Here is a 55,057-nt window from a genome sequence, read left to right as displayed (position 1 = left end):
TCTATGTCTACTTCGCCCCGCAAGCGATGCAGCTTTATGCCGGGCAGTGGATGCCCGCCACGATCCTCCTGATCGCGCCGCTGCTGGCCGCGAAGCCGAAGCTGTGGCCGGCTGTAGCGGCATTCGCGCTGTTGAATGCCGCGCTGAATGGGCCTCCTCTGCTCAATAGCCAGGTCTGGACCTTCGACGCGCTGTGCCCCGCAGATCGGGCCGTCAACGGAGGCCTTTGAGAGGCCAGAGCTCTGCTGCTTCCGAGTGAGCCAACGCTGTTAGCTAGCGAGCGCTTTAAGAGAGCGCTCGCATCAGCTCAGTGCCCTTCAAGGTCTTCTGACCGGTCGCAACAATGCACCACGCTCTCCAAAGGCGAGCGATACGCTGATCAGTCCGTGTTGCCGTAGGTATAGTCGTAGGCATAGCCATAGCCGTACCCATAGCCATAGCCGGCGCGCTTGGCGTCGAACTTGGTCAGCACCGCACCGATCACATTGGCATTGGCTGCATGCAGGCGACGGACCGCCGCCTTGGCCTGTCCGCGATGCGAGCGGCTCGCCTGTGCGGCGAAGACAGTTGCGTCGACCTGCCGCGACAGAAGCTGGGCGTCGGCCAGACCGATCACCGGCGGACCGTCGATCACTATCGTATCATAGGATTCGCGAGCCTGTGCCAGCAACTGCGGCAGCGTATGCGACGCAAGCAGCTCGGTCGGATTGGGCGGGATGGGTCCGCTGGACACGAAATCGACATTTGCGAAGCCGCTCGGCTGAACCGCCTGGGAAAGCTCCAGGTGGTGTGCCAGCACGTTGCTCAGGCCTGCCTTCGAGCTGAGCTTGAGCACCTTGTGCAGCGACGGCTTTCTCAAGTCGCCGTCGATCAGCAGGACGCGCTGGCCGAGGCTCCCGAACTCTTGGGCGATCGCGATCGAGCTGGTCGACTTGCCTTCTTCCGGACGGCTGCTGGTGAACAGGATTGTGCGCGGCTGACCCTGCGTACTCGCAAAGCTGATGCTGGTCCGCAGCGAGTGATAGGCTTCCGCCAACGGTGATTTGGGATCGCGCAACTCGCTGACCGGATCTCCGCCGCTGGTGATGATCGGCGTGACACCCAAGAGCTGCAGGCCGAGCTTGCGCTGCACTTCGTCGGGGGTGCGGATCGCATCGTCGAAATGTTCGCGGACAAAGGCGGCGAGCGCGCCGAGGCCCAATCCGGCAAACAGTGCGAAGGCGAGGTTCATGAACAGGTCGGGCTTCGACGGACCGCCAGGTACCTGGGCGCCATCGATAACCGAGATGTTGCTGGTCGAGACGCCTGCCGTCGCGGCGAGCTCCTTGTAGCGCTGCAGAAGCGCCTCATAGAGCGAGCGATTGGTATCCACCTCGCGCTTCAGGATGTTGTAGCGGACGCGCAGGCCCTGTTCGGACAGGGCGTTGCCGCTCAGGCCCTTCACGCTGGTTTCCAGCGCGCGTTCCTGATTGACCAGAACGTCATAGGCGTTGCGGATGCCGTTACGAACATTGACCGCTTGCGTATTGATCTCGCGGTCTAGCGTGGCAAGCTCGGTCGTCGCCTGCTCGACACTGGGGTGGTCGGGACGATAACGTGCCCGGAGCTCGCCCAGCGCGGCCAGTTCGGTTGCTCGACGGGTCAGCAACTGCTGGATCACCGGGCTGGCCTGGACTTCGGGCAGCGACATCAACGGCGTGGCCTGCGCCTGGCGCCAGCGCTGTTCCGCTTTCACTCGCTCTGCACGAACTGCGACGTAGCTGGCATTGATGTCGCGCAGGTTTGAAGTCGTGAGGGTGGTCGAACCGCCGCCTTCGCCAGTCTGGCCGGTCGCCTCGGTTTCGACCAGACCTTCGGTGCGCGCATAGGCGAGCAGGGCCTCTTCGGAATCCTCGAGCCGCTCTTTCGTCTGCGCGATCTGGTTCTGGAGGAACTGACGCGCATAAGCGGAGGAGTCGAAGCGCCGCTCGAGGTTCGAGCGGATGTAATTCTCGGCATAGCTGTTGGCTACCTGCGCCGCGATCTCCGGGCTTGGGCTGGCGAACGAGATCGATGCGACGCGCGAATCTGTAGGGACCTTGATGCTCAGGTTACGCAGCAACAGGCCGACCACCTGACGATAGCGCGCGACGATGAGCGCGCGACCGGTGGCCTTTGGCGGCTCGCCGCCCATTGCTTCGATGAAGCGATCGTTGCGGGCGAGATTCAGCGAGTAGGCAACGCGTTCGGCCAGCGCACGGCTGCGCAGGATCGCGCCCTGGGTCTCGAGGAAGCGATCGGCATCCGCCATCGGGATGACTGGCTCGACATCGGACTTCTCAAGGATAGTTGCGGTCTGCTGCTCGATCTGGACCGAGGCGGTCGCGACATAGATCGGCGTCGTCAGCATCGTCACCACGACCGCCGCCAGCAGCGCCAGCGCAATCACGATCACGAAGATCAGGCGATTGCGATAGGCGGCCGCCATAAGCGCACGCAGATCGAGACCGCCACCCTCCTCAGTGGCAGGGCCGTCCGGAATCAGGCCCTGAGCCGGATAGGCTTCCGACCAGGCATCGGTCTCTTTGCGCTTCGGAAGCTCGTGCTGCACCGTTCTACTACTCACTTGTTACTTGAGACGCGGGGCGATGCGGCGTCAGCCGAAGGGGCGGAAGATCGCGACCGCAGGCAGGGCCTGGAGGAAGTCGCGCCATGCGCTGCGCAGGCCCGAGAAGCCGACCACGACGGTGTCGTTGCCCAGGATCTCGGGGTCGGGCATTTCGCCGCGGCGGATCGCGCGCAGGTCGAACTTGGCTGCGTACAGCTTGCCGCCCTGGCGGCGGAAGATCGCCACTTCGTCGAGCTGGGCGACGTTGTTCGGGCCACGTGCCAGCGAGATCGCCCCGAGCAGGGTCGTGCGGCCGCGGAATTCATAGATGCCCGGCTGGATCACCGAGCCATCGACCACCACGCGCTGAGAGACGGCGCTGGCGACATACACCGTCACCCGCGGCTCGTTCAGATATTGCAGCAGCCGCTTGCGGATCAGCTCGGCCAGTTCGTCGGTGGTCGCGCCGACGGCCTCGACCGGGCCGAGCAGCGGCATCGGCACGCGACCCTGCGAATCCACCTCGACCTGGCTGATCGAGAGTTCCGGCTCGCGATAGACGACGACCGAGACGATATCGGCCGGCTGAAGGCGATATTCGCGCAGCACGACATCGGTCGGTGCGGCGGGGATGATCGTATAGGCGTCCTGCCCGGCGGGCAGATCGGCGCGCTGGGTAGTGCAGCTGGCAAGCAGCGCACCCGCCGCGAGTACCATCAGCGTGCGCAGCGGCGCGGAAACGCGCCGGCCGAACGCCGCCATGGAGGAATGCCGTATCGAGGTTGCCCGAACGTCGCTCACTTTTCCGCCCCCTGCGTTTCAAAGCGCCCGGCCCGTACGGTGCCGTTTGTCCCTGACATTGTCCTGCCCCCGATCAGGGACAGCATCCAATCCGGACCCGTTATGGCGACCTGAGCGCTTTGTGCAAGAAAGTTTAGGCAGGTTTTGCCGCAGTGCAACAAAATGCTGCGCAGCTTGTCGCGTGCGGGCGGTATTTCGGCGCACTGTCCGGCGATCCGCGAAATCGGGCCGCGAAGCGCCTTCGAGCGCGAAATAGCCGCAAGTTTCCGCCCGTTGTGGTGGCGCGGTCGCCATTTTTCATGGTGCGGCGAGGCCCGGCCGGAGCCATCGCGACCGCGATTCGCGCAATCCCGGCACCGTGGTCGCGGCGGCAGGGCGGGGCGCAAAGGAAAGGGGCGGCCCCCCTGAAGGACCCGCCCCTGAACCCCATCGAGTGGCGGGCCGGTTCACACCGGCCCAGGCATCACTTGACGTGCTTGGCGATGTGCTTGTTCATCTCGAACATCGTCACCTTGTCGGCGCCGAAGATCGGCTTGAGCTTCGCATCCGCCAGGATTTCCCGCTTGTTTGCAGGGTTCTGGAGGTTGTTGCTCTTGATGTAAGCCCACATCTTGCTGACGATCTCGCTGCGGGGCAGCGCGGCCGTGCCAACGATCGCGGCCAGTTCGGCCGAGGGGGTGACGGGCTTGGCGATACCGCCGCGCGCTTTGGTGTCCGCCATGTTCTTCATCTCCTGTTCGTGCCCTTGGACGGGCTATTCCTTGGTCAGCGCAGACGGTTTGTGCGGGACTTCCCCACCGTAGTCGCTGTGAGCGATGTACTGTGGTTCTCAGCCCGATGCACCTACCCGAAAGCGTTTTCTGCTTCGTATCGGACACTTGCCTGTGAATAACTTCGCGGCAGACGATGCCGCAGGGCCCTCTCCAGACAATTCGATGCCCCTTCCTCGCGCGCTTCGCACTGCGGCGATAGCGCCTGCGCAACGTTTCGCCGCTGTGCCTGTTCGGCTCGCCGCGAAGTCGTGCTATCGCGATGCTCGAAACAGGGATGGAGAGCGCGATGCGAGTGGTTTTGGGCCGAGTGGGACTGGGACTAGGCGGGGCGCTGCTGCTGGCGTCGTGCGGCGGAAGCGGCACCACGGGTACCAACTATTCCGATCCGCCGCCCATGGCCGAGATCGTCGCGACCCCGACCCCCGCGCCGTCGCCCAGCGCATCGCCGTCGTCCGCGCCTTCGAATGCCAGCAACGAAGACACGATGGTCGAAACCAACACGATGTAACGCCTGCGCCGCAACTTTAGCGCGGTGCAACTTCGCTATGGTGGACAAAGCCGCGCGGCTTGGGCATTGGGATGACCATGACGATTGCGCGCGCCCTCGGCCTACGACTTATCCGCCCTTAGGGGCGAGCCGCTTGCGCGCGTGTCTCCCCTAAGGGTGACCTGGAAACCTTAGACCGACCCTGACCCGGCGAGCGCCCGGTCGAGCCGAGAGACACCGCACATGTTACGCGATCCTTCCGCCAAATACCGTCCCTTCCCGACCATCGACCTGCCCGACCGGCAATGGCCGTCAAAGACGATCACCCAGCCGCCGCGCTGGCTCTCCACCGATATGCGCGACGGCAACCAGTCGCTGATCGATCCGATGGACAGCGAGAAGAAGACCCGCTTCTTCGATCTGTTGCTGAAAGTCGGCGCGAAGGAGATCGAGGTCGGCTTCCCCGCCGCGGGCGCGACCGAGTTCGATTTCATCTCGGGCCTGATCCGCGACGGCAAGATCCCGGACGACGTCATCATCCAGGTGCTGACCCAGTCGCGACAGGACCTGATCGAGACCAGTTTCCAGAGCCTGAAGGGCGCAAAGCAGGCGATCGTCCATCTCTATAACGCCGTGTCGCCGGCATGGCGCCGCATCGTGTTCAACATGAGCCGTGACGAGGTTCGCGAGATCGCGGTCGCCGGCGCCAAGGTGCTGCGCGACGAAGCGGCGAAACAGCCCGATACCGAATGGCATTTCGAGTACAGCCCCGAGACCTTCTCGACCGCCGAGCTCGATTTCTCGCTCGAGTGCTGCGAAGCGGTGATGGACATCCTCCAGCCGACGCCAGAACGGCCGATCATCTTCAACCTGCCCGCCACGGTCGAGTGCGCGACGCCCAACGTCTATGCCGACCAGATCGAATGGTTCGGGCGCAATATCCGCAATCGCGAAAGCGTGGTCATCTCGCTCCACCCGCATAACGATCGCGGCACCGGCGTAGCTGCGGCCGAGCTGGGGCTGATGGCGGGTGCGGATCGCGTCGAGGGCTGCCTGTTCGGCAATGGTGAGCGCACCGGCAATTGCGATCTCGTGACGCTGGCGCTGAACATGTACACGCAGGGGATCGACCCCAAGCTCGATTTCTCGGACATCGACGAGGTCATCAAGACCGTCGAATATTGCAACCAGCTGCCGGTGCATCCGCGCCATCCCTATGCGGGCGAACTGGTGTTCACCGCATTCTCGGGCAGCCATCAGGACGCGATCAAGAAGGGCTTTGCTGCGCAGGCCGAGCGCAATGACGAGTTCTGGGACGTGCCGTATCTGCCGATCGACCCCAAGGATCTGGGCCGCGATTACGAAGCGGTGATCCGCGTCAATTCCCAGTCGGGCAAGGGCGGCGTCGCCTGGGTGCTGGAGCAGGATCGCGGGCTGAAGCTGCCCAAGCGGATGCAGGCCGATTTCAGCCGTCACGTCCAGGCGCTGGCCGACGAGACCAGCCGCGAACTGAATGCCGCGGATATCGGCGGGCTGTTCGACCGGACCTATCTGCCCGGCGATGGCGCGCGGTTCGTGCTTGAGGATTATGAGGAAAGCGGCGTGGCTGGCAGCCGCGTGTTCGTCGGCCGTATCGCGGTGGACGGCGAGGTCCGCTCGATCTCCGGGCGTGGCAACGGCCTGATCTCGGGCGTGATCGACGCGCTTGCGGGCACCACCGGGCCGAGCCTCGACGTGGTCGATTACAGCGAACACGCCATCGGCCATGGTGCCGATGCGCAGGCCGCCGCCTATGTCGAATGCCGCACCGCCGATGGGCGGACGGTGTTCGGGGTGGGGATCGACGCGGATATCGCGACCGCTTCGGTGCGCGCGGTGCTGAGCGCGGCGAACCGGGCCTGATTTTTCGCTGACCGTCACCCCGGCCGAAGTGCCGGGGTCCACTAGGTTGAATCTATATTCAGCGCTGACGCTTAAATCCTCCCCCGGAGGGGGAGGGGGACCGCGAAGCGGTGGAGGGGTAATCTCCACAGGCAACGTCGCTCGCGGATAATACCCCTCCGTCAGCCTGCGGCTGCCACCTCCCCCTCCGGGGAGGATTGGATGATTTCTCGAGCCCTGAGCGCTCCCTTCGCCTCCCGGTGGAGTCCGGCAAAAGGCCGGCGTGACGGGTGGATATATGATACGTTTCGTACTATTGTCAGCGCATGTCCGGCGCCTCCCAACCCGACAGCATCTGGGTCCACGCCCATGGCCGCTACCGGCGGGTGAACCCGGGCGACCTCGACTGGATCGAAGCGGAGCGCGACTATGTCCGGTTGCACACGCCGGATGGCTCGTTCCTGCACCATGAGACCATGGCCTCGATCGAGGCGCGGATCGGAACCGCGGCATTCCGCCGCGTCCATCGCTCTGCCATCGTCCGCTGGGACCGGGCGAGCGAAGTGCGGCGTGGCGCGGACGGTGCGCTCACCGTAGTGACCGGGGGCGGGGTGGAGGTGCGTGTAGGGCGAAGCTATGCCGCGGCGCTGCTCGCCGAACTCGCCAGCCGCGCGCCGTTCGCGGCCTGATCGTCGCGCAATATTGTGACAATGCTGCCACAGCTGTCACGCAACCATAATAATACGAAACGCAATATGATCGTTCTGCGCAAGCGATGATCGGATCGCGAAAGCGCATCGCCGTTCGTCGCGGCAATCACGACCCCACGCAACAGACAAGGGGCGATTACCATGCGAACGATCCATCAATTCCTTTCGGCGACCGCGCTGGCGACCGCCATCCTCCTGCCCGGCATGGCACAGGCGCAGGACGCGCCTGCCGCGGACGAGACCGAAGCCGCGCCGGACGAGGCGCCGATCATCGTCACCGGCTCGCGCATCGCGCGTCCGGGCCTGACCTCGGCAGTGCCGGTCACCACGATGCAGGTCGGCGAGCTGACCGACACCGGCAACGTCTCGCTGGGCGACGCGCTCAACAATCTGCCGTCGATGCACGCGACATTCAGCCAGGCCAATTCGGGCGGCTTTATCGGCACCGCGGGCCTCAACCTGCTCGATCTGCGCGGTCTGGGCACCTCGCGCACGCTGGTGCTGGTCAATGGCCGCCGCCATGTGACGGCGCAGCCGGGCACGCCGACCAGCATCGATGTGAACACGATTCCGGTCGATCTGCTCGAGCGCGTCGATGTGGTGACCGGCGGCAATTCGGCCATTTACGGCTCGGACGCAGTCGCGGGCGTGGTCAACTTCGTCACCAAGCGCAATTTCGAAGGCTTCCGCTTCCGCGCTCAGGCCGGCGCCAGCGGCTATGGCGATCGCGGCAGCTATCTGGTGTCGGCGACCGCGGGCAAGAATTTCTCGGAAGGCCGCGGCAACATCGCCGCGTCGCTCGAATATTCCTATGCCGACGACGTCTACTATTCCGATCGCGACGACCTGTACGGCGCCTATTCGGGCCGCCCGCAGTTCAACGTGGTGCAGAACACGCTGGGTGAACCGGCGGCGGGCGACGGCATCCCCGACAACGCCTTCCTGCGCGGCGTGCGCAACGGCAATATCTCCGAAGGCGGCACCTATGCCGCGGCCTGCCCTGCGGCGGTTGCTGCGGGCGATCCCAATTTCGCTGCGGTCCAGGCGCGCCGCGCGCTCAACTGCACCGGGGAGCGCAGCAACACCGGCGCCGAGCTGGGCGTCAATTTCCACTTCGACAGCAACGGCAATCTCGCCGCCAATCGCTGCACCCGCGATCTGCGGCCGTTCGGATCGGGCAACTGCATCGGCGGGCAGGGCTCGACGCTGCGCCTGACCGGCCAGTTGCTGCCGCGGCTTGAGCGCAAGTCGGCGAACGTGCTGGCCAGCTATGAGTTCAGCCCGGCCTTCCGGCCTTTCTTCGAAGGCAAGTTCGTCCGCATCACCGGCAATCAGGAAGGCCAGCCGACCAGCATCGCCAATTTGCAGGGCACCTATAATCTCAGCAATCCGTTCCTGACCGGTCAGGCGCGCGACCTGCTGACCCGCAGCCTGGCGCCGGGAGCGACCACCTTCAGCATCCAGCGCTTCAACGTCGATTTCGGCGGCCGCGGCGAGGAATATACCCGCGACACCTTCCGCCTGGTCGGCGGGATCGACGGCGTGTTCAACGAAGACTGGCGCTACGAGATCGCGGCCAATTACGGCCAGACCGACACGCATTTCGATGCGACCAACCGCATTCTGCTCCAGAATTTCCGTAACGCCGCCGATGCGGTGCTGTCGGGCGGGCAGATCGTCTGTGCGATCAATGCCGATGCCAATCCGAACAACAATGACGCGGCCTGCGTGCCGATCAACGTGTTCGGCAACGGCAAGCCCTCCGCCGCCGCGCTCGACTATGTCAGCGCCGATGTTTTCCGCGACGAGCGCGCGACCTTCTTCAGCGTCAGCGCCTTCGTGTCGGGCGATCTGTCGCAGCTGTTCGAACTGCCCGGCGGCCCGGTCGCCTTCGCGATCGGCGGCGAGTATCGCGCGGAGACGGCCCGCTCGATCTACGATCCGATCACCGCGAGCGGCGCGACCGACTTCAACGTGATCCTGCCCTTCAACGCGCCCACGCTGAAGGTGAAGGAAGCCTATGGCGAAGTCCGCATCCCGCTGCTGAAGGGCATGCCGGGCTTCGAGGAACTGTCGTTCGAAGGCGCCGCGCGCATCTCCGATTACAACAGCGGAGCGGGCACCACCGGCAGCGTGTGGACCTATAATGTCGGCGGCATCTATTCGCCGATCCAGGGCGTGCGCTTCCGCGGCGGCTATGCCCGCTCGGTCCGCGCGCCGACGCTGGTGAACCTGTACCGCCCGGCCTCGCAGACCTTCCTCAACGGGCTGGTCGATCCGTGCAGCCAGACCAACATCAACAACGGCACCACCTTCCGCGTGGCGAACTGCGCGGCGGCGGGCGTGCCCACCACCGAAGTGATCGCGGGCGTCACCGTGCCATGGACCAACGTGCCCTCGTCGGGCATCCGCGGTCTGAACGGCAGCAACGCCAATCTGGAAGAGGAACGCGGCACCAGCATCACGCTGGGCGCGGTGTTCCAGCCGCGCTTCCTGCCGGGCTTCTCACTGACGGTCGATTATTACGACATCAAGGTCGAGAATGTGATCTTCTCGCTCGGCGCGCAGACCGTGATCGACCTGTGCTATGACAATCCCAGCGGCATCGGGAACCAGTATTGCGCCGCGGTCTTCCGCCGTCCCGACGGCACCTTCCTCGGCCAGTCGAACCGCAATGTCGGCGGATCGACGGTGCAGTACACGGTCGGCGCGAACGACAATTCGTTCATCTCCGGCCCGTTCAACTTCGCCAAGCTGGAAACCTCGGGCATCGATTTCGATGCGACCTACCAGACCCGCATGTTCGGCGCTGATCTGAACCTGCGCGGCGTGTTCAGCTGGCTGCTGAAGCGGGACTCGTACAGCAACGTCAACGATCCCACCTTCCGCGATCGTGCCAAGGGCGAGCTGAACGAGCCGGAATATGCGGCGAGCCTCGAGGCGAACCTCGATTTCGGCAAGTTCGATGTGAACTATAACCTGCGGTACATCACGGGCATGACGGTCGATTTCTACGAGACCCAGCACCCGCTCGACGGGCGCCCGGCGACCGATCTCGACAAGTTCCCGGTCGTGTGGACGCCGGACACCTTCTACCATTCGTTCCGCTTCGGTTTCGAGCCGGTGAAGACCTACCGCTTCTATATCGGCGTCGACAATCTGTTCGATACCGCGCCGCCGTTCGGCTTCGACGGCACCTGCGGCACCGGCGGCGTCTTCTCGTGCGGTTCGGGCGGCACGGGCACTGCGGTGTACGAGAATGTCGGCCGCTTCTTCTATGCGGGAGCCGTGATCAAGTTCTGATCGCTGCCCCGCGATCCTAACTCACGGTTCCCCAGGGGCCGGCAGGGGATGCTGCCGGCCCCAATTTCTTGCGCAAACCAATCATCAACATGCGCCTGCTATCCCGTCGGGGTGAACGCGCCGGCCCTCAATCTCGAACCTCTTCCCCGCGAACCGTTCGAGGTGGCGACGGAGCGGGTGAACGCATGGCGGGGGCGCTGTGTCGATGCATTTACCCGCGCCGAGACGAGCGTGACCGAGTGCCTTGACGTCTTGGCTCAAGTCGAGGGCCGGGGCGGGCAGGTGACGCTGCCACATCTGGTAGGCCAGCGGCTCGAAGCGCTCGCTGCCACGATCAGCGCTGGTGGGCCATTCGAAGCTGAGGCGGGAAATCTGCTGGGGACACTGGAGCGGTGGCGAAGCCACACCGACTTCCGCAACATGCTTTGCCATGGTGTGTGCAAGATCACACTGGACCTGCAGGGTCGCTGGACGGTGGTGTTTCGTCTCGTAACGTTTCGGTCGAGCCATTTGTCCCGGGAAGCGTTGCCTCTGGCTGAAGCGGAAGCCGAAGCACTGTGCGAGAGCGTGATCCGGGCGTCGCACAATCTGTGTTCGCAGATCGGGCAACTAAAGGCACGGCTTCGCTGAAATAGCAGCCCGGGAGAGGCCAACGCTCGTCGCCATCAGCCGCCGTTCGTCGAACGGGCGATGGCGGAGCCGGGTAGACCCGCGCAATCTCGCGGCGATGACGATGCACGATCCGCTTGTGATCTCCGGGATCCGCACGCTCAGATGGTCCGGCGGCGAAGCGGTGCTGTGCGCCGGGGATGCGCTTGCGGGCCTGCCGGAGCGGCCCGGCGATGCGTTCGCTGCCATCTTCATTGGCGACCGGCGGATGCTCGCGGCCGGACCGGGTCCGCTGCCATCACTGGATGGCGATGAGGTGCTGCTGGTGTCGCTCGACACGGCCTTCCTGCTCGAAGCCGCAGGCCTCGAATGGCATCCGCAACTGAGCTTCCTCGGCTTTTGCGACGCGGGAGACGAGGTCGCCTGGCTGATGGCCGAGGCATTGCGGCGCGAATGTATCGAGCGTGCGCATTGCCCGGATTATGCGCGCCGCTTGGCCGAGATTGTCGCGATCCGGCTGGCCGGTCGGCATGTGCGGATCGACAGCGATCAGCCGCTTCAGGGCGGGCTGAGCGGTCACCGGCTGCGTGCCTGCATTGATCATATCGAACGCAACCTGCACCGCGACATCGCACTGGACGAACTGGCCGGATTGGTGGGGCTGAGCACCCCGCATTTCTCGCGTGCCTTCCGCCGCTCGCTGGGCGAGCCACCCTATCGCTATTTCCGGCGGCGGCGGATCGAGCGGGCCAAGCTGCTGCTCGCCGAAACCGATCAGGGGATCGCCCAGATCGCGCTGGAATGCGGCTATGCCGCCCAGTCGCACTTCAGCTCGGCATTCAAGCTGATGACGATGACCACACCAGCGGCGTGGCGGCGGGCCCGGCAGTCAACTTAATCCTCCCCCGCCAGGGGGAGGTGGCGCCGAAGGCGACGGAGGGGGAGGACTCCCTAACCTCCGTTCTGGAATCCTCCCCCTCCGTCAGCTGCGCTGACACCTCCCCCTGGCGGGGGAGGATTGATTTAGAGCGCCGCGATCCGGTGGGTCGGGGCGCTGGTCTGGGCGACCGGGAAGCCCTGTTCGGTCCAGGCGGCGAACCCGCCATTCACGATCTTCACCGCAAAGCCCAGCTCGGCGATGGCGTGAGACACGCGCACCGCGTCCAGCCGCTGCGCATCGCTGCCATAGACCGCGATGTACGGCGCGCGGGGCAGTGCCTGCAGCGCGCTGCGCGACACATTCTCCGGATCCATGTTCACCGCGCCGGCGATGTGCGCGGTGCGATAGGCGCGGCCGATCCGGGCGTCGATCAGCGGCGGTGCCTTGCCGCGGAGCTGTGCGTCGAACAGGTCGCAAACGTCGATTTCGAATTCGAGACGATGAGCCATGAGTGCCGCCATTACGCGAGGGGGCAGGGCGGGGGCGTCGATGGCTTCGGGCCGGCGATCGGGCGTGTGCTCGGCGAAATCGACCGGCATGCCGGTGATTTCCGCGACGTCCGGACTGCCTTGTTCGAATTGTTCGAAACGCGCCATTACACCCTCCTCCCACAGAGTAAGGGGAGTGGACCCTCGCGCGCGGCGCGGCTCAAGGGTGAAGTGACCGGACGGTGATGTCGGGGACGAAACGGAGCGGATCAGCCCGAGACCGCGTGCACCGGGCGCTGTGCGACCAACGATGAGGTGAGTGCCAGGCTGCGCTGCAATTCTCCTGCGGTTTCCAGGATATGTTCCTCCGCACGCACCGGATCGGCCTCGGCCAGCGCGGCGGCTTCGCGCAACTCGTGCGCCAGCCCGCGCGGGTCGTAATGCACCCGCGCGGCCTGCAGGTCGGCGGCCAGCGCCTCGCTTTCCAGCCGCGCCGCTTCGCCTGCGGCTTCCTGCGCATCGGTCGCCAGCTGCCGCGCTGTGACGATGCCGACCACCAGCCAGTAGAACAGCGAATAATAGAAGCTGCGTCCCTGAAGCTCGTAGAGATAGGCGCTGGAATAGGGGATGGGCTGCATCCCGTCGAAGCCGAACCGGGCGAACAACATGGTGATATAGGCAATCGGGATGGTCCAGATCGCCGTCGCCGCGGTGCCCAGCAATGCATGGAGCAGGATCGCGGGCTGCGGCCGCCCCTTGCGGAACATCGGCGCACGGCGCGCGACCCAGATGATCAGCGGCGTCAGCAGCGCCCACACCGTCCAGTCGATCAACCCGTCCAGCATCACGACATAGGCGCTGCGCCAGCCCATATTGGGCACGATGATCCATTGCTGCAGCGTGATCAGCGTCGAGATCGTGACGATCGCCGTCGCCGTCCCCAGAATGATACGTACCCAGCGCCGCATGCCCACTCGCTCGCTTGCACCCCGAACCGCTCTAAGACATACTACGATTAGCAATGCCGACGCCAGCCCCTGAATATCGGACCCGTTTCCGTGACGACTGAACCGCGGATGGTCGAGCCGTCGCCATGGCGGATCGCGCTGGTCGCGTTCGCCTTCGGCACCTTCGCCGCCGGGCTGTATATGACCAATGCGCTGATGGCGGTCTGGGCCTATTCGGTCCCGCATCCGCGGATCGAGATCGTCACGCGGCTGCTGCTGCTGTTCTGGAGCTGGACGCCGTTGGCGCCTTTGGTGTGGATTGCCGCGCGGCGCTGGCCGGTCGTCACGCCGCATGTGGTGCGGCGGCTGCTGATCCATCTTGGCGTCGCGCTGTGCATCTGGCTGCTGCACGCGGCGATCTACTGGACCCTGCTCAACCTTCGCGCCTGGCTGGATATCGCGCCGCTGATGCTCGGCGTGCGCTGGCCGCCGCCCAAGATCACCCAGCTGGTGGTGCTGATCGATACCGATCTGGTGATCTATGCGGTGATCGTCGCCACCGCTTCGATCTGGCGCAACCATGCTCGCGCGGTGGCATCGCGCACCTGGCGCGACCGGGTGGACAGCCGCCGTTCGACCGCGCTGCTGGAGGCGCTGCGGCGCCAGCTTCGCCCGCATTTCGTGCTCAACGCGCTCAACATGGCGCTCAGCGAGCTGGCCAACCGGCCCAAGCGCGCCAAGGCGGTGCTGACCGATCTCGCCGCGCTGCTGGAAAGCACCGAGCGGCTCGACGGGCATCTGGTCGACCTGGAAGGCGAGCTGGACATCGTTCGCGCCCATGCCGCGATCGAGCAGGCGCGCTTCAGCGACCGGCTGGAGGTGCGTTGGGATATCGTGCTGCCGCCCGGCACGGTGCAGGTGCCGCCCTTTGCGGTGCAGACCCTGTTCGAGAATGCGGTGCGCCACGGCCTCGAACGCAGCGGCGGACCGTTCACGATCTTCGTCGAAGCCCATGCCGTGCCCGGCGGCGTCCGTATCCGCGTGCGCGACAGTGGTGGATCGATCGCCCGCAGCGATAGCCGCGGTGCCGGGATCGCGCTCGACAATCTGCGGACCCGGCTAGGCCTGTTGTTCGGCGATGCGGCCAGGCTTAGCCTGCGCGTCATGGATGGCTGGACGGTCGCCGAACTCAATCTGCCGGCAAAGGCCGCATGAGCGCACGCGTCATCATCGTCGACGACGAACCGCCCGCGCGCGAGCGGCTGGCGCGGATGCTGGCGGAGATTGGCGGGCTGACCATCGTAGGCGAGGCGTCGGACGGCAATTCGGCGCTGGCGCTGCTCAACGCGACCAAGCCGGATATCGCCTTCGTTGACATCAACATGCCCGGCGGCAGCGGCCTCGACATGCTGCGCGCCAGCCCGCCCGATGCGCGCCCGGCAGTGGTGCTGGTGACCGCGCATATCGATTTCGCGGTCGAGGCGCTCGATCTCGACGTCGCCGACTATGTGGTGAAGCCCTACACGCTCGAGCGGCTGCGCCAGGCCTGCCGCCGCGCGCAATTGCTGGGCCGTCCCGCGGCGCCCGCGATCAGTTGGGTCGCGGCGCGCGATGCCGGCGATCTGGTGACGCTGTTGCCGCAGGACGTGATGGCGGTGCTGGCCGAGGGCAATTATGTCCGCATCCTCACCCAGCATGCCGGATACATGGTCCGCTCGACCCTGAAGCAGATGCAGGAGCGGCTGGCGGGGCACGGCTTCGTCGCGGTCAGCCGCTCGGCGATCGTCGCGGTGCGCTGGATCGAGCGGCTCTCGCGCGACCGGCATGGCGATGGCGAACTGACGCTGCGATCGGGCGAGACGATGCGCGTTTCCCGCTCATTCCGCCGCGATGTCGAAACCGCCTTGCAGGGATAGCGGCTATCGTGCGAATTACAGTATTTCAGCAAGGGGGCTAGCTGAATGAAGAGTGATACCGCGACGCACAGCGAGCCGGAGGCCGTATCCGAGACCGAAGGCGCTGCGGCGCTGACCGAACTCGAGGCGCATGTGCTGGCGCAGATCGCGGTGCACCAGCCGATTTCCGCTTATGACGTGATGAAGGCGCTGGCGCGCTCGCCGGTCAGTTCGCTCTCGGGCAGCACCGGCGCCATCTATCCCATCGTCAAGCGGCTGCGCGATCGCGGGCTGGTCGAGGCGACGCCGGTCAAGGATTCGCCGCGCCGTGCCGAGGTGCTTTCCGCCACCCGCAGCGGCCGTGCGGCCGCCGCGCGCTGGGTCGGCCGCGTCTCCGATGCCGATCTGCTCCCCCATGATCCGCTGCGCAGCAAGATCCTGTTCTTCGCCCTTCTTTCCAAGGCCGAGCAGATGCGCTTCCTGCTCGAGGCCAGCCGCGCGCTGGAGGACAAGCTCGAGCAGATCGAGAATTTCGCGCGTGCCCATGAGGGGCTGAATGTCGAGCTTGCCACGGCAGGCGCGGTCGTGGGCATCAAGGCGCGGCATCGCTGGCTGAACGACGTGATGCTGGAAATCTCGCAAAGCTGACCCCGTCCACCGCTTCGTCCCGCGCGCGCTCCAGTTCGCGCCATAACCCTCCCATTGCCGGTCGATTATAGTACGAAACGCAATATTATCCGTGTGCGGAGGATTTTGCGTATGTATCTGTATGACCGCGTTGCGCAGAGCCGGCCGGAACCGGGCGTAGTCGACGCCATAGGCAATGTTCATCACGTTCCGGGCGCCGCCGACGTCGCGGCGGAGGTCCGCCGGTGCAGCGCGCGCTACGTGCTCGACGACACGATCCGCGATACCTGCCTCGAACTGCTGTGCAACCGGCCCGAGACGATCCAGCCGCGCGACGATTGCTATCGCATCCCGCATCAGACGATGTGGATCGAATGGACCGATCCCTGCGTGGCAAAGGCTTCGGGATCGTCCAGCCAGCGCGCGGGCCTGTTCGTCGAAGCCGACGAAACCGGGCGGCGCGGATCGATGCAGAGCTACAGCCAGGATGCCGAGGGCAATCCCTGGGCGGCGCAGATGCTGTTCCTGTTCGATTTCGATGAGGAGATCGCGTCCGACGGGGCGCGATGCGGCGTGCATTTCGACGATGTTGCCAATCCCGATGAACTCCACCGCATCCTGCGCCACGGCCTTGGACGGATCGACCAGCGCTGGGCCGATTATTTTCGCGCCTCGGGCGGGCTGACGCACGGCGACTTGCAGACGATGATGCGCGCGACGCTGCCCGATTTCGGCATCCTGTGCGCCTTTCTGCTGCTGCTCAGCCTCGAATGTTCGGTGGCCGAGCCGCGGCAGGGGCTGGAGAAGATCAATCGCGCCCGCGCCAAGGCAGGCAAGGCGCTGCTGCTCGATCATGTCGAAGTGAGCCTGAGGCTGGCAGCGGTGGGCAGCGGCGGTGGCGCGGGCAGGGGCCATGGCGACCGTTCGGCATCGCGGCTGCATCAGGTCCGCGGCCATCTGGTGCGGCGCGCGGGCAAGACCTTCTGGCGCAGCCATCATCTGCGCGGCGATGTCGGCGTGGGCGTGATCGCCAGCCGGACGGTGCGGGTGACCGGGAGCGGGGAAGCGCTTCGCCGCCGGCTGGGATAGGAATTGGCGATTGTGTTTCGCCCCGCTTCGATGTTTCTGAGCGGTCATGAACTCCGGCGTCGACGCGAAGCATTTCATCCACCTGCCGGGCTGGGCCAAGGCATTGTGCCTCGGCCTGCTGGGCATCGGCATCGTCGCGTCGATCTCGATCGTGTTCCGGTTCTTCAACGGGCATGGCAATACCGATTGGCTGCTGATCGGCATCAGCGGCGCGCAGTTCCTGATCACCACCTTCGTGATCGCCACCGTGCTGTTCGTGTCGCAGACTGATGCGAATATCGGCAATCTGCGCAAGCGCGCCGAGCATTTCCTGGACGAAATTCTGCCGACAGCGCTGTCCCGCGTGACGCCCGACGATGCGGGTGCGACCGGCTGCGAGGTGACGCGCGGCACTCGCTGCGACATCTTCGGCTATGATTATCTGCTCCATCGCGATGGCCAGCCGCTGGCGCGCCTTTGGTGCGGGGTGAATGTCTCGCGGCTGATCGTGATCTATCGCGTCCGCAATCCCGATCCCGAAGGCGATGTGACGGCGTTCGTCGAGCGGCTGAAGCGCATCTTTCGCTTCAGCCTGGGCGGGGCGGAATCGGTCGGGTACAAGGTCAGCTACGAGCCTTTGCCCTCGTCACGCGAAGTCGTGTCGATCTGGCTAACGGTCGCGACCGAGAAGGATTTCCTGACCGATCCCGCGCTCAAGCTGTTCTGGTCTCAGGATATCGCGATGATGACCGAGTCCCTGATCCGCACCGCGTTGCGCCACAAGGACGAACTCAGGCTCGAGCTCAAGACGCTGCCCCGCCCGCAATAGGCCGGGTCAGCGATCCATGTGCATAAAGTCGCGGTCGAACGCGATCATGTGCGCCCCGCCATCGACATAGACGGTCTGCCCGGTCGTGCCCTCGGCACCGGCCAGATACAGCACCGCGTCCGCGATCTGCTGCGCGGTGGAGAGCGAACCCAGCGGCATGCGCTCGCCGAGCCGCGCGGTCTGGGCATCGCTATAGTCTTCCGTCGCCAGCGTCAGGCCCGGCGCCACGGCATTCACGCGAATACCCGGCGCCAGCACCCGCGCCATCGCCCGCGTCGCACCTTCGAGCGCGATCTTGGAGAGGGTGTAGGCGAACTGGTCGCCATGCGGATGGGCGATGCGCTGGTCGAGAATGTTGACGATCGACCGGCCGCTCCAATTGTCATCTTGGCTGCCGCTGGCGGCAAAGGCCTGGCTCAGCAGCACCGGCGCGGCGCAGTTGACCGCATAATGGGTCATCAGGTCCACATGGGTCACATCGTCGAACCGGTCGGCGCCGAAGGTCGAGGCGTTGTTGACCAGCAGTTCGGGCGGGCGGCCGAAATGCGCGCTTGCTTCGGCCATCAGCGCCGCAGCAGCCGCCGGATCGGTGAAGTCGGCGGTGAAGCCTCGCCAGTCGGCGCTGCTCGCCTCGAACGCCGCCAGCAGCTCGGGGCTGGGATCCGCGTCGCGGCTGCCATGGATCGCCACGGCATAGCCTTTCGCCGCCAGCGCAGCGGCGATCGCGGCACCGATCCGCTTGTGGCCACCGGTAACGAGCGCGAGCGGCGCCGGCATCAATAGCCCATCAGCTTCAGGACTTCCTCGCGGCTGCGCTCGTCCTCGCGGAACACGCCCATCATCCGGCTGGTGACCATGCCGACGCCGGGCGTGCGCACGCCGCGTGCGGTCATGCAGGCATGGGTGGCATCGATCACCACTGCCACACCGACCGGGTTCAGTTCGTTCCAGATGCAATCGGCGACCTGCGCGGTCAGCCGTTCCTGCACCTGAAGGCGGCGGGCATAGGCATGGAGCACGCGCGCCAGCTTCGAGATGCCGACCACGCGATCCTTGGGCAGATAGGCGATCGAGGCCTTGCCGATGATCGGTGCCATGTGATGCTCGCAATGCGACTGGAACGGGATGCCGTTCAGCAGGACGATGTCGCCGTAGCCGCCGACTTCCTCGAACACGCGGCTCAGGTGGTGACGCGGATCTTCTCCGTAGCCCTGGCAATATTCCTTCCACGCACGGCCGACACGCGCCGGGGTATCGATCAGACCCTCGCGATCGGGGTCGTCGCCGGACCAGCGGATCAGCGTGCGGATCGCCTCCTGAACGTCTTCGGGAACGGGAATCTTGGCCGGGGGTGAAACAATATCGCCATCGTCGGGGGTATCGTAATGATCGGCCATTATTCCTGTCTTTCCCGTCCAATTCTTCGTTGCCGTTACGGCAAGCTGGATTTCGGCATGTTTGCCGGTGTGACATCCCTGTATCGCCTTGGGAAAAAGCGCCGGAATGTGCTGTGTTCCGGCCTCTATTCCCGTTGACGCCCGCAAATTGGCAGCGTTAGGTGAAGCAGAAACAAAAGCAATGCGTGAGCGGCACAGACCGCTCGCCAGTCATTTTTTCAGGAGGGGGTGCACCCATGAAGAAGTATCAGCTGCTTGCCGCATCGGCACTGACCGTTTTCCTCGCCACGCCGGCGATGGCGCAGGACGCCGCGCCGCAGGAAGACGCCGCCAGCCAGGACTATCAGTCGGCCAACGACATCGTCGTCCGCGCGACCCAGCGTAACGAGACCGTGCAGACGGTTCCGATCGCGGTGACCGCCGTCGGCGCCGAGCTTCTCGAGAATGCCGGCGTTCAGGACGTGAAGGGCCTCGAGCAGCTGGCGCCGTCGCTTCAGACCACCACCGGCCAGTCGGCCGCTACGGGCTCGTCGCTTTCGATCCGCGGTGTCGGCACCGCCGGCGACAATCCGGGCTTCGAACCTGCAGTCGGCGTGTTCATCGACGGCGTGTTCCGCTCGCGTGCGGGCGTCGCCCTTGCCGAACTGCCCGAGCTGGAGCGCGTCGAAGTGCTGCGCGGTCCGCAGGGCACGCTGTTCGGCCGCAACACCTCGGCTGGTGCGCTCTCGATCTTCACGGCGCAGCCGGCGTTCGAGTTCGGCGGCTATGTCGAAGGCAGCTATGGCAACTACAACGCGTACGAGCTGGAAGGCGCGGTCACCGGCCCGGTGTCGGAGCAGTTCGCGCTGCGCCTCGACGGTGGCTATCGCAAGCGTGATGGCTACATCAACGACGCCAATTCCTCGCGCAAGATCAACAACATCGATCGCTGGAACGTCCGCGGCCAGGCGCTGCTCGACACCGGCGACATCACGCTGCGGCTTATCGGCGATTATTCGCAGACCGACGAAGCCTGCTGCGGCGCCGTCAGCATCGCGCGCGGTTCGCTGGGCACGGTGGTCAACAACATCGCCGCCTCGCAGGGTCGCGTCGGCCTGTATGTCGGCGACGCGACCACCGTCAGCGGCACCAGCTACACCTTCAACCCCGAGCATCGCACGATGGCGATCTCGCCCAATCGCAGCTTTGGCGAGCAGGTGAAGGACTACGGCTTCTCAGCCGAGTTGAACTGGGACATGGGCAATGTGACGGTGACCTCGATCACCGCCTATCGCCAGTGGCGCGCCACGCGCAGCCAGGACATCGACTTCTCGGGCATCGATCGCGCCTATCGCGACGGCTATCAGAACAACATCCGCGACATCACGCAGGAAATCCGCTTCCAGGGTTCGGCCGGTCCGCTCGACTGGCTGATCGGCGGCTTCTACCTGAACGAAGACCTCGAGCTGCGTGACACCGTCCGCTTCGGCAATGACGGCAACCGCTACGTCGACACCGTGTTCGCAGGTGCGCTGGGCGCCGCTCCGCCGGCAGGCTTCGGCACGCCGCTGCAGTTCTACGGCTCGCTCGGCTCGGGCGTGCCGCTGTTCGGCTCCGCGCTGCTCAACCCGGCGGTTCCGAACACCATCCCCGCGCTGCAGGCCGCCTATGGTCCGACGACCGGCCTTCTGGTCGGCTGCTTCCGCGCCAATGTCGGCAGCGGTCCCGCCGCGAACTGCGTGATCCCGGGCATTCCGACCGCCGTGGTTCCGGGCCTCGCCGCGCTGGTGACCAGCCCGCTGCCGGGCGTGACCCCCGGCCAGGGCAACAACAACGACAATTTCGGGGTCAAGACCAACGCCTTCGCGCTGTTCACGCACAACATCATCAACGTGACCGACAAGTTCGCGATCACGCTGGGTGCGCGCTGGAACTACGAGAAGAAGGAATTGAACGCCTCGATCAACAACAACACCGGCAGCTGCGCCTTCTTCGATCAGGTGCGTGCGGGTAACCCGGCGGCGGCGACCTATGCCTTCTATCTTCGCCAGGCGGGCATCTTCAACAACCTGTTCCTGCTGAGCTGCAACCCGGCGGTGAACACCGAGTTCAACGGCAACTACGCCCATAACAAGGACGAGAGCCAGATCACCGGTACCGCCAAGCTGGCGTATAAGATCACCCCGTCGATCCTCGGCTATGCCAGCTACGATCGCGGCTACAAGTCGGGCGGATATAATCTCGACCAGGCAACCTTCGATTCGGTGCTGCTGGGCGGCAACGGTGCGCAGGCCAGCGACCTGGCGTTCGGCCGCGAAACCGTCGACTCGTTCGAAATCGGTTTCAAGACCAGCTGGGGCCGCGAGTTCACCTTCAACATCGCGGGCTTCTATTCGAAGTATCACGACCTGCAGAACCTGGTGTTCAGCGGCAACAACTTCGTCGTCCAGAACATCGACTCGTCGACTTCGAAGGGCGTCGAGGCCGAAGCCACGATCCGTCCGTCGCAGTCGTTCACGGTGCGCCTCGGCTACACCTATCTGGACGCCCGCTACGACGCGTCGAACAACTTCACCGGCACGCCGCTGGCAGGCCTGGAAGGTCGTCAGGTCCAGAACCAGCCGAAGCATGTCGTGACCTCGACGCTGACCTGGCAGCCGCGGATCAACGACAACGTCAAGGGCCTGGTCCACATCGACATGCGCTATAACAGCGAAGTCGAAATCTCGGGCCGTAGCCCGCTGAACCCGGATCGCGGCGTCGTCCGCAACCCCGGCTATGCGCTGGTCTCGGCTCGCCTCGGCCTGCAGAGCACCGACGGCAACATCCGCGGTGAATTCTACGTCGAGAACCTGTTCAACCAGTATTACAACATCACCGGCTTTGCGGTGCCCGAGCAGACCGGCAACTATGCCGGCTATCCGGGCTACCCCCGCTTCTATGGCGTGCGGGCGCGCTTCGGTTTCTAAGACCCGGACAGCAAATCGGGAAATGGGAACGGCCGGGGTGGCAACACCCCGGCCGTTTTCTTTTGTCCGCTGGCGCAGCCGGTGGTGCCGCCACCCTCTTGTCATCGCCATGCTGCACGTGCGAGCAACGCAGGAGCAAAGGGGGGCTATATGATCGACACCCACGCGCTGGTGGCGCTGACGCTGATTTCGATCGCGGGGGTCATGAGTCCCGGACCGAATTTCGTTGTCGTCGCGCAACGCGCGCTGCTGCACGGCCGGCGCGATGCAATGATCACGGCGGCGGGCGTGCTCACGGTCAGCGCGATCTGGGCATCGGCAAGCCTGTTCGGCCTGGCCGTGGTCTTCAAGCTGTTCCCTTGGCTGCACATGACGCTGAAGATCGTCGGGGCCGCCTATCTGCTCTGGATCGGCTTCAAGCTGTGGCGCGACGCCCGCAAGCCGATGCCGGTCGTGACTGCCGAGGGACGGGCGGGGGCAGGTGGCTGGCGTGCCTTCCGCGCGGGGCTGGCGACCAATTTGTCGAATGCGAAGGCGATCGCCTTCTACACCTCGGTATTCTCGGCCGCTGCGCCGTCGCCCGAAAAGACCGCGACCTTGTGGGTTGCGCTGGTCTTGGTGCTGGCGATCGGATGCATCTGGTACAGCGTGGTGGTGTTCGCGTTCACCACCGGACCGGTCGCCGCCGGCTATCGCCGGGCAAAGACCACCATCGAGCGTGCCTGCGGTGCGCTGATGATCGCGTTCGGGGTGCAACTGGCGGTATCGCGCTAGACTGGCCCCTTAACGGGGCTCCCCCGGCAAGTGCCGGAGGAGCCCGGGTCCGGTTACTTCTTCTCGAACGCGACGGTGATGTTCAGTTCCACCTCGTCCGACACCAACGGGATGCCGTAGGCGATGTTGAAGTCGCTGCGCTTCACCTTGGCGGTCGCTTCGAAGCCGACCGTTTCCTTCTTGTTGTACGGATTTGCGCCCGCGCCGGTGAACTCGGCGTCGAGCGCGACTTCGCGGGTGACGCCGTTCAGAGTCAGGTCGCCGGTGATCACGGCCTTGGTGCCGCTGGCCGCGACCCGCTTCGAGACGAAGCGCGCGTCGGCGGGAGTGGCGCCGAAGAAATCTGCGCTCTTGCCGGCTTCGGCGGGCTTGAGCAGATGCTTGTTCAGCCCTTCGCTGGCGGTGAGGATCTTCGACACCGGGATGGTGATGTCGACCGTGGCCGCGTTCGGATTCTTGGGATCGAGCACCAGCGTGCCGCTCACATCGCCGATCAGGCCGAAATAGTCGTTGAAGCCGAAATGATTGACGCGCCAGCCGACCAGCGTGTGGGTGGGATCGGCGGCATAGGTGCCCGCGGTTACGCGCGAGGCGTCCTTGGCGCCGGGCGTGCCGGGATCCTGCTGGGCGATGACGGGTGCGGCGACCGCAAGGGCGGCGACAATGGCAAGGGCACGAAAACGCATGGGGCAGGGCTCCTGTTGGGGGGAGCCTTATCTCTGTGCGCGATCGGCTCGCGTCAAACAACGAGTGGGAAACGCAGGGTTTCCGGTTGGTCTTAGTGTGACTTTCCCTCTGGCTCTATCGGCCTGCTTGCAGGCGATATCGTTCGCATAGACGCGCCACCCGGCAATTGCGGCGTCGCGCTCGCGGTCCGATCCGCCGTTCGAGATCGAGCCGAAACTCACGCCGGTGATATGGGTCAGCACTGCGTTCAGTGCATCGACAACCTGTTCGGGTCCGTAGTGAGTGATCCCTTCGAACGCGTCCGGGTCATGGTTGATCAGGGAAATCTCCTGCGTCAGCAGCGGCCGCCTGTCATCCATCTGGGCGATGATCGCAGGTACCGCCTCGCTACCCAGTGCTTCGAGCTGCTCGAAAATACTCCGTTGTGCATCGTCACGGACATGGCCCAGGCGGGCAATCAAGGTTCTGACTTCTCCGAAGCGCGGCAGGCGGGTGTCGATCCGCCAGGCGCCGGCGATCTGTTCCTGCCTCGATATCTCCGCGCGGGTCGTTCCCACGGCAAGATCGGTGGCGCGCGTCAGCGCACCCGGCGTGTAGCCCGCGAAATAGAGGCCGTCTTCCGCGCGCGTCAGGAAAAGGATCGCCGGCACGCCCGTAAGGCGGAGAACATCGTCATTCGATGGCTTGTAAGGCGCATCCTTGGGATAGAAGCGCAGGCTCACGTGATCGGCGGCATCACCCTTCAGCACCCCATCGACTACCACCGGAATATCCAGATAGCCGGGTGATGGCTTCTCCGCTTCCCCGGCGAGCTGGGCCGGCGCCGTCATCCTTCCGATCAGGACAAGGTTCGATCCAGCCAGCAAGTTGGCTAGTTCGGGGTCGGCCGGGCAGGGTATCGAACGCGGCACGGGTTCGGATAAGTGCGGAGCAGCGCCGAAGGCGAAAATAAGACTTAGGAGAGCGGTCTGCATCAGCATATCGGGCTGACATGCCATATCCGGCACCTGACCGCTAATGATCGGTGGCGGTGATCGTTACACAATCCGCCGCCCCGTCACCCGTACCGTCGCGCAAGCCGGTGTGCCGTCCTTCCCAGTGCCGCCCACGGTCAGTTCCACCACGCCTTCGCCCGCCATCGCGCGGTCGAGCAGGTCCTGCGGCGTGTCGTGGATGTCGATCTTCATCCGGCGGGTCCAGGGCGACTGGCAGTCGCCCGCACTCTGGCCGATCCGGATATAGACGAAGCGGCGTTCCGGCCCTTCGCGGCGGACCTGATCGCCGAAGAATTTGGGGCCGGGGGCGATGCGTACCGGGAAGTCGAATGGCAGCGGCTCGCCGTCTTTAGAGTATTTCGGGTCGAGGACCTTGTCGTCGCCCTCCTGAAGGCTGTGGAGCACGCCGGTCACCGGTTGCTCGATCACGATCCGCATGCGGATCTCGGTCTGGTCTGCGCGTGCCATGCCTGTGAATACCACGATGCGGCCAGCAATCTCCTGTAAATCCGGAGCGGTTATGATGGGGCATCATAGGGAGGGTAAAGCCCATGCGACTGCTTCGTCACTTGCTTCCCACGGCCCGTCGGACCGGCGCGGCCAAGACGCGCTTCACGCTGGCACCGGCGGCCTTCGCGCCACTCGAACTGGATTACGATCCGCTGGTCGCGCAACTCGCCAACCAGTGCCGCTGAGGACATGAAAAAGGCCGCGAACGCCTGAGCGTCCGCGGCCTTCCTCTCCCCGGGGCTCTGGGCCCCAAGTCCGTCAGTTCTTTTCCTGGTCCACCAGCTTGTTGGCGCCGATCCAGGGCATCATCGCGCGCAACTCGCTGCCGACCTGCTCGATCTGGTGCCGCTTGGCGGCGATGCGGCTGGCCTTCAGCTCGGGCTGGCCGGCGCGGTTGTCGAGCACGAAGTCCTTCACGAAGCGGCCCGACTGGATGTCGGCCAGAACGCGCTTCATTTCTTTCTTGGTCTCTTCGGTGATGATGCGCGGGCCGGTCTTGATGTCACCATATTCGGCGGTGTTCGAGATCGAATAGCGCATGTTGGCGATGCCGCCCTCATACATCAGGTCGACGATCAGCTTCAGCTCGTGAAGGCACTCGAAATAGGCCATTTCGGGGGCATAGCCGGCCTCGACCAGCGTCTCGAAGCCTGCCTGCACCAGCGCAGTGGCGCCGCCGCACAGCACGGCCTGCTCGCCGAACAGGTCGGTCTCGCATTCCTCGCGGAAGTTGGTCTCGATGATGCCCGAACGGCCGCCGCCGACGCCCGAGGCATAGGCGAGGGCGACATCATGCGCGTTGCCGGTCGAATCCTGATGGATCGCGATCAGGCAGGGCACACCGCCGCCGCGGACATATTCGCTGCGCACGGTGTGGCCCGGGCCCTTGGGGGCGATCATGATGACGTCGATGTCCGACGGCACTTCGATCAGGCCGAAATGGATGTTGAGACCATGGGCGAAGGCCAGCGCCGCGCCGGGCTTCATATTGCCCTTAAGGTCGTTCTCCCAGATCGCGGCCTGATGCTCGTCCGGCGCCAGGATCATGAGGATGTCCGCCCAGCCGGCCGCTTCCTTGTTGGCAAGCACCTTGAAGCCCGCACCCTCGGCCTTCTTGGCGCTGGCCGAGCCGGGGCGCAGCGCGATCGCGACTTCCTTGACGCCGCTGTCGCGCAGGTTCTGCGCATGAGCATGGCCCTGCGAACCATAGCCGAGGATCGCGATCTTCTTGTTCGAGATCAGGTTCAGATCGGCGTCGCGATCGTAATAGACACGCATTCTAGTCAGTCCCTTTCAGCAAGTTTGCGTCATGCCAGCGAAGGCTGGCATCTCATGCCGCGGACGTTCCGCTTGTTGCCTGAGACCCCGGCTTTCACCGGGGTGACGGTTGTAATTTCAGGCCGCCTCTTTTCCTCGCGAGATCGCCACCACGCCGGTGCGCGCGACTTCGACCAGGCCGACTTCGCGCATCAGCTCGACGAACTTGTCGATCTTGTCGGTGCCGCCGGTTACTTCGAACACGAAGCTGGAGATCGTCGCATCGACCACGCGGGCGCGATAGACGTCCGCCAGGCGCAGCGCCTCGATCCGGTGATCGCCGGTCCCGGCGACCTTCACCAGCGCCAGCTCGCGCTCGACATAGGGGCCAGCCGCGGTCAGATCGGTCACCTTGTGCACCGGCACCAGGCGGTCGAGCTGGGCGATGATCTGCTCCATCACATGCGCCGAGGCGGAGGTGACGATGGTGATGCGGCTCACCGCGCGATCGTCGGTGATCTCGCTGACCGTCAGGCTCTCGATATTATAGCCGCGCGCAGTGAACAGACCGGCGATGCGGGCGAGGATGCCCGGCTCGTTGTCCACGATGACGGCGAGCGTGTGCCGCTCGCTTGCTTCCTGTTTGATATGCATGACTTACTCGTTGTGCTCGCCTGGAGGTGTGCGGTCTTGCAGGATCCACGGATGCAAGTTTTCCATGGCATCCCAATCGAGCGGTTCGATCGACAGAATGCACCGGCTCACGCGGATCGCGCCATAGGAAAAGGAGAGGAAGAACTCGGCGGCATCGAGTGGGCCGCTCGCGCGGATCTCCGAAAAGCTGCCATGCTCACCCGCGTAGATCAGGCCGTAATCCTTGGGATATTGGAATGCGAGATCACAGCCTGCCGGATCCTTCAATCGGATGCGCGCCGGCTGTCTCGTCCAATTGTTCGTGGAAACGAACGTGTCGAACGCGCAGTCGATGACGATCTCGTCCGGCCTGAGATCGATGGCGAACACGAGTCCGTCAGTGATCTCGAAACGAACGAGCAACTCATCCGCGGGTGTTATCACCTCGGGCGCGCTAATCACACCAGCGCCTTCGCTTCGTCGTCCATTTCGCCGGAGACTTCGTTGCCTTCGAGGATCATGTCGGTATGTGCCGCGCCCGACGGGATCATCGGGAAGCAATTGGCGAGCTTTGCCACGCGGCAATCGACCATGACGGGGCCGTCATAGGCCAGCATCTCGGCGATGCCGGCATCGAGCTGGTCATTGCCTTCGATCTTGATACCCTTCCAGCCATAGGCCTCTGCGAGCTTCACGAAATCGGGCAGCGCGTCGGAATAGCTTTCCGAATAGCGGCTCGAATAGGTCAGTTCCTGCCACTGGCGGACCATGCCCATATATTCGTTGTTCAGGATGAAGATCTTGACCGGCAGGCGATACTGGGTCGCGGTGGCCAGTTCCTGGATGTTCATCTGGATCGAGGCTTCGCCGGCGATGTCGATCACCAGATCGTTCGGGTTGCCAAGCTGCGCGCCGATCGCGGCGGGCAGGCCATAGCCCATCGTGCCGAGACCGCCGCTGGTCAGCCACTTGTTCGGATCCTCGAAGTGGAAATGCTGGGCAGCCCACATCTGGTGCTGGCCCACTTCGGTGGTGATGATCGGCGACTTGTCCTTTGTCGCTTCATACAGCGCGCGGATCGCCCGCTGCGGCATGATCGCATCGCCCTTTTCCGGGAAATCGAGGCAGCGGCGCGCACGCCAGCCGTCGATCCGGCGGAACCACTCGGAAAGATCGGGCTTGGGATGCTGGCGCGACTTCCATGCCGCAACCATGTCCGCCAGCGCGCTGGCACAGTCGGCGATGATCGGCAGGTCGACACGGACATTCTTGTTGATCGACGACCGGTCGATATCGATGTGGACCTTGCGGCTGTTCGGGCTGAACGCGTCGAGGCGGCCGGTCACGCGATCGTCGAACCGCGATCCGATCGCGATGATCAGGTCGGCGCGGTTCATCGCCATGTTTGCTTCGTAGGTGCCGTGCATGCCCAGCATGCCGAGCCACTTGTCCGACGAGGCCGGGAAGGCGCCCAGACCCATCAGTGTCGACGTGACCGGCGCACCGGTCAGCTCAGCCAATTCGCGCAGCAGGCGCGTGGCTTCGGGGCCGGAATTGATGATCCCGCCGCCGGTGTAGAAGATCGGACGCTCGGCCGCGGCGAGCATGTCGACCGCTTCCTGGATCTTCGCCGGATCGGCTTCGGTCTGCGGACGATAGGTGGCGTGGCGGATCGCGTTGGCGGTGCCGGGCCGCGCGGTGGCAACCTGCACGTCCTTGGGGATATCGACCACGACCGGGCCGGGGCGGCCGGTGGTGGCGATATGGAAAGCCTCGGTGACGACATCGACCAGCTTGGCCGGGTCCTTCACCAGATAATTATGCTTGGTGCAGTGGCGCGTGATGCCGACGGTGTCGGCTTCCTGGAACGCGTCGGTGCCGATCAGCGCGGTCGGGACCTGCCCGGTGATGACCACCATCGGGATCGAATCCATCAGCGCATCGGTGATGCCGGTGACCGCGTTGGTCGCGCCCGGGCCCGAAGTGACGAGCACCACGCCGGGCTTGCCGGTCGAGCGGGCATAGCCTTCCGCGGCATGGGTCGCGGCCTGTTCGTGGCGGACGAGGATGTGCTTGATGCGGTCCTGCTTGAAGATCGCATCGTAAATGGGAAGCACGGCGCCGCCCGGATAGCCGAAGATGACTTCCACACCGAGATCGCACAGCGTCTCGATCAGGATGTCTGCTCCGCTCTTCTCGGTCACGACGTGTTACTCCTTCTGCATTGTTACGGACGCGCCATAGCATTGCCCGAGCGGGGCTGCTAATCGCACGAAAACATCGCGTCAAGCGCTATTGAGATAATTTTCTTTCAAAATTACCAAGATTGACGAATGTATCTGTCTCTTCGGTGCGTTCCCAGCGTTCGGGCGGCTGATTTCGGAACAAGGTGTATTGCCGCTTGGCATATTGGCGGGTCGCGGCCTGGGCCAGCGTGACGGCTTCGGTGCGGTCTATCCGGCCCGCCAGCCAGTCCGCAATCTCGCGCACGCCGATGGCGCGGCGTACCGGGGCATTCTCCGCCAGATCGGTGCGGGCATGGAGCGCACGCACCTCGTCCACCGCGCCCTGATCGAGCATCGTTTCGAAGCGCGCATCGGTCCGCGCGGTCAGCCAGGCGCGGTCGGGCAACAGGATGGTGGCGACCAGATCGATCGTGCCGCCGATGCCGCCGTGACGCTCGTTCTGCCAGTGCGAGATGGGCATGCCGGTGGAGCGGATCACTTCGAGTGCGCGAGCGACGCGGGTGGTGTCGCTGGGTGGAAACTTTTCGGCAGCAACGGGATCGAGCCGGGCGAGCTGGGCGTGGGCGTCCGCTACCGCCATCGCGCGGACTTCCTCGCGGATTTCCGGCTCGATTTCCGGCACCGGTGCGATGCCGTCGATCAGGGTCAGCAGATAGAGGCCGGTGCCACCGACCAGGATGGGAAGGCGACCCTCGGCATGGGCTTCGGCGATCTCGCCCCGCGCTTCGGCTGCCCAGCGTGCCGCCGAATAGATGTCCGCACCGTCGATATGGCCGAACAGGCGGTGGGGGACGCGGGATTCGTCTTCCACGCTCGGCCGGGCGGTCAGCACGCGCAGATCGGCATAGACCTGTGCGGAATCGGCGTTGATCACCACGCCGCGATGCCTTTCCGCGAGCGCGATCGCCAGTGCGGACTTGCCGCTGGCGGTCGGCCCTGCAATGAGCGCGACTTTCGGGAGGGTCTTCGTGTTCATTGCGACCGTTATAGCAGCAGCCAAGGCTTTAGCAGCGGACGATATTTCTGCCGCAGCCGGCCAGATGGACGCGCTGTGCGGCGTGAAGGAGTGGCGCTGGATCGATGAGGGGCGTGCCGCGGATATCCGCTTTGCCGAGGATCCCGACTGGGCGATAGGCGTACTCGACGGCTATTTCACCAGCGATGACGTGGTGATCCAGCCCGAGGCCGGCCGCGAGAAGAAGCTGCTGGTTGCCGACATGGACTCCACCATGATCACCGTCGAATGCATCGACGAGCTGGCCGACTATGCGGGCATAAAGGCGCAGATCGCCGAAGTGACTGAGCGGGCGATGCGTGGCGAGCTGGATTTCGCCGAGGCGCTCGATGCCCGAGTGGCGCTGCTCAAGGGCCTTGAGGAAAGCGCGATCGATCGCTGTCTCGAGGAACGCGTGCGGCTGATGCCGGGTGCCGAGGCGCTGGTGAAGACGATGCGCTCGCGGGGCGCGCTGACCATCCTCGTCTCGGGCGGTTTCACCCGCTTTGCAGAGCCGGTGGGCGGGCGGATCGGGTTCGAGCGGATGATCGCCAACCGGCTGCTGATCGAGAATGCGGCGCTGACCGGCGAAGTTGCCAAGCCCATCGTCGATAGCTCCACCAAGGAGACAACCTTGCTGAACGCGATCGCCGAGCGCGGGCTGGACGCGAGCGAGACGCTGGCGGTGGGCGACGGGGCCAACGATCTGGCGATGATCAAAAAGGCCGGGCTGGGCGTCGCCTATCATGCCAAGCCGATCGTCGCCGCGGCGGCCGGTGCGCGGATCGATCATGGCGACCTGACCGCCCTGCTCTACGCACAGGGCATTCCGCAGGCCGAGTGGGTCATCGCCTGACCGCCACGCTTCTGCCCTAGTGTCGCCCGATAGGCGTTGCCTCTAGGCTCAGGGCGCGCGACCAGAGGTTCCGATCTTTCCGTGGATGATGTGACGCAGATTTCCATGCGCGAACGGCTGCGCACGTCGTTCCGCGAGCGCGGCGCGGCGTTTGTCTGCGCGGTGGCGATCGAAGTGCTGATCGCGCTGCTGTTCCTGTTCGCGCTGATGCCGGCGCTGACCACGAAGGAGAAGCCCAAGCCGCCGATGTTCGGGTTCGACGTCAGCGAAGGCGAAGCGATCGAGCCGAAGAAACAGGCCACGTCCGAAGCCAAACCCAAGGGCAGCGCACAGGAAAAGGCGCGGGTCGCGGAGAAGGTCGATCCGCCGGTCGAGACCGAGATGGAGATCCCCGAAACGCCGGTGAAGCCCGCCAATGTGCTGTGGCTTTCGCGGCGCGACTATGCCGCGTCGGACGTCGGCAAATCCAATCCGTCCAGCAACGCGCCGCCATCGACCGGAACCGGCGAGACCGCCAGCGTCGCGGGGGACAGCCGGCGGGTCGAGGGAAGCGGGCCGAACGGCGAGCCGCTCTACGCCGCGGAATGGTATCGCGAGCCGACCGACCGCGAACTTGGCGCCTATATTCCGGATCGCGCGCGGGGCAGGCAGGGCTGGGGCATGATCGCCTGCCGGACGGCCGCCAATTACCGTGTCGAGGATTGCATCGAACTCGCCGATGGGCCGCGCGGATCGGGCTATGCCGGCGCGGTGCGGCAGGCCGCGTTCCAGTTCCGGGTGAGGCCGCCGCGGGTGGGGGGCAAGTCGATGGTCGGGACCTGGGTCCGCATCCGGATCGACTATACCGTCACCCGCGAATAGCGGTTACTTCGAGACCGGCACGCAGGGCGAGACGCCGCGGCAGCCGCTGGCGGCTTCGGCGCGCGAGGCGAACGGGCCGACCAGCACGCGGGTCAGGCTGCCCTGCTTCACATAATAGACCTGGCGGCCGGGGAAGCGGCTTCCGACCTGGCTCCATAGCTTGCGGGCATTGTTCGGATCGCCGAACGCACCGAGCTGAAGGCGCCAGCCGCCGTCGCGGACCGGACCCGGCGCCGCGGCGACTTCGGTCGGCTTGGGCGCGGGCGGGGTCGGGCGCGGGGCAGGAGTGGTACGTGGCGGACGCGTGGTGGTGGCCACCGGCGGACGCGTGGCCGGCGGAATGTTGCTGGCATAATCGGTGGTCGGCTGCGGCCGGTTTGCCGATTCCTCATACTGGCGCGCGAGGGTCAGGCCCTGCTGGCGTTCCGAGAGTGAGATATAGCGGTCCATCTGCGCCAGCGCGGTCGACGCTTGAGGCAGGCCCGACTGCGATGCGCGGACGGTCAGCGCATAGGCGCGAACCCAGTCGCGCTCCACGGCGTCGCCGTTGAAATACATGGTGCCCAGCACGAACTGGGTGCGCGGTTCGCCACGCGTGGCCGAACGCTGGAGCCATTCGACTGCTTGCGGGCGCTTGCCGTTCTGGAACAAAGCGAGGCCGTAATTGTCCTGCGCCTGCGGGTGGCCCTGAACGGCGGCCTTGCGATACCATTCCTCGGCCTGATTGAGATCGATCGGCACGCCGCGGCCCAGCTTGTAGGCTTGGCCGAGATTGAACTGCGCATCGGGATTGCCGCGCACCGCTTCCGGGCGCCAGCGCTCGACCGCTGCCTTATAGTCTCCGCGTTCCCACGCATCGACGCCGGCCTTGACCGGCTCGTCGGGCGCAGTCTGCGCCATGGCAGGCGACATCGACAATGCGGCCCCGGCCGCTGCAGCCAACCAGATGGTCTTGATCAAGGTATTACTCCCACGCCCCCGCGATGATGGATAAATGCCAGTTAACCATCGAGTGTGAAAGAAATCCTTACGTCCCGTGACTCGCGCAGGAGTCCCGGTGCGGAACGCGTTAACCTCTTCTTGAGACCCCGCGTGGCAATCCGGACGACGGGATCACGGGAGTTTGAGGGGTTCAATGCGCGTTCTGGCGATGGCATCGCAGAAAGGCGGGTCTGGCAAGACCACGCTAAGCGGGCACCTGGCGGTGCAGGCGCAGCGTGCGGGTCACGGCCCCGTCGTACTGATCGACATCGATCCGCAGGGGTCCCTGTCGGACTGGTGGAACGAGCGTGACACCGAATTCCCGGCCTTTGCCCAGACCACGGTCGCGCGGCTCGCCGCCGATCTGGAGGTACTGCGGCAGCAGGGGTTCCGCACTGCGGTGATCGATACGCCGCCCGCCATCACCATGGCGATCCAGAGCGTCATCCAGGTCGCCGAGCTGATCGTCATCCCGACGCGTCCTTCGCCGCATGACCTTCGCGCCGTGGGCGCCACGGTCGATCTGTGCGAACGCGCGGGCAAGCCGCTGATCTTCGTCGTAAACGCCGCGACGCCCAAGGCCCGGATCACCTCCGAAGCCGCGGTTGCGCTGTCGCAGCATGGCACCGTCGCGCCGGTGACGATCCATCACCGCACCGATTTCGCATCGTCGATGATCGACGGCCGCACCGTCATGGAGACCGATCCCAACGGGCGCTCGGCCAGCGAAGTCGTGGCGCTGTGGGCCTATATCTCCGACCGGCTGGAGAAGAATTTCCGCCGCACCGTCTTCTCGGCACCGACTGCGCAGATCAGCCAGTTCGGCGGCGTCGCACGACCAGCAGGGGGTGGCTTTGGCCGCCGCGTGGTGAGCTGATGAGCATGTTCGGAACGCCCAAGCCCACCGCTTCGCTTTCCTCGGGCCTGCTCGCACGCAAGGGGCATGCCCGCCCGGCAATGCGCCCGCAGGGCTTCGTCTCGCACCTGCCGCCTTCGGCCGAGGATCTCGGCTGGAACGACATGGGCGATGACTTCACGCCCGCGCCGCAGCCCGTCGCGCCGCAGGTTCCGCCGGTGGTGCGTCAGCGCGAGGCGCTTGAAGAACAGCTTGCTCCCGAGCCTGCTCCGTTCGTGGCACCCGAGCCGGTGCCCGTTCCGCAGCCGGTTGCCAAGGCTCCCATTGCCCAGCCGCCAATTGCTCAGCCCAGCGTGGCCCGCGTGGTGCGCGAAGCCCAGACTGCGTCGCGCAGCAAGGCAGAGAAATCCAAGGCGGCGTTCACGCTCCGCCTCGACAATGACCGTCATTTGCGCCTGCGCCTGGCGTCGGCGGTCACCAATCGATCGGCGCAGCATCTGGTGACCGAGGCGCTCGACGCCTTTCTCGAATCGCTGACCGAGGTCGATGCGCTGGCAACCCAGCTCGACTCCCGGAAAAGCAGCCGCTGAGGATCAAGAAAATGAAGACCCGTATCCTGCTCTCGATCGGTGTTTCGGCCCTGGTGGTCACCGGCGGATTGGCCGGTGTCGCATTTCCCGGCATGATCGCCACCGCCGCCGGCACCGAGAACCCCAAGCGCGCGGCCTCCGAAGCCGCGAATGCACGCAAGGCGCTGGCCAAGCGCGACGCGAACAAGGCGATCAAGTTCGCTGAGTCCGCCGTCGCCTATTCGCCGCAGAACGCCGAATATCGCGCGCTGCTGGGTCAGGCCTATCTGCTGGCCGGACGCTTTGCTTCGGCGCGGACCGCGCTGGGCGATTCGCTGACGCTGGACCCGTCCGACGGCCGCGTCGCACTCAACTATGCGCTGGCGCAGATCGCACAGGGCGACTGGGCAGGCGCACGCGCCACGCTCGACCGCAACGAAGGCATCATCAACGCCAGCGACCGCGGCCTTGCCTATGCGCTGGCCGGCGATCCGGTGAAGGCGGTCGACATCCTCGTCCCCGCCGTGCGTGCCGCCGATGCGACCGCCAAGACCCGCCAGAACTATGCCCTCAGCCTCGCGCTGGCCGGCCGCTGGCAGGAAGCCCGCAACATCGCCGCGATGGACGTGCCCGCCGACCAGCTCGACGCGCGCATCATGCAGTGGGCCGCCTTCTCGCGCCCGACCAACGCCTATGACCAGGTCGCCTCGCTGCTCGGCGTGCGCGCGGTTGAGGATCAGGGTCAGCCGACCGGCCTTGCGCTGGTGATGCCGGGCAATGTCGGCGTCGCTGCCGTCCAGCCCAAGGCCGCCGATCCGGTCGACGCCTATATGCCGGGCGTGCCCGAAAATGCGCCGCAGGTGGTTGCCGAGGTTCAGGCCGATACGGGCGTGCCGATCGAAGCGCCGGTCACTCAGGTTGCCGGTACGGGCCCGCAGGTCGTGTTCGGCCCGCGCGAAGAGATCGTACAGGCTGTTCCCGCCAGTGCTCCGCGCCGTTCGGTTACGCCGGCACGTCCCGCACCGGTTCGCCTTGCCTCCGCTCCGGCCCCGGCGCGCACCAGCTATGCCAAGGGCAGCTGGGTCGTACAGCTGGGCGCATACGAGAATTCCGCGGTCGCCCGCGACGCATGGCGCCGCACCAGCGCCCGCGTTCCGGCACTCGCGCACCAGACCCCGAAGGGCGCGTCCTTCTCCAACCGCGGCGAGAGCTATTACCGCCTGTCGGTCGGCGGCTTTGCCCGCGCCGATGCGGACTCGCTGTGCCGCACCGTGCGCTCGACCGGCGGCAACTGCTTCGTGCGTGCGCAGTCGGGTGGCGATCAGGTAGCGAGCTGGATCAACCCGCGCCGTACCGTGCAGATGGCCTCGCGCTGACGCGGAACTTCACACTAACTTCACACTGGTCCGCTGTTTTTGCGGCGTGAGAATTCAAAGAGTGGCCGCGATCCCATGGGGGTCGCGGCCGTTTGATTTCAGCGGGTTAAATCCAACATTTCAAGTGGGTTAGGCGACAATCTCCGTGCCGCCCTTCCACATTTTCACCACCTTGCCCTGAACCGGCAGGCCATCGAACGGGGTGTTGCCGGCCTTGGCGACCATCGCTTCGCCCGAGATTTGCCACGAGGCCCTGGGATCGATCAGGATGAAATCGGCCGGCTTGCCCGGCGCGAGGATTCCGGCGTCGATGCCGAGGATGCGCGCGGGGTTCTTCGCGATCAGGTCGAACAGACGCTCGAGCGTGATCGTTTCGTTCTCCACCAGCGTCATGCCGAGTGCGAACAAGGTCTCGGCGCCCGACATGCCGGCTTCGGAGTCGGCGAAGGGCAGGCGTTTTTCCTCCGGGCCGCGCGGATCATGGCCCGATGCGAGCACGTCGATCGTGCCGTCGGCAAGGGCCGCGAGCGCGGCCTGACGGTCGCTTTCGGCGCGCAGCGGCGGGGAGAGATGGGCGAAGCTGCGGAAATCGGAGATGTCGATGTCCGACAGCAACAGGTGCGCGGGCGTGATGCCGCAGGTGACCGCAATGCCGCGCGCCTTGGCCCGGCGGATCAGGTCGAAGCCTGCCGCCGTCGTGACCTGACGGAAATGGAGCCGGGCGCCGGTATCCTCGGCGAGAATCAGGTCGCGGGCGATGGCGAGGGCTTCCACGCTGGCCGGTGCGGCGGGCAGGCCGAGGCGCATCGCAGTCTCGCCTTCGGTGGCGACGGCGCCTGCGGCAAGGCCGCCATCCTCGGCATGGGCGATCACGGTCAGGCCGCAATCGCGGGCATAGGCCAGCACCTTGCGCATCACGCTCGAGTCCGAGATCCAGCGGCGGCCGGTGGCGACGGCCTTTGCCCCGGCGGCGGCGTTGATCGCCATTTCGGCCAGGTCGAGGCCCTCCAGCGCGCGCGTGGCGGCGGCGAGGGGATGGACCCACAGGTCCGGCTTGCCCATCAGTGCGGCACGGCGGACGATGCCGGGGTCGTCGAGGATCGGCGACTGATCGGGCATTAGCCCGACGCGGGTGATCCCTCCGGCGCGGCACGCGGCCGGATCGACCGTGAAGACACCGAGATCGATGATGCCGGGGGCGATCATCCCGCCATTGCGGGCAAACTTCACGCAGTCGACGGTTTCGGCGCCGGGGGCTTCGGCGACGATGGTGTCGCCATCGATCGCGAGGCTGGTGCCGCCGCCGAGCAGCTGCGTGTTGGCGAAGATCCGCTTCATGCCCAGCCCTCGATTCCGCGCTCGCGGCGCGTCAGCACGTCGAGACAGGCCATGCGGACCGCCACGCCCATCTCCACCTGCTCGGTGATCGCCGAGCGTTCGGGGTGATCCGCGACCGACGAGGTGATCTCCACACCGCGGTTCATCGGGCCGGGATGCATGACGAGTGCATCGGGTTTCGCCAGTGCCAGCCGCTCGGGCGTGAGGCCGTAGAGCATGTGATATTCGCGGGTGGAGGGGATATAGGCCCCGTTCATCCGCTCGTTCTGGAGGCGGAGCATCATCACCACATCCGCACCCTCAAGCGCCTCGTCGAAGCGGGTATAGGGCGTCACGCCCATCCGCTCGATGGCGGCGGGCATCAAGGTGGTGGGACCTACCACGCGGACTTCGGCGGCGAGTGCGGTCAGTGACAGCATGTTCGAGCGCGCGACCCGGCTGTGCAGGATATCGCCGCAGATCACCACGCGCTGTCCCGCGATGCTGCCGCGGCGGCGGCGGATGGTGAGGGCGTCGAGCAGGGCTTGCGTGGGATGCTCGTGCCAGCCGTCGCCGGCATTGAGCACCGGGCAATCGACCTTGTCGGCGATCAGCTGCACCGCGCCCGAGCTGCCGTGACGGATCACGATCACATCGGCGCGCATCGCGTTGAGCGTGACCGCCGTGTCGATCAGCGTCTCGCCCTTCTTCACCGAGCTTTGCGCGGCGTGCATGTTGACCACGTCGGCGCCGAGCCGCTTGCCTGCTATCTCGAACGACAGGAGCGTGCGGGTGCTGTTCTCGAAAAAGGCGTTGATCTGGGTGAGGCCGGCGAGCCGCTTGTCGGGGCGTGCGCGGTCGCGGTTCGCGTCGATCCATTGCTCCGCTTCATCGAGCAGGAACAGGATCTGATGCGGCTCGAGTCCCGCAATGCCGGTGAGGTGCCGGTGCGGGAAAACGGCGCTGCCCGGAAGCTGGGCAGCGGGGCGATGATCGGAGGCTGACATTAAAGCGCTCGCCTAAACCGGTGCGGGCGGAGTGGCAAGCATGCAGCGTCTTCGCCCCGCCGCATTGCTCGGCTAGGATCGATTCGGGAGGCATCGCGGGGGCGATATGACGGGGGAACTCTGGGCCGGCTTTGCCGGCTGGCTGGAACGCGGGCTGGCGGCGCTCGACGCGAACGGGCTGTTCCTTGCGGTGCAGCTTGCGTTGATCCTCATCGCCGTGCCGCTGTGGCTGCGCTGGCTGGAGCGGCGGCGCTGGCGGGGCGCGCGGCGGCAGTTGGTGCAGGAGGCGCTGGCGCTGCATCTGGCGGGGCCGGATCATGCCGGGACGGTCGCAGAGCAGTTGCTCGACTCCCAGGCGCCGCCGCTGGCGCGGCTGAGCCATGTTCGTGAGGCGATTGCATGCCAGCGGGCGGCGATCGGGCGGTTCGACCGGATGGGGACGCTGCACGCCGCGGCGATGGATGCGCGGTTGATCGGGCTTTCTGTTGGCGCTTCGGCGGATGCTGCGCGCTGCCTCGATGCGATGCAGGGGCTGGCGCGGCTGTATCTGAAGGAAGTGCAGGTCGAGGTGGCGCCCAATGTCATGCATGGCGCGGACTGGCTGGGGTTCGATGCGGGCCAGATCGTGTCGATCGACGACAGGGCGCGGATCGAGGCGCTGGCCGGGTTGGCCGCGTTGACCGCGGAGGGCCGGAAGCGGATCGAGAAGGCGCTGGGGCGGCGCGGGCGGGCGGAGGCGGCGGAGCGGCTCGATCTGGCGGACGAGCAGAGCCGCTGGTTCGATGCGCAGGTGACTGGTTTTGCCGCCGGGCTGGTGCCGATGGATCCGGAGTCGACCAGCTATCGCGACCGGAAGGGCCGCGAGCGGACGGTGCGGACGCTGGAGGGGCTGATCGCCCGGTTCGACCGGGGCGGGGTTTCCTAGGCGCTGACCAGCCCGTCGATGGCGCCCTGAAGGATATGGGCGGCGGCCATATTGTCGATCATCTCCGCGCGGCGGGCGCGGCTGAAATCCTGTTCGATCAGGGTGCGCTCGACCGCGACGGTGGACCAGCGCTCGTCCTGCAGCAGGATCGGCAGGCCCATATCGTCGAGGTTGCGGGCGAAAGCGCGGGTCGACTGGGTACGCGGGCTATCGGTGCCGTCGAGGTTGAGCGGCAGGCCGATGACGAGGCCCTTCACCTGCTGCTGCGCGATCAGTTCGGCCAGCGCCGCCTTGTCCTTTGTGAACTTGGTGCGGCGGATCAGCAGGGCAGGCGAGGCGAAGCTCCACCCGGCGTCGCACAGCGCGGTGCCGATGGTCTTGGTGCCCACGTCGAGGCCGAGCAGGCGGCCGCCATCCGGCAGGGCCTCGCGATAGGCATGGCGATCGGTGGTGATCACCCCTGATACGCCGCCATGCGCCGCTCGGCGTCCTTGCGGATATTCGCCCAGAACAGGCTGTAGTCGAACACATGGTAATTCTGGCCCGACAGGACATAGGGGCCCATGTTCGGCAGGTTCGCGCCGATCATCAGAAAGCCGCGTCCGTCGCAGCGGGCCGGGACCACACCGGCCTCGATCCGCGCGTTGCTGAGGTCCTTGGTGGGGATCAGCGTGCCCAGATTGGCGGCGGCGGGGGCGGTGTCGCCGGGCTTGCCGGTGATGGGATTGGTGCAGACCAATGGCGTGCCCGCGCGCGGCTGGCCGGTATAGCCCCTGGTCGCATCGAACACGTCGGTGACGAGCGCGGTGTTGGTCGGATCGTCGAACGCGGCGGCGGGCTCGCCGAAGCTTTGCCATGAGAGGATGCACCCGGCCTGATCGGCGGCGGTGCAGGCGGGCAGGCCCATTTTCGGCAGATCGGCGGTGACCGACACCGGCCAGCCGACGACATAGGCAGCGACGATCCGCTTCGCGAGCGGCGTGCCCGCCACGCGCTCGGTCAGCAGGCGCGAGAGGTGGAGCGCGCCCTGGCTGTGCCCGGCGAGGATGATCGGGCGGTCGCCGGCTTCCTTCAGGAACTGGTCGAACGCCGCCAGCACGTCGCCATAGGCGATGTCGAGCGCCTGCTGTGCCTGCACCTTGTCGGTCAGGAACGCGCCGAAGGTCGCCTGGCGGTATCGCGGCGCCCAGATCGCGCCGACGCCGTTGAACGCGCTGGCCTGTCCGCGCAGGAACAGTTCGGCGCGGCCGTTGGCCTCGACATTGTCGAGTGGCGCATTCCACTGGGTGCGGTCGAGGAACGAGGTCGGGTGGATGAAGAATACCGCCGCCTTGGGCTCGGTGGTCGGCTTGTAACCTTCTGGGGTCCACAGCGCCGGGTTGCCAGGCTTGTCAGGCCGGGCCATCCACATCTCGATCCGGCTGTAATCGCCGTGCGGCGGCAGCTTCGCCACCTCGACGCCGGGTACCAGCGCGGCGCGCATCAGTTGCGGCCCCCAGAAGCGGTAGGCGAAGGTGGCGGCGAGCGCGAGCACGATCAGGACGGCGATTGCATAGAGAAACTTGCGGGCCAAGTGGACCACTCCATTGTGCAATGCAGCATAACCGCGGGCGCGGCAACCGCGTTCCCCTGAGCCATGCGTGCGAAACATGCAACCGGGATGTCCGCACCGAATCTGCACGGCGGATGCACCGCAATTTCGCTTTACCGCAGGGCTGCGATCCCCGACTCTGCGCGCATCAAGTCATGACGTGGCCGCGCCCTGCGCGGGGAGGGGAAGATCATGAGCGACTCGCACGAATTCGAGGCCGACGAGAGCCTGCCCACCGAGCATGAGCATTGGCCGCTGCGCCCGGCACTGCTGGCGCTGCTGGGGCTGGCGGCGGGACTGACCGTGTATTTCCTGCTGGGCGATGAACCCTATTACCGGCACACGCCGACCGCGCTGACGCTGGCGCTGGCGGCGACCGTCACGGTGACCGCGGGCCTGATCGGCTTCACCAGCGAACGGCGGCTGTGGTGGGCCTCGCTGGCCTTTTCCGCCGTGATGGGCGTGATGGCCGGCGCGGTGGTCTGGTGGAACGGGGGACCGGACCAGTGGAGTGGTGGCGATGGCTGGCGGACGTTCAGCCTGTTCCTGGGCATCATCATCGCCGCGCCGCTGTTTCAGGCGGCACGCGACGCGGTGGCGTTCGAGGGGCGGCCGCGCTTTCCCTATGCTTCGGTCCATGACCATGCCTGGACCAACGTGGTGCTGTGGGGCGCCTGCTGGGCGTTTGTCGGCGTCACCGCGCTGCTGAGCGTGTTGCTCGCCCAGCTGTTCCACCTGATCAAGATCGATATCCTGCGGGATCTGCTGGAGAAAAGCTGGTTCTGGCACGCGCTGATCGGGACTGCGTTCGGCGGCGCGCTGGGGATGCTGCGCGAGCAGGACAAGGTGGTTCATCTGCTCCAGCGCGTCGTGGCGATGGTGCTGGCGGTGTTGGCGCCGGTGCTGGCGATCGGGCTGATCCTGTTCGTGCTGGCGCTGCCCTTCACCGGCCTTGGCGCGCTGTGGGAAGCGACCAGCGCGACCACGCCGCTGCTGCTGAGCTGCTGCGTCGGCTCGCTGATCCTCGCCAATGCGGTGATCGGCAATGCGCCCGATCAGGAGCGGCGTTTCCCGGCGCTGAAATATGGCGCGATGGGGCTGGGGCTGGTGATGCTGCCGATGGCGGTAATCGCCGCCATCGCGACCGGGCTGCGCATCGGGCAGTACGGCTTCACGCCGGACCGGTTATGGGCGCTGACCTTCGTGGTGATCGCCTGCGCCTATGGGCTTGCCTATCTCGTCTCGCTGCTGCGCGGGCGGCTGGACTGGGCGGAGAAGGCCCGGCCGGCGAACCTCAACCTCGCCTTCGGCCTGTGCGCCATCGCGCTGCTGCTGGCGACGCCGCTGATCAGCTTCAACGCGATCTCGACCCGGGATCAGGTCGCGCGGCTGGAATCGGGCAAGATCGCGCCCGACAAATTCGACTGGCGCGCGCTGGCGTTCGAGTTCGGGCAGGCGGGACGCGATGCTCTGGAGCGGCTGAAGACATCGCCCAACGCCGCGATCAAGGCGAAGGCGATCGAAGTCGCCAAGGTCGAGAACCGCTGGGACATTCAAGAACCGGATCGGAGCCACGTGCAGCGCGAGCAGATGACCAAGAACCTGCGCGTCCTGCCGGACGGAACAGCAATCCCCGATGCGCTGCGGGATGTGCTGGTTCAGGATGAGCCCTGCTATGGCTGGAAGTGCACGCTGATGATCCAGCCGGACGGCAAGGAAGCCCTTCTTCTGACAGATTCCTGCTTCGAACAGCCGAGGCCCTCCAATGGCCGGGCAAACGAGAAGATCGCGGTCGGGAATTATTGCGGCCTCGCGGCAAGGTATATGCTGATCGGCGGCAAATGGTCGACCGGAGAGCGTGGATCGATCACCGCGGCCGAGCTCAAGGCGAAAGCGAACGGTTACGCGCAAGGTCAAATCGAGGTTCGCCCGGTGCAGCGGCGCCAGGTGTTCGTCGGTGGGCAGCCGGTGGGCGACGCTTTTGAGTGATGGGCTCGTAACCGGCGCTTGATGGCATGGGGGCGTGCCTGCTAGGCGCGCTCCCATGTCCGTAGACACTGCAACCGTGAAGAAGGTCGCGAGCCTTGCCCGCATCGCGATCACCGACGCCGACGCCGAACGGCTGGCGCCGGAGCTCAACAACATCCTCGGCTGGATCGAGCAGCTCGGCGAGGTGGATACCTCGGGCGTGGCGCCGATGACCGCGGTGATCCCCAATACGCTCCGGCTGAGGGACGATGTGGTCACCGAAGGCGGCCAGCGCGACGCGGTGCTGCAGAATGCGCCGCAGGGCGAGCATGGCTTCTTCACCGTGCCGAAGGTGGTGGAATAATGGGCGACCTCACCGATCTGGGCGTCGCCGAACTGCGCGACGGCGTGCGCGGCGGCAAATTCTCCGCGCGCGAAGTGGCCGATGCGTTCGTCATCAAGGTGAGCCGGGCCAAGGGACTGAACGCGTTCATCGTTGAGACGCCGGACCATGCGATCGCCGCTGCCCGTGCCGCCGACGAGGCGCTGGCGCGGGGCGAGACGCTGAAGCCGCTGGCCGGCGTGCCGATCGGCATGAAGGACCTGTTCTGCACCAAGGGCGTGCAGACCACCGCGGCCAGCCACATCCTGGAAGGCTTCAAGCCAGTCTATGAATCGACCGTCTCGCAGAAATTGTGGGATGCGGGCGCGGGCATGCTGGGCAAGCTGAACCTCGATCAGTTCGCGATGGGTTCGTCCAACGAGACCAGCTATTTCGGCAACGTGATCTCGCCGTGGCGCAAGCAGGGCAGCAATGTCGCGCTGGCGCCGGGCGGTTCGTCGGGCGGCAGCTCGTCGGCAGTGGCCGCGCGGCTGTGCCCGGGCGCGACCGGCACCGATACCGGCGGCTCGATCCGCCAGCCCGCCGCGTTCGTCGGCATCAGTGGCATCAAGCCGACCTATGGCCGCTGCTCGCGCTGGGGCGTGGTGGCGTTCGCATCGTCGCTCGATCAGGCCGGGCCGATGGCGCGCGACGTGCGCGACTGCGCGATCCTGCTGGAGAATATGGCGGGGTTCGATCCGAAGGACTCCACGTCGCTGAACCTGCAGGTGCCCAAGTGGGAGGACAATCTCTCGGGCGATCTGCGCGGCAAGAGGATCGGTATCCCGAAGGAATACCGTCTCGACGGTTCGCCGCCCGAGATTCTGGCGCTGTGGGATCGTGGCATCGAATGGCTGAAGGATGCCGGGGCGGAGATCGTCGAAGTCTCGCTGCCGCACACCAAATATGCGCTGCCGGCCTATTACATCATCGCGCCGGCCGAGGCCTCGTCGAACCTCGCCCGCTATGACGGCGTGCGCTACGGCCTGCGCGACCTGCCCGAGGGTGCGAACCTTCAGGACATGTATGCCGCGACGCGTGCGGCGGGCTTCGGCGACGAAGTGAAGCGCCGCATCCTGATCGGCACCTATGTGCTGTCGGCCGGTTTCTACGACGCCTACTTCACCCAGGCATCGAAGGTCCGCACGCTGATCGCGCGCGATTTCGAGAACGCCTTCACGCTGTGTGACTATCTGCTGACCCCGACCGCTCCCAGCTCGGCCTTTGCGCTGGGCGAAAAGTCGGCCGATCCGCTGGCGATGTACCTCAACGACGTGTTCACGGTGCCGTCGAGCCTTGCGGGCCTGCCCGCGATGAGCGTGCCGGGCGGGCTGGACAAGGACGGGCTGCCGCTGGGCCTGCAGATCATCGGCAGGCCGCTGGACGAGCAGGGCGTGCTGAACGCGGGCCTCGCGATCGAGCAGCGCGCGGGCTTCACCGCGCGTCCGGATGCGTGGTGGTAACGCTTCGGCACCTTTTTCTGCGGTCGATCCAGCGCAGCGGTCAGCTGCTGAACCGTATGGGTCTCGATCTTGCGCGGATCGAGACGCCGGGGTCGCGCGCGGCGGGCCTCTCGTTCCAGTGGAAGCGGGATCCGGCTGGCGTGACGCGCGGCGCGGTGGTCGAGACGAGCGAGCAGGGTAAGCCGGTCCGCTTCTTCGTCGAGGACAATAGCGACCTGATCCAGCGCTATCACCTGCGCGGCAAATTCTACGAGGCCGAGGAGCTGGCGCTGCTGGCGCCATGGTTCAAGGGCGGGCTGTTCGTCGATGCGGGGGCCAATGTGGGCAACCACACGCTCTATGCCACGTTGGTGCTGGGCGCGGAGCGGGTGATCGCGTTCGAGCCGAACCCGCCCGCGCTGAAGGTGCTGGGGATCAACGTCGCCCTGAACGGGCTGGCGGACCGCGTGACGATCCATCCGGTCGGCCTGTCGGACAAGCCCGGCCGCGCCAGCGTGCATCTGCCCTATGCCAATCTGGGCGGCGCTTCGCTGGAAGTGAGCGACAGCGGCGAATTCGAGATCGTCGCGGGCGACAGCCTGTTGGCGGACAAGCCGGTGACCTTCATCAAGATCGATACCGAGGGTCTGGAGATGCAGGTGCTGGCCGGGATGCGCGAGACGATCGCGCGGCATCGCCCGGTGATCTTCGTCGAGGTAGAGGATGTGAACATCCCCGCATTCGAAAGCCTGTGCGCCGAACTGGGCTATCGCACCGAGAAGACCTACAAACGCTATCCGGTGAACACCAATTATCTGGTGGTGCCGAACGAACCCGCGCCGGCCAAGCGCCGCGCGCCCCGCAAGAAGCAAGGTGAATAAGATGGCGAGCGAATCCGCTTACCGCATCAAAGGCGAAACCGGCGAATGGGAGGTCGTGATCGGCCTGGAAGTCCATGCGCAGGTCACGTCCAACGCCAAGCTGTTCTCGGGCGCGGCCACGGCGTTCGGTGCGGAGCCGAACAGCCAGGTTTCGCTCATCGACGCGGCCATGCCCGGCATGCTGCCGACGCCGAACCGCGAGTGCATCCGTCAGGCGGTGCGCACCGGCATGGCGCTGGGCGCGGTGATCAACAAATGGTCGCGGTTCGACCGGAAGAATTACTTCTACGCCGATCTGCCGCAGGGCTATCAGATCAGCCAGCTCTATCACCCGCTGGTGGGCGAGGGGCAGCTCGAGATCAGCTTGGACGAGAAGGATCCCGATGCCGAGGTGAAGACCATCGGGATCGAGCGGATCCATGTCGAGCAGGATGCGGGCAAGCTGATGCATGACCAGCATCCGACGCGCTCGTACGTCGATCTCAACCGCGCCGGTGTGGCGCTGATGGAGATCGTGTCGAAGCCGGACATGCGTTCGCCGCAGGAAGCGGGTGCCTATGTCGCCAAGTTGCGTTCGATCCTGCGCTATGTCGGGTCGTGCGACGGTAATATGGATCAGGGCTCGATGCGCGCCGACGTGAACGTGTCGGTCCGCCGTCCGGGCGAGGAATTCGGTACGCGAACCGAGACCAAGAATGTCAACTCGGTCCGCTTCGTGATGCAGACGGTCGAGATCGAGGCGCGGCGTCAGGTCGAGGTGCTCGAGGCCGGTGGCCGCATCGTGCAGGAAACCCGGTTGTTCGATCCAGACCGCGGCGAGACGCGGTCGATGCGATCGAAGGAAGATGCGCACGATTATCGCTATTTCCCCGATCCCGACCTGTTGCCGCTCGAACTGGACGATGCATTCCTGAACGAGTGCCAGGCGAGCCTGCCCGAACTGCCGGACGCCAAGCGCCGCCGCTACGAGCAGGATCTGGGGCTGACCGCCTATAACGCTGCGGTGCTGACCGCCGATGCCGATACGGCGCGCTGGTTCGAAGCGCTGCTGGCCGAGGGTGCGCGCATCCAGGGCAAGGGCGAACAGGAAGTGGCGCGGGCGAGCGCCAACTGGCTGATCTCCGACCTGTTCGGCGCGCTCAACAAGCTGGGCAAGGGACTGGACGAAAGCCCGGTCAGCCCGGTTCAGGGCGCCGAGCTGCTGGCGCTGGCTGCCAACGGGACGCTGAGCGGTCCGCTGGCCAAGCAGGTGTTCGAGATCATGCTCGAAACCGGCGACGGCGCCGAGAAGATCGTCGAGGAACGCGGCCTGAAGCAGACCAGCGACACCGGCGCGATCGAAGCCGTGATCGCGGAGGTTCTGGCCAAGAACCCCGGCCAGCTGGAACAGTATCGCGGCGGCAAGGAAACCCTGTTCGGCTTCTTCGTCGGCCAGACGATGAAGGCGATGGCGGGCAAGGCGAACCCGGCAGTGGTCAACGAACTGCTGAAGAAGGCGCTGGGTTGATCGTTGCCTCCGCCTGACGAGGCATTATGGTGCCTCGTCAGGGGGGACGGATGCGTATCATTCCAATGATTCTGGCGGGTGCCTGCTCGCTGCTGGCGGTGCCTGCGAGTGCGCAGGAGGCGGCGCCGTCGCTCGATCCGGCGACGATCACGATCCCCGATCTTTCCGGCGGGCGCGATCCCGACGTGATCCGCAACGGCTGGAAATATTTCTATTTCTGGCGCGCGGACACCCGTTTCGAGGAAGCGCTGGCCGACTTCACCGAATGCTATCGCTTCCTGCCGGTGGGGATGACGCATCCCGGCACGCCGATGTTCGCGCCGTGGGAGGACAAGCCCGCGGCCGAGACCTATACGCCGGTGCCGGCCTATGGGTTGGTCGGGGTCGCGATCGGCGCGATCATCGCGGGGCCGCTGGAACGGCGCGCACGCCAGTCGCGCCTGCGCCGCTGCATGGAGCCGCGCGGTTATCAGCGCTACCCGCTGCAGGAGCGCCGCTGGGAAGTGCTGACCGATAACTTCTCGCCCGCTTCCATCGCCATGCAGGCCAAGGCAGCCTCGGGCAGCGTGCCCGATGGTGCCGCGCTTCCGGAGGATCGCTGATGTTCGCATTGCTCGCCGCCGCACTGGCCATGGCCGGGCTGCCCGCACAGGCGCCCGCCGCCGCGGGTCCGGAGATCGTCCAGATCCGCGAAGGTGCGCCGGTCACGATCCGTCCCGACCGCGCCTATTTCATCATCCGCGTCCACAAGCCCAAGGGTGTACCGACGTTCGAGCCGGTGATGATGCGCATCCCGAGCGCTGCCGAGATGGAGGACTATCGGGCGGCCAAGGCCAAAGCCTTCGCCGAAGCCGAGCCGAAGCTGAAGGCGGAGCGCGAACGCGCGCTGGCGAGGAAGTCGCAGGCCGAAGCTGCGGGCAAGACGTTCAACGGCGATATTCCGCCGGTGCCTTCGCTGGAGACGTTCAACTTCGTCTATGCCGGCACGCTCAACGTGAATGCAGTCGCGAACAACTGGCCGTTCGTGAAGGGGCAGCCGGACAATCTGTTCCTGGTGGAGACCGTGCCCGGCGATTTCGTGCTGTATGGCGCGTCGTGGGGCATGGGGTGGCAGGGGCTGCATGTCTGCTTCTGCCTCGGCACGGTAGGCTTCACCGCGCCGGCCGGGCAGGTGATCGATCTGGGAACTTTCTATGCCGATGCGGCCAAGAGCAAGTCGAGCGTGCCCGAACTGGCCGCGGAAACCGGCTTCGGCCCGAGCAGCGACACGCCGAACGTGCTGATCGCCGGAACGGTGCGTCCGGTCGTGCCCGGCACCGCGCTGCCTCCGGCGCTTGCGGGCGTTAAGGTGGTGCCCGCCGAGTATCGCGCGGTCGGCAAGTTCTTCAATCCCAACGCTGGCGGCGTGAACCGGCTGGTGCCGGTGCCGGGCATCCTGGCCTATGACCGCGGAAAGGTGATCGATGTGCGGTCCGGGCGTGAGGCGGCGGGGGCGTATCCGTTCCGGTGACGTACGATCGGTTTTGCCGGACGATGAGGGAGATGGCGGGTAAAGCAAACCCGGCGGTGGTCAACGAACCGTTGAAGAGGGCGCCGGATTGACGAGCCAGTTGGGCGGTTCCGAAATGGCTTGGCCCATCGCGTCCTGATAGCGGGTCGCGCCGGGCCAGCGCGCCTCGAGGCGATCGTGCAGCGCCCGGAACGCGGGTTTCCAGTCCTTGCCATCCTGCAATTGGGTGACGGATATGCTGACCGGCACGCCAGCCTGCTGCATGGCTGGCGCGGCAAGCACGGATATCTGGGCATCGTTCGTTTTGCAGAGGCTGAAGTCGAGCCAGGGATAGTCGCGATCGGCTGCCAAGGACTTTCGCGACCACCAGTTACCCTGATGCCCGAGCCGTCGAGCTCGCGGGCCAGTGCTGGCCATTGATCGGAGGGAATTTCCAGACCCAGTTGCGCGACCGTTGGGCCTGACGGGACGCCGTGGCACGAGCGGTCCTGCCTTGCGAAGGGATACAGGATCGCGCCGCACACGGCCAGGCCGACCATGAGCCAGGTCGATCGCTGCACGTTCCGCGAGAGGGTGGTGCGCACAAGGAGAAACCAGAAGAACAGGCCGGAGATCAGGCCGATGATTGCGATACCCGCGATCGGGATCAGTCTCTCGAACCATCCGGGTAGCGTGTACCGGCCCTCGGTAATCATCGCCACGCCATCGAACCATTGCTCGTCGAAGCTGGGCGCGTGGAACAGGTCGGGCAGCCAGATCACCATGCTGGTAAGCAGCCCTCCGAGGCTCGCAGATATCCAGCCTGCGAGCTTCGTCGCCCGCGCGGCGGCGTAGAGCACCATCCCGATGGGCATCGTTACGAGCAGCGCGGTAGGGAATGCGACCGGAAGCAATTGCAAGGCACCGATTCCTGCGCTGACCATCACTGCAGTCAGTGCCGTCGCCCCGGCCATCTCCCTGGCGACGGAAGCCCAGGAGGGGAGTGTCTCAGCGCGCTGCACTGAGTTTCTCGAACCGCGCGCTCGTGACCTCCGGCGTCCGCACCTCCCACGCCAGCCCGGCCTGCTCCAACGCCCGGATGAACACGAACCCCAGATCGCTCTGTCCCGGATACAGCCCGATCCGCGCGGATCCCGGGAAGGCGTGGTGGTTGTTATGCCAGGCCTCGCCCATGGTGACGAAACCGGCCCAGGGGACGTCGTGCGCCTGAATGCCAGCGCCTTCGACGATCCAGTGCTGCGGTCCGCGATTATGGGCGAGATAGCCGATGAACCAGTGACCGTGGACGCAGATCGCGACGCGGGCGCACACGCCCCAGACGACGAAGCTCCAGCCGCCGATCCAGAACAGCAGGGCGGCGATCGGGAGTTGCTGCCACATCCATGTCGCTTCGAGGATGCGATAGAAGCGATCGCGTCCGGCGCGGCCGAGGTCGAAGGTGGGCGGGTTATCGAGTTCGAGGCGGCAATGGAGTTGCCACCATGCATCCTTCGCCATGCCCGATCCGTGGCTGAGATAGGGGTGGCAATCGGCACGGCGTTGCGCCCAGTCGCGCAGATCGTGGGTGCGGATGATCCAGTGCGGGCCGCTCATACCCACGGCCGTGCCGAACCAGACGAGGATGCGTTCCAGCCAGAGCGGGCATTCGAAGCTGCGGTGGATCAGGCGGCGATGGAAGCCGACCGAGTGGCCCAGCAGAAGCGCGGCGCCGGTGGTGATCACGAACACGCCCAGAGCGGGGAGCGAGAAGGTGATGGGACCGAGGAGCAGGGCAGCGGCCGCCATGCCGCCATTCCATAGCGAATGCACCGGATCCCAGCGCACTCGCCCCGCGACCGGATCGGCGCCGGGAGTTTCGACCAGATGGTTCACCGCGTGCGCATCATGCATGGCATCGACTCGCAAGGTAATTAAGGAAATACCTAATTACTCGATCCGGACTGGAAAGCAATGAAGGAATTGCTTAAATGCTGCCCATGCAGCGCGTGTTCGAAGCCCTTTCCTCGACGGTCCGCCGGAAGATCCTGGCCTATCTCGCCCATGCCGAGCTGACCGCGGGGGAGATCGCGGCGCGGTTCGACCTGTCGAAGCCGGCCATCTCGCAGCATCTCGCGGTGCTGGAAAATGCGGGGCTCGTGACCAGCGAGAAGCGCGGGCAATATGTCCATTACCGGCTGGTCGAGCAGCATCTGGCGAACACGCTCAACGGCTATCTGCAGGAAGTCTGTCCGGTGTCCGGCCCGCTGAAGGCCGAGAGCGCGGAGATCGCGCGGCGCAAATGGGTGGGCGAAGACTGACCCCGGATTGCTTCGCGAAATGGGCCGGAAAGGCTCTTGTCTAATGCTCCCGGCCCGGTAGCTTCGGCGCCACTAGGGGGGAGTTACCATATGATTCCAAGGCGATTCGCCGCGGCGGGGGCCGCGGTGCTTGCGATGTGCGCGTTTGCGGCCGTGCCGTCCGCGCATGCGCAGAAGAAGAAGGCCGTGGCTGCGGAACCGGCTGCGGAAGAGACGGAGGATCCGTCGAAATTCTTCCTGTTCCATCTCGATGGCGTGTCGACCGAAATTGCCCGCGCGGACCTGATGTACTGCATCGGCCAGGCGCGGCCGATCCTGTCGATGCGCGACCGCACCGGCGGCGGTGGCGGTCTGCTCGGCGCGCTGATCAACGGTCGCATGGCCGAGATCGACCGCACCCGCATGCGCAACGCATCGATGCGCAAATGCATGGCGGCGCACGGCTATGCCCGGTACCAGCTGCCCTCGACCGATTGGAAACTGCTGGTGAAGGAAGGCGATATCGTCGTCGCCAATAACGGCCAGACCGATCCCGAAGTGGTCGATCGCATGGCTGCATGGGCCTCGGGCCCTACCCCTAACAGCCGGAGGCTCGAGCCATGATCCGCGCAATCGCGAAATTCTGTTCGATGCTGGCCGTGCTGATGCTGGCCGGCGTGTCGATACCCGCATCGGCACACAAGGGCCTGAAGCCCAAGGAACTGGTCAATCTGGATCCGACCAAGGGCTATATCCTGGTCCGGATCGGGCTGAACGGCAGTTCCAAGGGTTCGGCGCCGGTCATCGTGCTGGCCCGCATGAATGTCGAAACGGGGGTTCCCTATTTCGGCAACGGGGCGAGCAAGAAGGAATTCAACGTCGCGCTGGCAGGCGGCGGCAATTTCCTGAGCACCGACGGCAAGACCAGCCTCTATGTGATCCCGGTCAATCCGGGGCGTTGGGCGGTGACCGCGGCGGGCAACACCGTCTTCTCGCTTGGCACCTATGGCTTCGATGTCGCAGCCGGCGAGATCGTCAATGCCGGCACGCTCTATACCGGGCGCGAGGACGGCAAGTCGCCGGTGCCGGAGATTGCGGCGGCCAAGCTGTCGCAGGATCTGGTCGAGTTCGGCACGCTGATGAACATCGTGATGACCGACGCGCTGCTGCTCAAGCCGCCGGTGGTGGTCGAGCAGGTGCCCGCGGGTCTTGCGGCGTTCCCGATGCGCCATGCGGAGATCATCGCCGATATCCGTTTCCCGAACACCTACACGCTGCTGATCAACCGCGCGATCGGCCTGCCGCAGATGGCGCACAATGTGCCGGAACCAAAGGAAGTTCAGGAGCCGGCGCCCGCGCCGACCAGCTGAACGAACCGCTGACCGCGCCGTCCCGGTTCCCTGGGGCGGCGCGCGTCACCACTTCATCGGCGTGTAGCGCTCGATCACGATGAGCTGGACGCGGAGATCGGCGGCGATGGCGGCTGCGCCGGGATCGCCGGTGGCCTCGAGCCGCTTCGCTTCGCCTTCCAGTACCGCCGGGAGCCGTTCGGCGGGGGTGTCGGCGAGGCCGGCATAGAGCGTTGCGGCGCGGACCCAGAGGCCATCTTCGCTCTCCACATCCTCCACCGCGCGGGCGAAGGGTGACCAGATCTGGCTATAGCTGCCGTCGCTGGTCTTTACGAAGGTCGCGACGACGAGCGTACCCTTCGCATAGACCTGGCGAATGCAGCCGCCCCACAAGGTGGAGGGGTGTACTTCGTTCAGCGCGGTGGGGTGCGGCGGAACCGGCTCCCCGCGATTGTTGATCGTGCCGATAAGGCCGAGCGGCGCGACCGGTAGCTCGCCCTTGATCGCACGGATCGGAAGCAGCCGGACATTGGGCTTGTTCCAGTCGGCCGGCTGGGCGGCGATTTCCGATTCAACCCTTCCGAGCACCACCAGATCGGCGCGCTGGACCAGCTCGAAATTGGTCGGCGGGCGATACTCCCCTGCCATGGAGCAGGCGAGGGCGGGCGGTGCGACGACCAACAGGGCAGCGGCGAGGAAAAGGTTGCGCATCGCGCGACGATCTCACCGCTTCATGGCGCTTGTTGGGCTGGGCCGTTTCCATCTTCAGTGGTGCCGCCGTTCGGTTCGGGCGGCGCTTTCGCGTTGCCATCCTTCGATTCGGCGGCTTCGGATGCGTCGCCGGTGACCGTTTCCGGCACGGCGCGCGGATCGGACTTCTGACGGTCGAGATCGGGATCGCGAGCGATGTCGCCCATGGCGCTGCCTCCTCTACGCGACCGGCTGGCCCGGCGCCGGATCGATGCCTGGCTGTGGCGGGGCGGGTACGTCGATATCGGGTGCGGGCGGCATGACCTCGGGCGGGGCCGGGTCAGGCTGTCCCGGCTGCGGGGCAGGGGGCGCCTCGGGCGGGGGCGTGGTCGGCTGGATCGGCGGTTCGACGGGCAAGACTGTCTCCTTTCCCTGCTCAACGCCTGTGTGCCGTTTTGGGTTCAGCTTCGCTGAACGCGGTGCCGGCCCGCTCCCCACCCGGCTATCCAACGGGAGTATATTTTATGGGTGGCCGGGTGGGGGAGCGGGCAGGCACCGCCAATTACAAAGCTGGCTTGCCCCGGGACCCCTGACTGCTATAGGAGCCGCCGACCGGCGGTGCCCCTGCGGGCGTGGCGGAACTGGTAGACGCGCCAGATTTAGGTTCTGGTATCGAAAGGTGTGGGGGTTCGAGTCCCTTCGCCCGCACCAGCACCGCCGTTTCCAGCAGCGTCCGGACGCCGCTAATCCGATTCTTTTTGAAAGCCGTGAAATGCAGACTGTCGAGACGTTGAACGAGGGCCTCAAGCGCGCCTACACGATGACGATCACCGCCAAGGATATCGACTCGAAGGTCGATGCCGAGGTGAAGAAGGTCGCGCCGCAGATCCGGATGCCCGGCTTCCGTCCCGGCAAGGTGCCTGCCAACCTCGTCCGCAAGATGCATGGCGAAGCGATCGCCGCCGACGCGCTGAACAGCGCGATCCAGGAAGGCGTGCAGACGCTGATCGCCAAGAACAAGCTGCGCCCGGCGATGTCGCCGTCGGTAAGCCTGGGCGAAGGCTATGAGAACGGCAAGGACGCCGAAGTCACCGTCGAGCTGGAAGTGCTTCCCGAAGTGCCGATGCCGTCGATCGAGGGCCTGAAGCTCGAGCGTCTGGTGATCCCGGTTGCCGATTCGGCAGTCGAAGAGCAGCTCAAGCAGCTCGCCGGTCAGCAGAAGTCGTGGGAAGACGCCCCGGCCAAGCACAAGGCCAAGGAAGGCGATCAGGTCACGATGGATTTCGTCGGCAAGACCGCTGACGGCGTCGCCTTCGAAGGCGGCACCGGCACCGACATGGCCGTCGAGATCGGCTCGGGCCGCCTGATCCCGGGCTTCGAAGACCAGATCGTTGGCGTGAAGGCTGGCGACGAGAAGCAGATCAACGTGACCTTCCCCGAGGATTACGGCGCCGCCGATCTCGCCGGAAAGCCCGCCACGTTCGATCTGGTGATCACCGCGGTGAAGACCGCCGGCGAGATGAAGATCGACGACGCGTTCGCGACCTCGCTCGGCCTGCAGAGCCTGGAGCAGCTCACCGGCCTGCTGAAGGGCCAGCTCGAGCAGCAGAATGGCGGCCTGACCCGCACGCACATGAAGCGCAAGCTGCTCGACCAGCTCGCCGCCGGTCATGACTTCGAGGTTCCGCCGTCGATGGTGGAGGCCGAGTTCGAGCAGATCTGGGCGCAGCTGGAGCATGAAGCCGGCCATGAGGAAGATCCGGCAGCGGCGATGGCCGAGCTGGAATCCGAGCGTGGCGACTATCGCGCCATCGCCGAGCGCCGCGTGCGCCTGGGCCTGCTGCTGTCGGAAATCGGCACCGCCAACGGCGTCGACGTGACCCAGCAGGAAATGAACCAGCTCGTCTCGCAGGCTGCCCAGCAGTACAGCCCGCAGGACCGCGAGCGTTTCGTCCAGTATATCCGTTCGGAGCCGATGGCCGCCGCCCAGCTGCGCGCGCCGCTGTTCGAGGACAAGGTCGTCGACTTCCTGTTCGACAAGGCCGAAGTGACCGAGCGCGAAGTGACCCGCGAGGAACTGGAAGCTGCGATCGAATCCGAGGAAGGCGCTGTGCCGCACGTCCACGGCCCGGGCTGCGGTCACGACCATGATCATGACGCGAAGCCGGCCAAGAAGAAGGCTGCCGCGAAGAAGGCCGATGCCGACGAGGCAGTGGCTGAGGAAAAGCCCGCCAAGAAGGCGAAGAAGGTCGAAGCCGCCGATATCGAGCCGGCCGCTCCGGGTGACGACCTCGTCGCCGCCGAGCCGGTGAAGAAGGCCGCGACCAAGAAGGCGCCGGCCGCCAAGGCCGACGATGCCGAGAAGCCTGCCAAGAAGGCTCCGGCGA

At 65.7% G+C, this 55,057-nt stretch carries 58 protein-coding genes and 1 tRNA gene (2 of these 59 only partly in view); 34 read left to right on the top strand and 25 right to left on the bottom strand.

Annotated elements, in window-relative coordinates; all coding sequences use genetic code 11:
• A protein-coding gene (locus P1X14_RS04045) for a hypothetical protein (protein WP_277314032.1) crosses the window boundary here: on the top strand, positions 1-230 show its end. It extends 1,072 nt beyond the left edge of the window; only the last 230 of its 1,302 coding nucleotides appear in the window; its start codon lies beyond the left edge, outside the window; it ends in the stop codon at positions 228-230.
• A 149-nt stretch (positions 231-379) separates the two neighbouring features.
• Here the strand turns inward: P1X14_RS04045 and P1X14_RS04040 are convergent, their stop codons facing one another.
• The 3 genes from P1X14_RS04040 to P1X14_RS04030 all read right to left on the bottom strand — a co-directional run bounded on the left by P1X14_RS04040 (position 380) and on the right by P1X14_RS04030 (position 4,109).
• On the bottom strand, positions 380-2,605 hold the full coding sequence (locus P1X14_RS04040; RefSeq protein ID WP_277314031.1) for a polysaccharide biosynthesis tyrosine autokinase: 2,226 nt from the start codon (positions 2,603-2,605) through the stop codon (positions 380-382).
• Between the two features lie 30 nt (positions 2,606-2,635).
• Positions 2,636-3,349, bottom strand: coding sequence for a polysaccharide biosynthesis/export family protein (locus P1X14_RS04035; protein WP_277314030.1), 714 nt, complete (start codon positions 3,347-3,349; stop codon positions 2,636-2,638).
• 502 nt (positions 3,350-3,851) lie between these two features.
• Positions 3,852-4,109, bottom strand: coding sequence for an SWIB/MDM2 domain-containing protein (locus tag P1X14_RS04030; protein ID WP_277314029.1), 258 nt, complete (start codon positions 4,107-4,109; stop codon positions 3,852-3,854).
• A gap of 338 nt (positions 4,110-4,447) precedes the next feature.
• Here P1X14_RS04030 and P1X14_RS04025 point away from each other — a divergent pair, with 338 nt between their 5' ends.
• From P1X14_RS04025 to P1X14_RS04000, 6 genes are all read left to right on the top strand, one after another.
• A complete protein-coding gene (locus P1X14_RS04025) occupies positions 4,448-4,669 on the top strand; it encodes a hypothetical protein (RefSeq protein ID WP_277314028.1) in 222 nt (73 codons plus the stop codon).
• A gap of 222 nt (positions 4,670-4,891) precedes the next feature.
• Entirely contained in the window at positions 4,892-6,550 is a 1,659-nt protein-coding gene (gene leuA, locus P1X14_RS04020) for a 2-isopropylmalate synthase (protein ID WP_277314027.1), read from the top strand.
• A 305-nt stretch (positions 6,551-6,855) separates the two neighbouring features.
• Positions 6,856-7,218: a LytTR family DNA-binding domain-containing protein gene (locus P1X14_RS04015; protein WP_277314026.1), complete on the top strand. Its 363-nt coding sequence runs from the start codon at positions 6,856-6,858 to the stop codon at positions 7,216-7,218.
• Positions 7,219-7,380: 162 nt separating this feature from the next.
• Positions 7,381-10,542 (top strand): TonB-dependent receptor, encoded by a 3,162-nt coding sequence (locus tag P1X14_RS04010; RefSeq protein WP_277314025.1) that lies wholly within the window; start codon positions 7,381-7,383, stop codon positions 10,540-10,542.
• A gap of 111 nt (positions 10,543-10,653) precedes the next feature.
• Positions 10,654-11,172 (top strand): hypothetical protein, encoded by a 519-nt coding sequence (locus tag P1X14_RS04005; RefSeq protein WP_277314024.1) that lies wholly within the window; start codon positions 10,654-10,656, stop codon positions 11,170-11,172.
• Positions 11,173-11,275: 103 nt separating this feature from the next.
• Positions 11,276-12,049, top strand: coding sequence for an AraC family transcriptional regulator (locus tag P1X14_RS04000; protein WP_277314023.1), 774 nt, complete (start codon positions 11,276-11,278; stop codon positions 12,047-12,049).
• A 125-nt stretch (positions 12,050-12,174) separates the two neighbouring features.
• Here the strand turns inward: P1X14_RS04000 and P1X14_RS03995 are convergent, their stop codons facing one another.
• Positions 12,175-12,687 (bottom strand): rhodanese-like domain-containing protein, encoded by a 513-nt coding sequence (locus tag P1X14_RS03995; RefSeq protein ID WP_277314022.1) that lies wholly within the window; start codon positions 12,685-12,687, stop codon positions 12,175-12,177.
• A 101-nt stretch (positions 12,688-12,788) separates the two neighbouring features.
• On the bottom strand, positions 12,789-13,487 hold the full coding sequence (locus P1X14_RS03990; RefSeq protein WP_277314021.1) for a hypothetical protein: 699 nt from the start codon (positions 13,485-13,487) through the stop codon (positions 12,789-12,791).
• Positions 13,488-13,577: 90 nt separating this feature from the next.
• Between P1X14_RS03990 and P1X14_RS03985 the strand changes: the two genes are divergently transcribed.
• From P1X14_RS03985 to P1X14_RS03965, 5 genes are all read left to right on the top strand, one after another.
• Positions 13,578-14,681, top strand: coding sequence for a histidine kinase (locus tag P1X14_RS03985; protein WP_277314020.1), 1,104 nt, complete (start codon positions 13,578-13,580; stop codon positions 14,679-14,681).
• Positions 14,678-15,382, top strand: a complete 705-nt coding sequence (locus P1X14_RS03980; protein WP_277314019.1) for a LytTR family DNA-binding domain-containing protein — start codon at positions 14,678-14,680, stop codon at positions 15,380-15,382. Before P1X14_RS03985 ends, P1X14_RS03980 begins: the two co-directional genes overlap by 4 nt.
• Before the next feature lie 45 nt (positions 15,383-15,427).
• Positions 15,428-16,009: a PadR family transcriptional regulator gene (locus tag P1X14_RS03975; protein ID WP_277314018.1), complete on the top strand. Its 582-nt coding sequence runs from the start codon at positions 15,428-15,430 to the stop codon at positions 16,007-16,009.
• A gap of 111 nt (positions 16,010-16,120) precedes the next feature.
• Positions 16,121-17,077 carry a hypothetical protein gene (locus P1X14_RS03970; RefSeq protein ID WP_277314017.1) on the top strand — a complete coding sequence of 319 codons (957 nt, stop codon included), beginning with the start codon at positions 16,121-16,123 and terminating at the stop codon, positions 17,075-17,077.
• 46 nt (positions 17,078-17,123) lie between these two features.
• On the top strand, positions 17,124-17,885 hold the full coding sequence (locus P1X14_RS03965) for a hypothetical protein (protein WP_277314016.1): 762 nt from the start codon (positions 17,124-17,126) through the stop codon (positions 17,883-17,885).
• A gap of 6 nt (positions 17,886-17,891) precedes the next feature.
• Here the strand turns inward: P1X14_RS03965 and P1X14_RS03960 are convergent, their stop codons facing one another.
• Positions 17,892-18,662, bottom strand: coding sequence for an SDR family oxidoreductase (locus tag P1X14_RS03960; RefSeq protein ID WP_277314015.1), 771 nt, complete (start codon positions 18,660-18,662; stop codon positions 17,892-17,894).
• A complete protein-coding gene (gene folE / locus P1X14_RS03955) occupies positions 18,662-19,282 on the bottom strand; it encodes a GTP cyclohydrolase I FolE (RefSeq protein ID WP_277314014.1) in 621 nt (206 codons plus the stop codon). The genes P1X14_RS03960 and folE overlap by 1 nt, the downstream gene beginning before the upstream one ends.
• Before the next feature lie 236 nt (positions 19,283-19,518).
• Between folE and P1X14_RS03950 the strand changes: the two genes are divergently transcribed.
• On the top strand, positions 19,519-22,230 hold the full coding sequence (locus tag P1X14_RS03950; RefSeq protein WP_277314013.1) for a TonB-dependent receptor: 2,712 nt from the start codon (positions 19,519-19,521) through the stop codon (positions 22,228-22,230).
• A 150-nt stretch (positions 22,231-22,380) separates the two neighbouring features.
• The gene (locus tag P1X14_RS03945) at positions 22,381-23,004 is read left to right on the top strand and encodes a LysE family transporter (RefSeq protein WP_277314012.1); all 624 of its coding nucleotides are present in this window, start codon (positions 22,381-22,383) and stop codon (positions 23,002-23,004) included.
• A 53-nt stretch (positions 23,005-23,057) separates the two neighbouring features.
• Here the strand turns inward: P1X14_RS03945 and P1X14_RS03940 are convergent, their stop codons facing one another.
• The 3 genes from P1X14_RS03940 to P1X14_RS03930 are packed head-to-tail and all read right to left on the bottom strand — an operon-like array spanning position 23,058 to position 25,154.
• Positions 23,058-23,690, bottom strand: a complete 633-nt coding sequence (locus P1X14_RS03940) for a YceI family protein (RefSeq protein WP_277314011.1) — start codon at positions 23,688-23,690, stop codon at positions 23,058-23,060.
• A 27-nt stretch (positions 23,691-23,717) separates the two neighbouring features.
• On the bottom strand, positions 23,718-24,671 hold the full coding sequence (locus tag P1X14_RS03935) for a hypothetical protein (protein WP_277314010.1): 954 nt from the start codon (positions 24,669-24,671) through the stop codon (positions 23,718-23,720).
• 57 nt (positions 24,672-24,728) lie between these two features.
• Positions 24,729-25,154, bottom strand: a complete 426-nt coding sequence (locus P1X14_RS03930; protein WP_277314009.1) for a DUF5990 family protein — start codon at positions 25,152-25,154, stop codon at positions 24,729-24,731.
• An 83-nt stretch (positions 25,155-25,237) separates the two neighbouring features.
• On the opposite strand from P1X14_RS03930, the gene P1X14_RS03925 reads away from it, so the two are divergent.
• A complete protein-coding gene (locus P1X14_RS03925; protein WP_277314008.1) occupies positions 25,238-25,381 on the top strand; it encodes a hypothetical protein in 144 nt (47 codons plus the stop codon).
• Between the two features lie 73 nt (positions 25,382-25,454).
• Here the strand turns inward: P1X14_RS03925 and ilvC are convergent, their stop codons facing one another.
• The 5 genes from ilvC to miaA all read right to left on the bottom strand — a co-directional run bounded on the left by ilvC (position 25,455) and on the right by miaA (position 30,308).
• Positions 25,455-26,474 carry a ketol-acid reductoisomerase gene (gene ilvC, locus P1X14_RS03920; protein ID WP_277314007.1) on the bottom strand — a complete coding sequence of 340 codons (1,020 nt, stop codon included), beginning with the start codon at positions 26,472-26,474 and terminating at the stop codon, positions 25,455-25,457.
• Between the two features lie 117 nt (positions 26,475-26,591).
• Complete coding sequence (gene ilvN, locus P1X14_RS03915; RefSeq protein ID WP_277314006.1) at positions 26,592-27,107, bottom strand: acetolactate synthase small subunit; 516 nt, start codon at positions 27,105-27,107, stop codon at positions 26,592-26,594.
• Between the two features lie 3 nt (positions 27,108-27,110).
• Positions 27,111-27,548, bottom strand: coding sequence for a hypothetical protein (locus P1X14_RS03910; protein ID WP_277314005.1), 438 nt, complete (start codon positions 27,546-27,548; stop codon positions 27,111-27,113).
• Positions 27,545-29,290: an acetolactate synthase 3 large subunit gene (locus P1X14_RS03905; RefSeq protein ID WP_277314004.1), complete on the bottom strand. Its 1,746-nt coding sequence runs from the start codon at positions 29,288-29,290 to the stop codon at positions 27,545-27,547. The genes P1X14_RS03910 and P1X14_RS03905 overlap by 4 nt, the downstream gene beginning before the upstream one ends.
• 88 nt (positions 29,291-29,378) lie before the next feature.
• Complete coding sequence (miaA, locus tag P1X14_RS03900; RefSeq protein ID WP_277314003.1) at positions 29,379-30,308, bottom strand: tRNA (adenosine(37)-N6)-dimethylallyltransferase MiaA; 930 nt, start codon at positions 30,306-30,308, stop codon at positions 29,379-29,381.
• Here miaA and serB point away from each other — a divergent pair.
• Both serB and P1X14_RS03890 read left to right on the top strand, forming a co-directional pair.
• Positions 30,301-31,182 (top strand): phosphoserine phosphatase SerB, encoded by an 882-nt coding sequence (gene serB, locus P1X14_RS03895; protein ID WP_277314002.1) that lies wholly within the window; start codon positions 30,301-30,303, stop codon positions 31,180-31,182. The genes miaA and serB overlap by 8 nt on opposite strands.
• Before the next feature lie 90 nt (positions 31,183-31,272).
• Positions 31,273-32,043 (top strand): hypothetical protein, encoded by a 771-nt coding sequence (locus P1X14_RS03890; protein WP_277314001.1) that lies wholly within the window; start codon positions 31,273-31,275, stop codon positions 32,041-32,043.
• Between the two features lie 3 nt (positions 32,044-32,046).
• Here the strand turns inward: P1X14_RS03890 and P1X14_RS03885 are convergent, their stop codons facing one another.
• A complete protein-coding gene (locus P1X14_RS03885; RefSeq protein ID WP_346770441.1) occupies positions 32,047-33,003 on the bottom strand; it encodes an SPOR domain-containing protein in 957 nt (318 codons plus the stop codon).
• Between the two features lie 175 nt (positions 33,004-33,178).
• Between P1X14_RS03885 and P1X14_RS03880 the strand changes: the two genes are divergently transcribed.
• Genes P1X14_RS03880 through P1X14_RS03870 form a run of 3 tightly spaced genes read left to right on the top strand, consistent with a single transcriptional unit; the run spans position 33,179 to position 35,825 of the window.
• Positions 33,179-33,901, top strand: a complete 723-nt coding sequence (locus P1X14_RS03880; RefSeq protein ID WP_277314000.1) for a ParA family protein — start codon at positions 33,179-33,181, stop codon at positions 33,899-33,901.
• Positions 33,901-34,470 carry a hypothetical protein gene (locus tag P1X14_RS03875; RefSeq protein ID WP_277313999.1) on the top strand — a complete coding sequence of 190 codons (570 nt, stop codon included), beginning with the start codon at positions 33,901-33,903 and terminating at the stop codon, positions 34,468-34,470. The genes P1X14_RS03880 and P1X14_RS03875 overlap by 1 nt, the downstream gene beginning before the upstream one ends.
• A gap of 11 nt (positions 34,471-34,481) precedes the next feature.
• A complete protein-coding gene (locus P1X14_RS03870; protein WP_277313998.1) occupies positions 34,482-35,825 on the top strand; it encodes a tetratricopeptide repeat protein in 1,344 nt (447 codons plus the stop codon).
• Between the two features lie 129 nt (positions 35,826-35,954).
• Here P1X14_RS03870 and P1X14_RS03865 read toward each other — a convergent pair whose 3' ends face one another.
• Positions 35,955-37,163 (bottom strand): dihydroorotase, encoded by a 1,209-nt coding sequence (locus P1X14_RS03865; RefSeq protein ID WP_277313997.1) that lies wholly within the window; start codon positions 37,161-37,163, stop codon positions 35,955-35,957.
• On the bottom strand, positions 37,160-38,149 hold the full coding sequence (locus tag P1X14_RS03860; protein ID WP_277313996.1) for an aspartate carbamoyltransferase catalytic subunit: 990 nt from the start codon (positions 38,147-38,149) through the stop codon (positions 37,160-37,162). Before P1X14_RS03860 ends, P1X14_RS03865 begins: the two co-directional genes overlap by 4 nt.
• Positions 38,150-38,255: 106 nt before the next feature.
• Between P1X14_RS03860 and P1X14_RS03855 the strand changes: the two genes are divergently transcribed.
• Entirely contained in the window at positions 38,256-39,074 is an 819-nt protein-coding gene (locus P1X14_RS03855; protein WP_277313995.1) for a hypothetical protein, read from the top strand.
• On the opposite strand, the gene ruvX is transcribed toward P1X14_RS03855, so the two are convergent.
• Positions 39,071-39,532, bottom strand: coding sequence for a Holliday junction resolvase RuvX (ruvX, locus tag P1X14_RS03850; RefSeq protein WP_277313994.1), 462 nt, complete (start codon positions 39,530-39,532; stop codon positions 39,071-39,073). The genes P1X14_RS03855 and ruvX overlap by 4 nt on opposite strands.
• A complete protein-coding gene (locus P1X14_RS03845; protein WP_277313993.1) occupies positions 39,529-40,647 on the bottom strand; it encodes a DUF3089 domain-containing protein in 1,119 nt (372 codons plus the stop codon). Before P1X14_RS03845 ends, ruvX begins: the two co-directional genes overlap by 4 nt.
• Positions 40,648-40,857: 210 nt before the next feature.
• On the opposite strand from P1X14_RS03845, the gene P1X14_RS03840 reads away from it, so the two are divergent.
• The 7 genes from P1X14_RS03840 to P1X14_RS03810 are packed head-to-tail and all read left to right on the top strand — an operon-like array spanning position 40,858 to position 48,355.
• Entirely contained in the window at positions 40,858-42,654 is a 1,797-nt protein-coding gene (locus tag P1X14_RS03840) for a DUF4153 domain-containing protein (protein WP_277313992.1), read from the top strand.
• A gap of 55 nt (positions 42,655-42,709) precedes the next feature.
• The gene (gatC, locus tag P1X14_RS03835; RefSeq protein WP_277313991.1) at positions 42,710-42,997 is read left to right on the top strand and encodes an Asp-tRNA(Asn)/Glu-tRNA(Gln) amidotransferase subunit GatC; all 288 of its coding nucleotides are present in this window, start codon (positions 42,710-42,712) and stop codon (positions 42,995-42,997) included.
• The gene (gene gatA, locus P1X14_RS03830; protein WP_277313990.1) at positions 42,997-44,478 is read left to right on the top strand and encodes an Asp-tRNA(Asn)/Glu-tRNA(Gln) amidotransferase subunit GatA; all 1,482 of its coding nucleotides are present in this window, start codon (positions 42,997-42,999) and stop codon (positions 44,476-44,478) included. The genes gatC and gatA overlap by 1 nt, the downstream gene beginning before the upstream one ends.
• A complete protein-coding gene (locus P1X14_RS03825) occupies positions 44,469-45,338 on the top strand; it encodes an FkbM family methyltransferase (protein WP_277313989.1) in 870 nt (289 codons plus the stop codon). The genes gatA and P1X14_RS03825 overlap by 10 nt, the downstream gene beginning before the upstream one ends.
• 1 nt (position 45,339) lies before the next feature.
• Complete coding sequence (gene gatB / locus P1X14_RS03820) at positions 45,340-46,845, top strand: Asp-tRNA(Asn)/Glu-tRNA(Gln) amidotransferase subunit GatB (RefSeq protein WP_277313988.1); 1,506 nt, start codon at positions 45,340-45,342, stop codon at positions 46,843-46,845.
• A 50-nt stretch (positions 46,846-46,895) separates the two neighbouring features.
• A complete protein-coding gene (locus P1X14_RS03815) occupies positions 46,896-47,447 on the top strand; it encodes a hypothetical protein (RefSeq protein ID WP_277313987.1) in 552 nt (183 codons plus the stop codon).
• Positions 47,447-48,355 (top strand): hypothetical protein, encoded by a 909-nt coding sequence (locus P1X14_RS03810; protein WP_277313986.1) that lies wholly within the window; start codon positions 47,447-47,449, stop codon positions 48,353-48,355. Before P1X14_RS03815 ends, P1X14_RS03810 begins: the two co-directional genes overlap by 1 nt.
• Positions 48,356-48,415: 60 nt before the next feature.
• Here P1X14_RS03810 and P1X14_RS03805 read toward each other — a convergent pair whose 3' ends face one another.
• Complete coding sequence (locus P1X14_RS03805) at positions 48,416-48,706, bottom strand: hypothetical protein (protein WP_277313985.1); 291 nt, start codon at positions 48,704-48,706, stop codon at positions 48,416-48,418.
• Positions 48,707-48,976: 270 nt separating this feature from the next.
• Here P1X14_RS03805 and P1X14_RS03800 point away from each other — a divergent pair, with 270 nt between their 5' ends.
• A complete protein-coding gene (locus tag P1X14_RS03800) occupies positions 48,977-49,189 on the top strand; it encodes a hypothetical protein (RefSeq protein WP_277313984.1) in 213 nt (70 codons plus the stop codon).
• A gap of 153 nt (positions 49,190-49,342) precedes the next feature.
• Here the strand turns inward: P1X14_RS03800 and P1X14_RS03795 are convergent, their stop codons facing one another.
• On the bottom strand, positions 49,343-50,245 hold the full coding sequence (locus P1X14_RS03795; RefSeq protein WP_277313983.1) for an acyl-CoA desaturase: 903 nt from the start codon (positions 50,243-50,245) through the stop codon (positions 49,343-49,345).
• Positions 50,246-50,322: 77 nt separating this feature from the next.
• Here P1X14_RS03795 and P1X14_RS03790 point away from each other — a divergent pair, with 77 nt between their 5' ends.
• From P1X14_RS03790 to P1X14_RS03780, 3 genes are all read left to right on the top strand, one after another.
• On the top strand, positions 50,323-50,652 hold the full coding sequence (locus P1X14_RS03790) for a metalloregulator ArsR/SmtB family transcription factor (protein WP_277313982.1): 330 nt from the start codon (positions 50,323-50,325) through the stop codon (positions 50,650-50,652).
• Positions 50,653-50,742: 90 nt separating this feature from the next.
• Positions 50,743-51,255, top strand: coding sequence for a hypothetical protein (locus P1X14_RS03785; RefSeq protein WP_277313981.1), 513 nt, complete (start codon positions 50,743-50,745; stop codon positions 51,253-51,255).
• Positions 51,252-52,001 carry a hypothetical protein gene (locus tag P1X14_RS03780; RefSeq protein ID WP_277313980.1) on the top strand — a complete coding sequence of 250 codons (750 nt, stop codon included), beginning with the start codon at positions 51,252-51,254 and terminating at the stop codon, positions 51,999-52,001. The genes P1X14_RS03785 and P1X14_RS03780 overlap by 4 nt, the downstream gene beginning before the upstream one ends.
• Positions 52,002-52,046: 45 nt before the next feature.
• On the opposite strand, the gene P1X14_RS03775 is transcribed toward P1X14_RS03780, so the two are convergent.
• Genes P1X14_RS03775 through P1X14_RS03765 form a run of 3 tightly spaced genes read right to left on the bottom strand, consistent with a single transcriptional unit; the run spans position 52,047 to position 53,087 of the window.
• Positions 52,047-52,691, bottom strand: a complete 645-nt coding sequence (locus tag P1X14_RS03775; RefSeq protein WP_277313979.1) for a hypothetical protein — start codon at positions 52,689-52,691, stop codon at positions 52,047-52,049.
• A gap of 20 nt (positions 52,692-52,711) precedes the next feature.
• Positions 52,712-52,897 (bottom strand): hypothetical protein, encoded by a 186-nt coding sequence (locus P1X14_RS03770; RefSeq protein ID WP_277313978.1) that lies wholly within the window; start codon positions 52,895-52,897, stop codon positions 52,712-52,714.
• Positions 52,898-52,910: 13 nt separating this feature from the next.
• On the bottom strand, positions 52,911-53,087 hold the full coding sequence (locus P1X14_RS03765) for a hypothetical protein (RefSeq protein ID WP_277313977.1): 177 nt from the start codon (positions 53,085-53,087) through the stop codon (positions 52,911-52,913).
• 209 nt (positions 53,088-53,296) lie between these two features.
• Here P1X14_RS03765 and P1X14_RS03760 point away from each other — a divergent pair.
• Positions 53,297-53,381, top strand: a tRNA-Leu gene (locus P1X14_RS03760).
• Positions 53,382-53,442: 61 nt separating this feature from the next.
• Positions 53,443-55,057 carry the 5' portion of a trigger factor gene (gene tig / locus P1X14_RS03755; protein WP_277313976.1) on the top strand. The gene runs 17 nt beyond the window's last position, so only the first 1,615 of its 1,632 coding nucleotides appear in the window; the start codon lies at positions 53,443-53,445; the stop codon falls past the right edge of the window.

The organism is Sphingomonas sp. AOB5 (assembly GCF_029433115.1).
GTDB lineage: Bacteria > Pseudomonadota > Alphaproteobacteria > Sphingomonadales > Sphingomonadaceae > Sphingomonas.
The sequence above is the reverse complement of the archived record's forward strand: the minus strand, read 5'-3'. Positions and strand labels throughout refer to the sequence as shown.

What these genes read in the sequence shown, in the direction of transcription:
- P1X14_RS04030 (WP_277314029.1), bottom strand. Translation starts at nt 4,109, where the DNA reads ATGGCGGACACCAAAGCGCGCGGCGGTATCGCCAAGCCCGTCACCCCC.
- P1X14_RS03925 (WP_277314008.1), top strand. Translation starts at nt 25,238, where the DNA reads ATGCGACTGCTTCGTCACTTGCTTCCCACGGCCCGTCGGACCGGCGCG.
- P1X14_RS04015 (WP_277314026.1), top strand. Translation starts at nt 6,856, where the DNA reads ATGTCCGGCGCCTCCCAACCCGACAGCATCTGGGTCCACGCCCATGGC.
- P1X14_RS03780 (WP_277313980.1), top strand. Translation starts at nt 51,252, where the DNA reads ATGATCCGCGCAATCGCGAAATTCTGTTCGATGCTGGCCGTGCTGATG.
- P1X14_RS04035 (WP_277314030.1), bottom strand. Translation starts at nt 3,349, where the DNA reads ATGGCGGCGTTCGGCCGGCGCGTTTCCGCGCCGCTGCGCACGCTGATG.
- P1X14_RS03995 (WP_277314022.1), bottom strand. Translation starts at nt 12,687, where the DNA reads ATGGCGCGTTTCGAACAATTCGAACAAGGCAGTCCGGACGTCGCGGAA.
- miaA (WP_277314003.1), bottom strand. Translation starts at nt 30,308, where the DNA reads ATGAACACGAAGACCCTCCCGAAAGTCGCGCTCATTGCAGGGCCGACC.
- P1X14_RS03960 (WP_277314015.1), bottom strand. Translation starts at nt 18,662, where the DNA reads ATGCCGGCGCCGCTCGCGCTCGTTACCGGTGGCCACAAGCGGATCGGT.
- P1X14_RS03950 (WP_277314013.1), top strand. Translation starts at nt 19,519, where the DNA reads ATGAAGAAGTATCAGCTGCTTGCCGCATCGGCACTGACCGTTTTCCTC.
- P1X14_RS03855 (WP_277313995.1), top strand. Translation starts at nt 38,256, where the DNA reads ATGACGGGGGAACTCTGGGCCGGCTTTGCCGGCTGGCTGGAACGCGGG.
- P1X14_RS03875 (WP_277313999.1), top strand. Translation starts at nt 33,901, where the DNA reads ATGAGCATGTTCGGAACGCCCAAGCCCACCGCTTCGCTTTCCTCGGGC.
- P1X14_RS03970 (WP_277314017.1), top strand. Translation starts at nt 16,121, where the DNA reads ATGTATCTGTATGACCGCGTTGCGCAGAGCCGGCCGGAACCGGGCGTA.
- P1X14_RS03770 (WP_277313978.1), bottom strand. Translation starts at nt 52,897, where the DNA reads ATGGGCGACATCGCTCGCGATCCCGATCTCGACCGTCAGAAGTCCGAT.
- P1X14_RS04025 (WP_277314028.1), top strand. Translation starts at nt 4,448, where the DNA reads ATGCGAGTGGTTTTGGGCCGAGTGGGACTGGGACTAGGCGGGGCGCTG.
- P1X14_RS03965 (WP_277314016.1), top strand. Translation starts at nt 17,124, where the DNA reads ATGAACTCCGGCGTCGACGCGAAGCATTTCATCCACCTGCCGGGCTGG.
- leuA (WP_277314027.1), top strand. Translation starts at nt 4,892, where the DNA reads ATGTTACGCGATCCTTCCGCCAAATACCGTCCCTTCCCGACCATCGAC.
- gatB (WP_277313988.1), top strand. Translation starts at nt 45,340, where the DNA reads ATGGCGAGCGAATCCGCTTACCGCATCAAAGGCGAAACCGGCGAATGG.
- ilvN (WP_277314006.1), bottom strand. Translation starts at nt 27,107, where the DNA reads ATGCATATCAAACAGGAAGCAAGCGAGCGGCACACGCTCGCCGTCATC.
- P1X14_RS03810 (WP_277313986.1), top strand. Translation starts at nt 47,447, where the DNA reads ATGTTCGCATTGCTCGCCGCCGCACTGGCCATGGCCGGGCTGCCCGCA.
- P1X14_RS03795 (WP_277313983.1), bottom strand. Translation starts at nt 50,245, where the DNA reads ATGCATGATGCGCACGCGGTGAACCATCTGGTCGAAACTCCCGGCGCC.
- P1X14_RS03930 (WP_277314009.1), bottom strand. Translation starts at nt 25,154, where the DNA reads ATGGCACGCGCAGACCAGACCGAGATCCGCATGCGGATCGTGATCGAG.
- P1X14_RS03990 (WP_277314021.1), bottom strand. Translation starts at nt 13,487, where the DNA reads ATGCGGCGCTGGGTACGTATCATTCTGGGGACGGCGACGGCGATCGTC.
- P1X14_RS03880 (WP_277314000.1), top strand. Translation starts at nt 33,179, where the DNA reads ATGCGCGTTCTGGCGATGGCATCGCAGAAAGGCGGGTCTGGCAAGACC.
- P1X14_RS03790 (WP_277313982.1), top strand. Translation starts at nt 50,323, where the DNA reads ATGCTGCCCATGCAGCGCGTGTTCGAAGCCCTTTCCTCGACGGTCCGC.
- P1X14_RS03800 (WP_277313984.1), top strand. Translation starts at nt 48,977, where the DNA reads ATGATTGCGATACCCGCGATCGGGATCAGTCTCTCGAACCATCCGGGT.
- P1X14_RS03935 (WP_277314010.1), bottom strand. Translation starts at nt 24,671, where the DNA reads ATGCTGATGCAGACCGCTCTCCTAAGTCTTATTTTCGCCTTCGGCGCT.
- P1X14_RS03945 (WP_277314012.1), top strand. Translation starts at nt 22,381, where the DNA reads ATGATCGACACCCACGCGCTGGTGGCGCTGACGCTGATTTCGATCGCG.
- P1X14_RS03870 (WP_277313998.1), top strand. Translation starts at nt 34,482, where the DNA reads ATGAAGACCCGTATCCTGCTCTCGATCGGTGTTTCGGCCCTGGTGGTC.
- P1X14_RS03785 (WP_277313981.1), top strand. Translation starts at nt 50,743, where the DNA reads ATGATTCCAAGGCGATTCGCCGCGGCGGGGGCCGCGGTGCTTGCGATG.
- gatC (WP_277313991.1), top strand. Translation starts at nt 42,710, where the DNA reads ATGTCCGTAGACACTGCAACCGTGAAGAAGGTCGCGAGCCTTGCCCGC.
- ilvC (WP_277314007.1), bottom strand. Translation starts at nt 26,474, where the DNA reads ATGCGTGTCTATTACGATCGCGACGCCGATCTGAACCTGATCTCGAAC.
- P1X14_RS04000 (WP_277314023.1), top strand. Translation starts at nt 11,276, where the DNA reads ATGCACGATCCGCTTGTGATCTCCGGGATCCGCACGCTCAGATGGTCC.
- gatA (WP_277313990.1), top strand. Translation starts at nt 42,997, where the DNA reads ATGGGCGACCTCACCGATCTGGGCGTCGCCGAACTGCGCGACGGCGTG.
- P1X14_RS03840 (WP_277313992.1), top strand. Translation starts at nt 40,858, where the DNA reads ATGAGCGACTCGCACGAATTCGAGGCCGACGAGAGCCTGCCCACCGAG.
- P1X14_RS03775 (WP_277313979.1), bottom strand. Translation starts at nt 52,691, where the DNA reads ATGCGCAACCTTTTCCTCGCCGCTGCCCTGTTGGTCGTCGCACCGCCC.
- P1X14_RS03815 (WP_277313987.1), top strand. Translation starts at nt 46,896, where the DNA reads ATGCGTATCATTCCAATGATTCTGGCGGGTGCCTGCTCGCTGCTGGCG.
- P1X14_RS03980 (WP_277314019.1), top strand. Translation starts at nt 14,678, where the DNA reads ATGAGCGCACGCGTCATCATCGTCGACGACGAACCGCCCGCGCGCGAG.
- P1X14_RS03975 (WP_277314018.1), top strand. Translation starts at nt 15,428, where the DNA reads ATGAAGAGTGATACCGCGACGCACAGCGAGCCGGAGGCCGTATCCGAG.
- P1X14_RS03860 (WP_277313996.1), bottom strand. Translation starts at nt 38,149, where the DNA reads ATGTCAGCCTCCGATCATCGCCCCGCTGCCCAGCTTCCGGGCAGCGCC.
- folE (WP_277314014.1), bottom strand. Translation starts at nt 19,282, where the DNA reads ATGGCCGATCATTACGATACCCCCGACGATGGCGATATTGTTTCACCC.
- P1X14_RS04010 (WP_277314025.1), top strand. Translation starts at nt 7,381, where the DNA reads ATGCGAACGATCCATCAATTCCTTTCGGCGACCGCGCTGGCGACCGCC.
- P1X14_RS03940 (WP_277314011.1), bottom strand. Translation starts at nt 23,690, where the DNA reads ATGCGTTTTCGTGCCCTTGCCATTGTCGCCGCCCTTGCGGTCGCCGCA.
- P1X14_RS03865 (WP_277313997.1), bottom strand. Translation starts at nt 37,163, where the DNA reads ATGAAGCGGATCTTCGCCAACACGCAGCTGCTCGGCGGCGGCACCAGC.